This is a genomic window from Streptomyces sp. NPDC058683, from assembly GCF_042716195.1.
Classification (GTDB): domain Bacteria; phylum Actinomycetota; class Actinomycetes; order Streptomycetales; family Streptomycetaceae; genus Streptomyces.
Map to the genome: position 1 here is coordinate 57,672 of NZ_JBHXSK010000026.1, position 56,575 is coordinate 114,246.

General features: G+C 70.8%; 51 protein-coding genes (2 of these 51 only partly in view). 24 read left to right on the forward strand and 27 right to left on the reverse strand.

Features of this window, described 5'->3' with window-relative positions; all coding sequences use genetic code 11:
• Positions 1-112, reverse strand: partial view of a hypothetical protein gene (locus ACFWXC_RS27630; protein WP_384482972.1) — the beginning only. Its footprint begins 782 nt before the window's first position; the window shows 112 of its 894 coding nt (coding positions 1-112); it begins with the start codon at positions 110-112; its stop codon lies beyond the left edge, outside the window.
• Between the two features lie 241 nt (positions 113-353).
• The gene (locus tag ACFWXC_RS27635) at positions 354-1,457 is read right to left on the reverse strand and encodes an SPFH domain-containing protein (RefSeq protein WP_384482974.1); all 1,104 of its coding nucleotides are present in this window, start codon (positions 1,455-1,457) and stop codon (positions 354-356) included.
• Positions 1,458-1,585: 128 nt separating this feature from the next.
• Here ACFWXC_RS27635 and ACFWXC_RS27640 point away from each other — a divergent pair, with 128 nt between their 5' ends.
• From ACFWXC_RS27640 to ACFWXC_RS27650, 3 genes are all read left to right on the forward strand, one after another.
• On the forward strand, positions 1,586-2,809 hold the full coding sequence (locus ACFWXC_RS27640; RefSeq protein WP_384482975.1) for an arginine deiminase: 1,224 nt from the start codon (positions 1,586-1,588) through the stop codon (positions 2,807-2,809).
• A gap of 115 nt (positions 2,810-2,924) precedes the next feature.
• Positions 2,925-3,932: an ornithine carbamoyltransferase gene (gene argF, locus ACFWXC_RS27645; RefSeq protein WP_384482977.1), complete on the forward strand. Its 1,008-nt coding sequence runs from the start codon at positions 2,925-2,927 to the stop codon at positions 3,930-3,932.
• Between the two features lie 126 nt (positions 3,933-4,058).
• Entirely contained in the window at positions 4,059-5,495 is a 1,437-nt protein-coding gene (locus ACFWXC_RS27650; RefSeq protein ID WP_384482979.1) for an amino acid permease, read from the forward strand.
• Here ACFWXC_RS27650 and ACFWXC_RS27655 read toward each other — a convergent pair.
• The 6 genes from ACFWXC_RS27655 to ACFWXC_RS27680 form a co-directional block, all read right to left on the reverse strand.
• A complete protein-coding gene (locus tag ACFWXC_RS27655; protein ID WP_362566538.1) occupies positions 5,455-5,907 on the reverse strand; it encodes an ATP-binding protein in 453 nt (150 codons plus the stop codon). The two genes, ACFWXC_RS27650 and ACFWXC_RS27655, sit on opposite strands and share 41 nt — an antisense overlap.
• A 245-nt stretch (positions 5,908-6,152) precedes the next feature.
• Positions 6,153-7,391 (reverse strand): sulfate adenylyltransferase subunit 1, encoded by a 1,239-nt coding sequence (locus ACFWXC_RS27660; RefSeq protein WP_384482981.1) that lies wholly within the window; start codon positions 7,389-7,391, stop codon positions 6,153-6,155.
• A gap of 2 nt (positions 7,392-7,393) precedes the next feature.
• On the reverse strand, positions 7,394-8,296 hold the full coding sequence (gene cysD, locus ACFWXC_RS27665; RefSeq protein WP_384482983.1) for a sulfate adenylyltransferase subunit CysD: 903 nt from the start codon (positions 8,294-8,296) through the stop codon (positions 7,394-7,396).
• Positions 8,293-8,844, reverse strand: a complete 552-nt coding sequence (gene cysC / locus ACFWXC_RS27670; RefSeq protein ID WP_384482985.1) for an adenylyl-sulfate kinase — start codon at positions 8,842-8,844, stop codon at positions 8,293-8,295. The genes cysD and cysC overlap by 4 nt, the downstream gene beginning before the upstream one ends.
• A 179-nt stretch (positions 8,845-9,023) precedes the next feature.
• Positions 9,024-9,836 carry a PaaX family transcriptional regulator C-terminal domain-containing protein gene (locus tag ACFWXC_RS27675; RefSeq protein ID WP_384482987.1) on the reverse strand — a complete coding sequence of 271 codons (813 nt, stop codon included), beginning with the start codon at positions 9,834-9,836 and terminating at the stop codon, positions 9,024-9,026.
• 152 nt (positions 9,837-9,988) lie between these two features.
• Entirely contained in the window at positions 9,989-10,183 is a 195-nt protein-coding gene (locus tag ACFWXC_RS27680) for a DUF5999 family protein (protein WP_384482988.1), read from the reverse strand.
• Positions 10,184-10,454: 271 nt separating this feature from the next.
• Between ACFWXC_RS27680 and ACFWXC_RS27685 the strand changes: the two genes are divergently transcribed.
• Positions 10,455-10,889 (forward strand): DUF6299 family protein, encoded by a 435-nt coding sequence (locus tag ACFWXC_RS27685; RefSeq protein ID WP_384482990.1) that lies wholly within the window; start codon positions 10,455-10,457, stop codon positions 10,887-10,889.
• A gap of 67 nt (positions 10,890-10,956) precedes the next feature.
• Here the strand turns inward: ACFWXC_RS27685 and ACFWXC_RS27690 are convergent, their stop codons facing one another.
• Positions 10,957-11,829 (reverse strand): alpha/beta fold hydrolase, encoded by an 873-nt coding sequence (locus tag ACFWXC_RS27690; protein WP_384482992.1) that lies wholly within the window; start codon positions 11,827-11,829, stop codon positions 10,957-10,959.
• A 242-nt stretch (positions 11,830-12,071) separates the two neighbouring features.
• Between ACFWXC_RS27690 and ACFWXC_RS27695 the strand changes: the two genes are divergently transcribed.
• Positions 12,072-14,033, forward strand: a complete 1,962-nt coding sequence (locus ACFWXC_RS27695; protein WP_384483054.1) for a BTAD domain-containing putative transcriptional regulator — start codon at positions 12,072-12,074, stop codon at positions 14,031-14,033.
• Positions 14,034-14,049: 16 nt separating this feature from the next.
• On the opposite strand, the gene ACFWXC_RS27700 is transcribed toward ACFWXC_RS27695, so the two are convergent.
• The 5 genes from ACFWXC_RS27700 to ACFWXC_RS27720 form a co-directional block, all read right to left on the reverse strand.
• Positions 14,050-15,306, reverse strand: a complete 1,257-nt coding sequence (locus ACFWXC_RS27700) for an extracellular solute-binding protein (RefSeq protein ID WP_384482994.1) — start codon at positions 15,304-15,306, stop codon at positions 14,050-14,052.
• Positions 15,303-16,325: a hypothetical protein gene (locus tag ACFWXC_RS27705; protein ID WP_384482996.1), complete on the reverse strand. Its 1,023-nt coding sequence runs from the start codon at positions 16,323-16,325 to the stop codon at positions 15,303-15,305. Before ACFWXC_RS27705 ends, ACFWXC_RS27700 begins: the two co-directional genes overlap by 4 nt.
• Entirely contained in the window at positions 16,322-17,713 is a 1,392-nt protein-coding gene (locus ACFWXC_RS27710) for a vWA domain-containing protein (RefSeq protein WP_384482997.1), read from the reverse strand. The genes ACFWXC_RS27705 and ACFWXC_RS27710 overlap by 4 nt, the downstream gene beginning before the upstream one ends.
• A gap of 293 nt (positions 17,714-18,006) precedes the next feature.
• On the reverse strand, positions 18,007-20,337 hold the full coding sequence (locus ACFWXC_RS27715; RefSeq protein WP_384482998.1) for a tetratricopeptide repeat protein: 2,331 nt from the start codon (positions 20,335-20,337) through the stop codon (positions 18,007-18,009).
• A gap of 46 nt (positions 20,338-20,383) precedes the next feature.
• Positions 20,384-21,715: a serine protease gene (locus tag ACFWXC_RS27720; protein WP_384482999.1), complete on the reverse strand. Its 1,332-nt coding sequence runs from the start codon at positions 21,713-21,715 to the stop codon at positions 20,384-20,386.
• A gap of 301 nt (positions 21,716-22,016) precedes the next feature.
• Between ACFWXC_RS27720 and ACFWXC_RS27725 the strand changes: the two genes are divergently transcribed.
• From ACFWXC_RS27725 to ACFWXC_RS27740, 4 genes are all read left to right on the forward strand, one after another.
• Positions 22,017-23,165 (forward strand): cytochrome P450, encoded by a 1,149-nt coding sequence (locus ACFWXC_RS27725; protein WP_384483000.1) that lies wholly within the window; start codon positions 22,017-22,019, stop codon positions 23,163-23,165.
• A 61-nt stretch (positions 23,166-23,226) separates the two neighbouring features.
• Entirely contained in the window at positions 23,227-23,766 is a 540-nt protein-coding gene (locus tag ACFWXC_RS27730; protein ID WP_384483001.1) for a hypothetical protein, read from the forward strand.
• Positions 23,763-24,185, forward strand: a complete 423-nt coding sequence (locus tag ACFWXC_RS27735) for a hypothetical protein (RefSeq protein WP_384483002.1) — start codon at positions 23,763-23,765, stop codon at positions 24,183-24,185. The genes ACFWXC_RS27730 and ACFWXC_RS27735 overlap by 4 nt, the downstream gene beginning before the upstream one ends.
• Positions 24,186-24,221: 36 nt before the next feature.
• Positions 24,222-25,451: a cytochrome P450 gene (locus ACFWXC_RS27740; RefSeq protein WP_384483003.1), complete on the forward strand. Its 1,230-nt coding sequence runs from the start codon at positions 24,222-24,224 to the stop codon at positions 25,449-25,451.
• A gap of 81 nt (positions 25,452-25,532) precedes the next feature.
• Here the strand turns inward: ACFWXC_RS27740 and ACFWXC_RS27745 are convergent, their stop codons facing one another.
• The 3 genes from ACFWXC_RS27745 to ACFWXC_RS27755 are packed head-to-tail and all read right to left on the reverse strand — an operon-like array spanning position 25,533 to position 26,825.
• The gene (locus ACFWXC_RS27745; RefSeq protein WP_384483004.1) at positions 25,533-25,871 is read right to left on the reverse strand and encodes a hypothetical protein; all 339 of its coding nucleotides are present in this window, start codon (positions 25,869-25,871) and stop codon (positions 25,533-25,535) included.
• Complete coding sequence (locus ACFWXC_RS27750; RefSeq protein WP_384483005.1) at positions 25,838-26,089, reverse strand: hypothetical protein; 252 nt, start codon at positions 26,087-26,089, stop codon at positions 25,838-25,840. The genes ACFWXC_RS27745 and ACFWXC_RS27750 overlap by 34 nt, the downstream gene beginning before the upstream one ends.
• Positions 26,090-26,129: 40 nt before the next feature.
• A complete protein-coding gene (locus ACFWXC_RS27755; protein WP_384483006.1) occupies positions 26,130-26,825 on the reverse strand; it encodes a hypothetical protein in 696 nt (231 codons plus the stop codon).
• Positions 26,826-27,061: 236 nt separating this feature from the next.
• Between ACFWXC_RS27755 and ACFWXC_RS27760 the strand changes: the two genes are divergently transcribed.
• Positions 27,062-27,553, forward strand: coding sequence for a hypothetical protein (locus ACFWXC_RS27760; RefSeq protein WP_384483007.1), 492 nt, complete (start codon positions 27,062-27,064; stop codon positions 27,551-27,553).
• Positions 27,550-29,832, forward strand: coding sequence for a tetratricopeptide repeat protein (locus tag ACFWXC_RS27765; RefSeq protein ID WP_384483008.1), 2,283 nt, complete (start codon positions 27,550-27,552; stop codon positions 29,830-29,832). The genes ACFWXC_RS27760 and ACFWXC_RS27765 overlap by 4 nt, the downstream gene beginning before the upstream one ends.
• Before the next feature lie 385 nt (positions 29,833-30,217).
• On the opposite strand, the gene ACFWXC_RS27770 is transcribed toward ACFWXC_RS27765, so the two are convergent.
• The 4 genes from ACFWXC_RS27770 to ACFWXC_RS27785 all read right to left on the reverse strand — a co-directional run bounded on the left by ACFWXC_RS27770 (position 30,218) and on the right by ACFWXC_RS27785 (position 32,019).
• Positions 30,218-30,769 carry a class I SAM-dependent methyltransferase gene (locus ACFWXC_RS27770; protein ID WP_384483009.1) on the reverse strand — a complete coding sequence of 184 codons (552 nt, stop codon included), beginning with the start codon at positions 30,767-30,769 and terminating at the stop codon, positions 30,218-30,220.
• A gap of 190 nt (positions 30,770-30,959) precedes the next feature.
• Positions 30,960-31,172, reverse strand: coding sequence for a hypothetical protein (locus ACFWXC_RS27775; RefSeq protein ID WP_384483010.1), 213 nt, complete (start codon positions 31,170-31,172; stop codon positions 30,960-30,962).
• The gene (locus tag ACFWXC_RS27780) at positions 31,169-31,690 is read right to left on the reverse strand and encodes an NUDIX domain-containing protein (protein WP_384483011.1); all 522 of its coding nucleotides are present in this window, start codon (positions 31,688-31,690) and stop codon (positions 31,169-31,171) included. The genes ACFWXC_RS27775 and ACFWXC_RS27780 overlap by 4 nt, the downstream gene beginning before the upstream one ends.
• Positions 31,691-31,770: 80 nt before the next feature.
• A complete protein-coding gene (locus ACFWXC_RS27785) occupies positions 31,771-32,019 on the reverse strand; it encodes a transposase (RefSeq protein ID WP_384483012.1) in 249 nt (82 codons plus the stop codon).
• A gap of 526 nt (positions 32,020-32,545) precedes the next feature.
• Here ACFWXC_RS27785 and ACFWXC_RS27790 point away from each other — a divergent pair.
• A complete protein-coding gene (locus ACFWXC_RS27790; protein ID WP_384483013.1) occupies positions 32,546-32,749 on the forward strand; it encodes a hypothetical protein in 204 nt (67 codons plus the stop codon).
• Positions 32,750-32,892: 143 nt separating this feature from the next.
• On the opposite strand, the gene ACFWXC_RS27795 is transcribed toward ACFWXC_RS27790, so the two are convergent.
• Positions 32,893-34,422 (reverse strand): UDP-N-acetylglucosamine 1-carboxyvinyltransferase, encoded by a 1,530-nt coding sequence (locus ACFWXC_RS27795; protein ID WP_351728919.1) that lies wholly within the window; start codon positions 34,420-34,422, stop codon positions 32,893-32,895.
• Between the two features lie 536 nt (positions 34,423-34,958).
• On the opposite strand from ACFWXC_RS27795, the gene ACFWXC_RS27800 reads away from it, so the two are divergent.
• Both ACFWXC_RS27800 and ACFWXC_RS27805 read left to right on the forward strand, forming a co-directional pair.
• Positions 34,959-35,081 carry a hypothetical protein gene (locus ACFWXC_RS27800; protein ID WP_384483014.1) on the forward strand — a complete coding sequence of 41 codons (123 nt, stop codon included), beginning with the start codon at positions 34,959-34,961 and terminating at the stop codon, positions 35,079-35,081.
• A 178-nt stretch (positions 35,082-35,259) separates the two neighbouring features.
• Positions 35,260-35,973: a hypothetical protein gene (locus ACFWXC_RS27805; protein ID WP_384483015.1), complete on the forward strand. Its 714-nt coding sequence runs from the start codon at positions 35,260-35,262 to the stop codon at positions 35,971-35,973.
• A gap of 151 nt (positions 35,974-36,124) precedes the next feature.
• Here ACFWXC_RS27805 and ACFWXC_RS27810 read toward each other — a convergent pair whose 3' ends face one another.
• Positions 36,125-36,322 carry a DUF4236 domain-containing protein gene (locus tag ACFWXC_RS27810; protein ID WP_351728923.1) on the reverse strand — a complete coding sequence of 66 codons (198 nt, stop codon included), beginning with the start codon at positions 36,320-36,322 and terminating at the stop codon, positions 36,125-36,127.
• Positions 36,323-36,661: 339 nt separating this feature from the next.
• Between ACFWXC_RS27810 and acnA the strand changes: the two genes are divergently transcribed.
• On the forward strand, positions 36,662-39,376 hold the full coding sequence (acnA, locus tag ACFWXC_RS27815) for an aconitate hydratase AcnA (RefSeq protein WP_384483016.1): 2,715 nt from the start codon (positions 36,662-36,664) through the stop codon (positions 39,374-39,376).
• Between the two features lie 120 nt (positions 39,377-39,496).
• Here the strand turns inward: acnA and ACFWXC_RS27820 are convergent, their stop codons facing one another.
• Both ACFWXC_RS27820 and ACFWXC_RS27825 read right to left on the reverse strand, forming a co-directional pair.
• Positions 39,497-40,498: a response regulator transcription factor gene (locus ACFWXC_RS27820; RefSeq protein WP_384483017.1), complete on the reverse strand. Its 1,002-nt coding sequence runs from the start codon at positions 40,496-40,498 to the stop codon at positions 39,497-39,499.
• A gap of 56 nt (positions 40,499-40,554) precedes the next feature.
• Entirely contained in the window at positions 40,555-44,250 is a 3,696-nt protein-coding gene (locus ACFWXC_RS27825; RefSeq protein WP_384483018.1) for a S8 family serine peptidase, read from the reverse strand.
• Between the two features lie 290 nt (positions 44,251-44,540).
• Between ACFWXC_RS27825 and ACFWXC_RS27830 the strand changes: the two genes are divergently transcribed.
• Together ACFWXC_RS27830 and ACFWXC_RS27835 are read left to right on the forward strand one after the other, a co-directional pair.
• Positions 44,541-45,266 carry a response regulator transcription factor gene (locus ACFWXC_RS27830; protein WP_384483019.1) on the forward strand — a complete coding sequence of 242 codons (726 nt, stop codon included), beginning with the start codon at positions 44,541-44,543 and terminating at the stop codon, positions 45,264-45,266.
• Positions 45,263-46,774, forward strand: coding sequence for an ATP-binding protein (locus tag ACFWXC_RS27835; protein ID WP_384483020.1), 1,512 nt, complete (start codon positions 45,263-45,265; stop codon positions 46,772-46,774). Before ACFWXC_RS27830 ends, ACFWXC_RS27835 begins: the two co-directional genes overlap by 4 nt.
• A gap of 45 nt (positions 46,775-46,819) precedes the next feature.
• Here ACFWXC_RS27835 and ACFWXC_RS27840 read toward each other — a convergent pair whose 3' ends face one another.
• Entirely contained in the window at positions 46,820-49,084 is a 2,265-nt protein-coding gene (locus ACFWXC_RS27840; RefSeq protein WP_384483021.1) for an NEW3 domain-containing protein, read from the reverse strand.
• A gap of 437 nt (positions 49,085-49,521) precedes the next feature.
• Here ACFWXC_RS27840 and ACFWXC_RS27845 point away from each other — a divergent pair, with 437 nt between their 5' ends.
• From ACFWXC_RS27845 to ACFWXC_RS27860, 4 genes are all read left to right on the forward strand, one after another.
• The gene (locus ACFWXC_RS27845) at positions 49,522-50,058 is read left to right on the forward strand and encodes a GNAT family N-acetyltransferase (RefSeq protein ID WP_384483022.1); all 537 of its coding nucleotides are present in this window, start codon (positions 49,522-49,524) and stop codon (positions 50,056-50,058) included.
• Between the two features lie 255 nt (positions 50,059-50,313).
• Positions 50,314-51,225 carry a hypothetical protein gene (locus ACFWXC_RS27850; protein ID WP_384483023.1) on the forward strand — a complete coding sequence of 304 codons (912 nt, stop codon included), beginning with the start codon at positions 50,314-50,316 and terminating at the stop codon, positions 51,223-51,225.
• A gap of 461 nt (positions 51,226-51,686) precedes the next feature.
• A complete protein-coding gene (locus ACFWXC_RS27855) occupies positions 51,687-52,412 on the forward strand; it encodes a hypothetical protein (protein ID WP_384483024.1) in 726 nt (241 codons plus the stop codon).
• A 67-nt stretch (positions 52,413-52,479) separates the two neighbouring features.
• Positions 52,480-52,626: a hypothetical protein gene (locus ACFWXC_RS27860; RefSeq protein WP_384483057.1), complete on the forward strand. Its 147-nt coding sequence runs from the start codon at positions 52,480-52,482 to the stop codon at positions 52,624-52,626.
• Positions 52,627-52,799: 173 nt separating this feature from the next.
• Here the strand turns inward: ACFWXC_RS27860 and ACFWXC_RS27865 are convergent, their stop codons facing one another.
• Positions 52,800-53,603 (reverse strand): maleylpyruvate isomerase family mycothiol-dependent enzyme, encoded by an 804-nt coding sequence (locus ACFWXC_RS27865; RefSeq protein WP_384483025.1) that lies wholly within the window; start codon positions 53,601-53,603, stop codon positions 52,800-52,802.
• 212 nt (positions 53,604-53,815) lie between these two features.
• On the opposite strand from ACFWXC_RS27865, the gene ACFWXC_RS27870 reads away from it, so the two are divergent.
• The 3 genes from ACFWXC_RS27870 to ACFWXC_RS27880 all read left to right on the forward strand — a co-directional run.
• Positions 53,816-54,196, forward strand: a complete 381-nt coding sequence (locus ACFWXC_RS27870; protein ID WP_384483026.1) for a hypothetical protein — start codon at positions 53,816-53,818, stop codon at positions 54,194-54,196.
• Between the two features lie 224 nt (positions 54,197-54,420).
• Entirely contained in the window at positions 54,421-55,506 is a 1,086-nt protein-coding gene (locus ACFWXC_RS27875; protein ID WP_384483027.1) for a lytic polysaccharide monooxygenase, read from the forward strand.
• 360 nt (positions 55,507-55,866) lie between these two features.
• Positions 55,867-56,575: the start of a GH92 family glycosyl hydrolase gene (locus ACFWXC_RS27880; RefSeq protein ID WP_384483028.1), read on the forward strand. 2,567 nt of this gene lie beyond the right edge of the window; the window shows 709 of its 3,276 coding nt (coding positions 1-709); its start codon is at positions 55,867-55,869; its stop codon lies beyond the right edge, outside the window.

Here is a 56,575-nt window from a genome sequence, read left to right on the forward strand (position 1 = left end):
GCCCCCGGGAGGAGAGGAAGAAGGCGGCCTGCCCGTGGGTGCCGTGGTGGGCCACCAACTCGTCGTACTCGGAGGTGCGGTGGACGAGGACCACACGGGGCGCGAGGCTCATGACGCCGCCTCCGGGGTTCGGCCGGGCCGGGGGGCGGGCCTCGGCGGGACGGCGGGCCGGGGTGCGGCTGGTTCCGCGGTCCGGCGGGCGGTCGTGCTTCCGGTGCCTATTCCGACGGGGGTTCGGCCGGGCCGGGCGGCGGGCTTCGGCGAGGCGGCCGGCCGCAGTGCCGCCGACTCCGCGGCCCGCTGGGCGGCTCCGCCCTCCGTGCCGTCCCCTGCCGGGGACCTGCGGGCCGTGTTCACGCCCCCTCCGCCGAGCCCAGCTTCGCCAGCAACCCCGTCAGCACGTCCGGCGACACGGTCACGCTGTCGATGCGCGGCAGGTTCTCGGCGAGCCGTGTGCCGGTGAGGGCGTGCAGCGTGGCCACGTCCACCTCGCCGTGCACCCGCAGCCAGGCCGCCTGTGCCGCGGCCCGGGCCTCACCGGTCTCCCGGGCCCCCTCGGCCTCGGCCCGCGCGAGCGTGACCGCCCGGGCCGCCTCGGCCTCGCCCAGCTTCACGGACCGGGCCGCCTCCGCCTCCGCGAGCCGTACCGTGCGCGCCGCCTCGGCCTCCGCCAGCTTCACCGACCTCGCGGCCTCCGCCTCCGCGCGCACCGCGTCGGCCGCCGCGTGCTCCTCCGCCTCGCGCCGCGTGTTGGTGCCCCGCTGCTCGACCAACTGCTCCTCGCGGCGGGCCAGTTCGATCTGGCTGGCCAGCTCGTTCTCGGCGATCGCCCGCTCCCGCTCGACGGCCACCGCCCGCCGTTCGTAGGTGGCCCGGTCGGCCTCCTGCTGGATCTGCTCGCGGGCCGGGGTGCGCAGCGCCCGCTCCACCTCCGGTTCCGGCCGCAGCGCCATCACCCGCACGGCCACCACCTCGATCCCGGTGGCCGGCAGCCGGGGTTCCGCGCCGAGCCCCTCGGCGATCCGCTCCCGGACCGCCGTCACCCCGTCGACCAGCGCCTCGGCCAGCGGGGTGCGGGCCAGCACGGCCAGCGCGTGCTGCTGGGACGTCTCCGTGAGCAGGGTGCCCAGCTGCTCCAGCGGGGTGCCGCGCCAGACGCCGGTGTCGGGGTCGATCGAGAAGTCGAGGCGGGCGGCCGCCAGCGCCGGGTCGCCGATGCGGTAGGTGACGGTCGCCTGCACCGCCACGTCCTGGAAGTCGGCCGTACGGGCGTGGAAGGTCATCGTCAGTTCGCGGTCGTCGACCGGTATCTCGGAGATCGCCGCGGTGAGCGCGCGGAACCAGAAGCTGATGCCCGGCCCGTCGTGGAGCAGCTTGCCGCCCCGGTGATGTCTGATGTGCGCCGTCGGGGCTCCGCGCAGATGGCGCCGGCCCAGCCGCCGGGTGATGTCGGCCATGAAGTCCCCCTCGTGATTTAGAGTCAGCATGACAATAATCGCGTCCGTCGCGCTTGTCGTCAAGAGGACGAGAACAAGAAACGGTCGACCTGGGGGTGAACCCGGTCCGCGATGGTCAGGATGGAGTCATGGGATTCCAAGTCGACTCCGAAGCCGGGCGGCTGCGCCGCGTCATCCTGCACCGGCCGGATCTGGAGCTCAAAAGGCTCACCCCCAGCAACAAGGACGCCCTTCTCTTCGACGACCTCCTCTGGGTGCGCCGGGCCAGGGCCGAACACGACGGTTTCGCGGACGTGCTCCGGGACCGCGGGGTCGCCGTCCATCTCTTCGGCGACCTGCTCACCGAGACGCTGGCGATCCCGGCGGCTCGCACCCTCGTCCTGGACCGGGTCTTCGACGAGAAGGAGTACGGTCCGCTCGCCACCGACCATCTGCGCGCCGCCTTCGAGGACCTGCCCGCGCCCCAGCTGGCCGAGGCGCTGGTCGGCGGCATGACCAAGCGGGAGTTCCTGGACGGGCACGCGGAGCCCACCTCGGTCCGCTTCCACGTCATGGACCTCGACGACTTCCTCCTCGAACCGCTCCCCAACCACCTCTTCACCCGCGACACCTCCGCCTGGGTCTACGACGGCGTCTCCATCAACGCCATGCGCTGGCCGGCCCGGCAGCGCGAGACCGTGCACTTCGAGGCGATCTACCGGCACCACCCGCTCTTCCGTGGCGAAACGTTCCACGTCTGGTCGGAGGGGCAGGCCGCCTACCCCTCGACCATCGAGGGCGGCGACGTCCTGGTGATCGGCAGCGGCGCGGTCCTGATCGGGATGAGCGAGCGCACCACCCCGCAGGCCGTGGAGATGCTCGCGCACAAGCTGTTCGAGGCGGGCTCGGCGCAGACGATCGTGGCCCTGGACATGCCGAAGCGGCGCGCCTTCATGCACCTCGACACCGTGATGACGATGGTCGACGGCGACACCTTCACCCAGTACGCCGGGCTCGGCATGCTCCGCTCGTACACCATCGAACCGGGCAGCGGCGAGAAGGAGCTCAAGGTCACCGACCATCCGCCGGAGCACATGCACCGCGCGATCGCCGCCGCCCTCGGTCTCAGCGAGGTCCGGGTCCTCACCGCCACCCAGGACGTGCACGCGGCCGAGCGCGAGCAGTGGGACGACGGCTGCAACGTCCTCGCCGTCGAACCCGGTGTCGTCGTCGCCTACGAGCGCAACTCCACCACCAACACCCATCTGCGCAAACAGGGCATCGAGGTGATCGAGATCCCGGGCAGCGAGCTGGGCCGGGGGCGGGGCGGTCCGCGCTGTATGAGCTGCCCGGTGGAGCGGGACGCCGTATGAGAACGGAGCCGTGGAGGACCGAGGCCGTAAAGGCCGGAGGTGCCTGTATAGAAATGTGAAACATCGTATAGACTTCCAAAAGTCCCGCGTCGATCTCTACTGCTGGAGCGCCCCCATGGCGACAGTCCCGACCGCCCTCGCCGGCCGCCACTTCCTCAAGGAGCTGGACTTCGCCCAGGAGGAGTTCCGCGGGCTGGTCGAGCTGGCCGCCGAGCTGAAGGCGGCCAAGAAGGCCGGGGCCGAGACGCAGTACCTGCGCGGCAGGAACATCGCGCTGGTCTTCGAGAAGACCTCCACCCGCACCCGCTGCGCCTTCGAGGTCGCCGCCGCCGACCAGGGCGCGCACACCACGTACCTGGACCCGGCGGGCTCGCAGATCGGGCACAAGGAGTCGGTGAAGGACACCGCCCGGGTGCTCGGCCGGATGTTCGACGCGATCGAGTACCGCGGGCACAGCCAGGGCGTGGTCGAGGAGCTGGCCGCGTTCGCCGGAGTGCCCGTCTACAACGGTCTCACCGACGAGTGGCACCCCACCCAGATGCTCGCCGACGTGCTCACCATGACCGAGCACAGCGACAAGCCGCTCACCGGCATGGCCTTCGCCTACCTCGGCGACGCCCGCTACAACATGGGCAACTCCTACCTCGTCACCGGCGCCCTGCTCGGCATGGACGTGCGGATCGTGGCGCCCCGGCTGCTGTGGCCGGACGACACGATCGTCGAGCTGGCCCAGCGGCTCGCCGACGCGTCCGGCGCCCGGATCTCGCTCACCGAGGACGTGAAGGAGGGCGTGCGGGGCGCCGACTTCGTCGCCACCGACGTATGGGTGTCGATGGGCGAGCCCAAGGAGGTCTGGGACGAGCGGATCGCGCTGCTCGGCCCCTACGCCGTGACCATGGACGTGCTGCGCGCCAGCGGCAACGCCGACGTCAAGTTCCTGCACTGCCTCCCGGCCTTCCACGACCTGGGCACCGACGTCGGCCGGGAGATCTACGAGCGCCACGGACTGACCGAGCTGGAGGTCACCGACGAGGTGTTCGAGTCCGAGCACTCGGTCGTCTTCGACGAGGCCGAGAACCGGATGCACACCATCAAGGCGGTACTGGTGGCCACGCTCGGCTGACCGCCGCCGTAACGCACAGGCCTCACCAGGCCTTATTCTTTCCGGCGGCCCGGCCCACCCCTGCCGCGGCCGCCACGGCGACCGACCCGGATCGCACCCGCACCACCAGAAACGAGCACCACCCGCATGCCCCGCATCAAGTCCCCGCACCTGCTGGTCGCCGAATCCGGCGCCGACCGCGCGGGTCACGGCCTCCGCCGCACCATGGGCCTCTTCCAGCTGATCTGCTTCGGCATCGGCGCGATCGTCGGCACCGGCATCTTCGTCGGCCTCTCCGACTCGGTCGCCCAGGCCGGCCCGGCCGTCGTGATCTCGTTCGTCCTCGCCGCGGTCACCTGCGTCTTCACCGCCCTCTCCTTCGCCGAGCTGGGCGGCGCGATCCCGGTCTCCGGATCGTCGTACTCCTTCGCCTACGCCGGGCTCGGCGAGTCCACGGCCTTCCTGGTCGGCTGGTGCCTGCTCCTCGAATACGGCATCTCGATCTCGGCCGTCGCCGTCGGCTGGAGCCAGTACGTCAACGAACTGCTGCACAGCCTCACCGGCCTCCAGCTCCCGCACGCCCTGTCCGCGGGCCCCGGTGACGGCGGGGTCGTGAACCTCCCCGCCGTGATCGTCATCGCGATGGCCGCCGTACTGCTGGTGCGCGGGGTCCGGGAGAGCGCCCGGGCGACCGCCGCGATGGCGGCCGTGAAGCTCGTCATCCTGATCGCCTTCTGCGTGATCGGCTTCAGCGCCTTCAAGGACGGCAACCTGGTGCCGTTCTCCCCGGCCGGGCTCGGCGGCATCGGCGCGGGCACCACCGCCGCGTTCTTCTCCTACATCGGCTTCGACGCGATCACCACGGCCGGCGAGGAGGCCAAGAACCCGCGCCGGGACATCCCGGTCGCGATCCTCGTCTGCATGGGCGTGGTCACGCTGCTGTATTGCGCGGTCGCCCTTGCCGCGACCGGCGCCATCGGCGGCGACCAGGTGGCAGGGCGCCCCGCCGCCCTCTCCTACGTGGTCAACCAGGTCACCGGGTCCACGATCGGCGGCGGGGTGATCGCCTTCGGCGCGGTCGTCGCCATCGCCTCCGTCGTCCTCGCGGTGATGTACGGCCAGACCCGCATCCTGATGTCCATGTCCCGGGACGGGCTGATCCCGCGCGTCTTCGAGAAGGTCTCCCCGAAGACCGCCACCCCGGTCGCGGGCACCCTGATCGTCGCGGGGGTCTTCGCGCTGCCGGCGGCCTTCGCCTCGCTGGACGCGGTGATGAACCTGTGCACCATCGGCACCCTCGCGATCATGGCCGTGGTGAACATCGCGGTGATCGCCCTGCGCCGCCGCGAACCGGCCCTCGCCCGCACCTTCCGGGTGCCGCTCTACCCGGTCGCGCCGCTGCTGGGCGTCGGTTTCTGCCTGTATCTGATGTACGAGACCGGGTGGACGACCTGGATCCAGTTCGCCGTCTTCCTGGCCGTGGGCCTGCTGGTCTACGTCGGCTACGGGCGCCGGCGCTCCACGCTGGCGCGCGCCGAGGCGATCACGCCGGACGCCACTGACGCGGTACTGCAGGAAGCCTGAACCACACCGCCTTGCCGGACTCGGTGGGGCGGTGCCCGCAGGACGCGCTGAGGGCGCGGATCAGCAGCAGACCGCGCCCGCCCTCGTCCATGGGGTCGGGCTCCTCGATCACCGGACGGGTGAGGTGGCCGGGCGGCGCCGGGTCCGGGTCGTGCACCTCGACCTTGCAGCCGCCCGGCATCAGCTCGACGACCAGCTCTATCGGCCCCTTGCCGGCGGTGTGCTCGACGGCGTTGGCGACCAGTTCCGCGGTGAGCAGCTCGGCGGTGTCGGGGTCGGCCGCGTGGCCCGCCTCCTCCATCGCCGAACGCACCAGGGCACGGGCGACCGGCACGGCCGCGACGGTGTGCGGCAGCGCGATGCGCCAGGAGGCGGCGGCGGAAGGTGGTTCGTACACGGCGATTCCGTTCATGGAGCAGGCGATCACTGCTTGTCCTGCTTTCAACTGTAGGAATGGTACGGGTCCCGTTCCGGCGCCTGTCGGCGGGCCCCGGACCGGACCATCGGCCCGACAACAGGCTGCTTACCCCGGCCGGCGGGCCGTCTTTCACGGCCGCCCGCTCTGTTACCGCCTTATTGACGCGCCGTGACCTTGTGACCGTCCCGAACGCGCAGAGCCCCCGGCACCCGCCGGGGGCTCTGCGACCGAAGAGGGGATCAGGCGAAGTCGACCATCCCCGCGGTCAGCGTCGCGCCGTCCGCCGGATCGATCAGGATGAACGCGCCGGTGCGCCGGGAGACCGCGTAGGCGTCCAGCGGCAGCGGCTCGGCGCTGCGCAGGGTGATCCGGCCCAGGTCGTTGGCGGTGAGCTCGGGCGCGCCCGCCAGCTCCCGGACGATCGCCTTGACGGTCCGGGTGGTGTGCTTGAGCAGCACCCGGTCGCCGACCCTGAGCGGCCGGTCGGCCAGATGGCACACGGCCGCCGTGACGTCCCGGGTGAGCACGGGCGCCTCCGGCCCGGCGGTGATCAGGTCGCCGCGGGACACGTCCCGCTGGTCGGCCAGGCGCACCCCGACGGACTGCGGGGCGTGCGCGGTCTCGACCGCGGTACCGAGCGCGTCGATCGCGGCGATCTCGGAGGTCTCCCCGGACGGGTGGACGGTGACCCGGTCGCCGACCCGCAGCGAACCGGAGACCAGCTGGCCCGCGTAGTGACGGACGTCACCGTGCCGGATCACATACTGGACCGGGAAACGGGCCGGGGCGTCGGCCGCGTCCGCGGCGACCGGGACGCTCTCCAGGAACTCCAGCAGGGCCGGGCCGCCGTACCAGTCCATGGCCGCGGACCGGTCGACGACGTTGTCGCCGACCAGCGCGGAGACCGGGATCGCGGTGACCTCCGGAAGGCCCAGCTCGGCGGTCCCTGCGGTGAAGTCGGCGACGATCCGCTCGAACCCGGCCCGCTCGTAGCCGACCAGGTCCATCTTGTTGACCGCGAGGACGACGTGCGGGACCCGGAGCAGGGCGGCCACGGCCGCGTGCCGTCGGGTCTGCTCGAGGACTCCGTTGCGGGCGTCGACCAGGATGATCGCCAGCTCGGCGGTGGAGGCGCCGGTGACCATGTTCCGGGTGTACTGCACATGCCCCGGGGTGTCGGCCAGGATGAACCGGCGCTTCGGGGTGGCGAAGTAGCGGTAGGCCACGTCGATGGTGATGCCCTGCTCGCGCTCGGCCCGCAGCCCGTCGGTGAGCAGGGCCAGGTCGGGGGCGTCCTTGCCGCGGCTGAGGGAGGCCTGCTCCACGGCCTCCAGCTGGTCGGTGAGGACCGACTTGGAGTCGTGCAGCAGCCGTCCGACGAGGGTGGACTTGCCGTCGTCGACCGAGCCGGCGGTCGCGAAACGCAGGGTGTCGATGGTCGGGCCGGCCGTGCCGGCGATCGTGTTCGTGCTGGTCATGCCTAGAAGTACCCCTCGCGCTTGCGGTCTTCCATCGCGGCCTCGGAGAGCTTGTCGTCGGCGCGGGTGGCGCCGCGCTCGGTGAGCCGGGAGGCGGCGATCTCCGCGATCACCTTCTCGATGCCGTCGGCGTCGGAGTCCACCGCGCCCGTGCAGGACATGTCACCGACGGTCCGGTAGCGCACCTGCCGCTTCTCGACGGTCTCGCCGTCCTTCGGGCCGCCCCACTCACCCGCCGTCAGCCACATCCCGCCCCGCCGGAACACCTCGCGGTGGTGGGCGAAGTAGATGTCCGGCAGCTCGATCTCCTCGCGGGCGATGTACTGCCAGACGTCCAGCTCGGTCCAGTTGGAGAGCGGGAAGACCCGGACGTGTTCGCCGGGGGCGTGCCGTCCGTTGTAGAGGTTCCACAGTTCGGGGCGCTGGCGGCGCGGGTCCCACTGGGAGAACTCGTCCCGCAGCGAGAAGACCCGCTCCTTGGCGCGGGCCTTCTCCTCGTCCCGCCGGCCGCCGCCGAACACGGCGTCGAAACGCTCGCTCTGGATCTTCTCCGTCAGCGGCACCGTCTGGAGCGGATTGCGGGTCCCGTCGGGCCGCTCGCGCAGCACACCCCGGTCGATGTAGTCCTGCACGGAGGCCACGTGCAGCCGCAGCCCGTGCTGCTCGACCGTACGGTCCCGGTACTCGAGAACCTCGGGGAAGTTGTGCCCGGTGTCGACGTGCAGCAGCGAGAACGGGATCGCCGCCGGGGCGAACGCCTTCAGCGCCAGATGCAGCATGACGATGGAGTCCTTGCCGCCGGAGAACAGGATCACCGGCCGCTCGAACTCTCCCGCCACCTCACGGAAGATGTGGACCGCCTCGGACTCCAGCGCGTCCAGGTGGGACAGGGTGAAGGTGCTCATGCCAGCCCTCGCTCCCTCAGCAGCGCGTGCACCGCGTCCGCCGATTCCTGCGGGGTCTGGTCCTGGGTGTGCAGCACCAGCGCCGGGTCGGCGGGCGGCTCGTACGGGTCGTCGACACCGGTCAGCCCGGTCAGCTCGCCCGCGGCCTGCCTGGCGTACAGGCCCTTCACGTCCCGTTCGCTGCACACCTCGACCGGGGTCGCGACGTGCACCTCCAGGTACGGCGTGCCGCTCTTCTCGTGCCGGTTGCGGACCGCCTCGCGGCTGTCGGCGTAGGGGGCGATGACCGGGACGACGGAGAGCACGCCGTTGCGCGCTAGCACCTCGGAGACCAGCCCGATGCGCTGCACGTTGGTGTTGCGGTCCGCCCGGGAGAAGCCGAGGCCGGCCGAGAGGAAGCGGCGTATCTCGTCGCCGTCGAGGACCTCCACGCGGTGTCCCTGGGCCTTGAGCCGGTCGCCCAGGAGCCGGGCGATCGTCGTCTTGCCCGCGCTCGGCAGCCCCGTCAGCCAGACCGTGGCCCCCTGAGCCCTTGGCGTGGTGGTCATGCGCAACAGACCTCTTCCCTACCTACTCAAACTCGCGTACGACCCGTCGAAGAGTAGGTAAGAAGTCTGAGAGGAGTGGTTAAGGAAGCTGAGGTTTAGCTGAGTGACTCGTGGTACGCAAGAGGTCACGGGGCCGTGCAATGAACATTTCACAATCGGCGGTCTGCTCACCGATCCGTTCACAGGCCGGCGAAGGTACCGCCCGGGTCGCGCAGCCGCTCGTGCAACGCCCGGAAGACGGCGGCCGAACGGGTGCCCGGCCAGTCGGCGGGCAGCAGGCCCGTCGGCAGTCCGGGGTCGGTGTACGGCAGATGGCGCCAGGAGTCCAGGGCGAGCAGATAGTCGTGGTAGGCGTCCTCGGGCGGGGTGTCCGCCCGGTGCTCCCAGGCGCGCAGCACCGGCTCGTGGTCGTCGAGGAACTGCTCGTGCGCCTTGGCGATCGCTGTCAGATCCCACCAACGGGCGACCGCCTCGGTGGTGGGTGCGAACCCGAGATGGTCGCCGCGGAAGAAGTCCACGTACGGATCGAGGTCGAGCCGGTGCAGGGTGTGCCGGGTCTCCTCGAACAGCCGGGCCGGGGCGATCCACACCCCGGGGGCGGCCGTGCCGAAGCCGAGTCCGGCGAGCCGGGAACGCAGCACATGCCGCTTCTGCCGTTCCGACTCGGGCACCGAGAACACCGCGAGCACCCAGCCCGCGTCCTCCGGCGGCGCCGCCGCGTACACCCGGCGGTCGCCGTCCTCCAGCAACTGGCGTGCCTCGGCGGAGAGTTCGTATCCGGCGGCGCCCTGTGCGGTGCGGGCCGGGGCCAGCAGGCCGCGGCGTTTCAGCCGGGACACCGACGACCGTACGGAGGGCGCGTCCACGCCGACGGCGGCCAGCAGCCGGATCAGCTCGGCGACGGGCACCGGGCCGGGCAGGAAGCGGCCGTACGCGCCGTAGAGCGTGACGATGAGGGACCTCGGGGCGTGTTGCTCGGACACGTTGATCATTTTAGGTCCCCGGCATCGCTGCTGGTCACCTCAGGTACGCGCCTGAATGTGAGTCAGGGTTCCGGGGGGGGCGCGTCGAAGGTGCCGGGGGAGGGGGCCGACGGGCCTGCGCGGCGCCGCCGATGAGCGATGCGGGCCCCGCCCGCGCCGGGTCAGGCGGCGACGGCGAGCCGCCCGGCCGGGCCGCGGTGCGGCTCGGTCACACTGCCGTCGGGGCGCAGCTCGCCCGTGTCGTCGAAGACGATCGCCCCGTCGCACAGCAGGGTCCAGCCCTGCTCGGGGTGGGCGGCGATGATGTGCGGGAGGCCGCGGTCGGCCGTCGCGCTCGGGAGCTGGTGGGAACACATGGCGCACCTCCACGGGTCTGCCTCCGGCTCGGTCGCCGACCGGCATGACCAGACCATGCTCCTGTCGTGAACGCCGCGGAACCTCCTGCCGCGACCTGTGACAACACACGGACAACTCCCGGACGCTCCCACGACGACCGCCGCACGTCCGCGACGAGATCGGCGCCTTCGGCGTGGTGGGACGCGCCACCGAAGGGGTGACGGTCACGCCTCCCGGGCCGGGCGCCCGGTATCCAGGGCATGCCCCACCCCACGACCTGGGAAGGATGTCATGCCCCTACGCCCCGCTCTCGCCGCGACCCTCGGCTCCGCAGCCCTGCTCTGCGCCGCCGTCGCCCCCGCGACCGCCGCCCCCGCCGCCCCCTCAGAGTCTGTGACCGTCGATCCCACCGGCCGTCTCGCCGACGACGGCACGGTCACCCTCTCCGGCACCTACACCTGCACCGGTGCCATCGGCCCGGTGTTCGTCAGCTCGTCGGTCAGCCAGGAATCGCCGAACTACCGCCACGGCGTCGGCGGCACCCGGGCCGTGTGCGACGGCGCCGAGCACCACTGGGAGAACACCGGCAAGGTGACCTCGGAGAAGCTGAAGACCGGTGCGGCCCGTGTCGAGGCCACGATCATGGAGCTGCGCCCCCAGGGCGGCCTGCCGCTGCCCTCGTTCCACGCCGTCCAGCAGCAGGACGTCACCCTCAAAAAGGGCTGAGGAGCGTCCCCTGGCGGCCCGGCACCCCGGCGGTGCCGGGCCGCCGCCGGGTGGTGCGGGACGCGGATCACCGGGTCAGCAGTTTCCGCAGCGCGGACGTGACCTCGTCCGGCGCCTCCTCCGCCATGAAGTGCCCGCAGTCCACCGTGCGGTGCTCCAGGTCCGGTGCCCAGGCCCGCCACAGCGCGGCCGCGTCGTAGCCGAGCGCGGCACCCCAGTCCTGCTGGAGCACGGTCACCGGCATGCCCAGCGCGTTCCCGGAGGTCCGGTCGGCCAGGTCGTGCTCGGTGTCGATACCGGCCGAGGCCCGGTAGTCGGCCACGATCGAGGGCACTGCCGCCCGGCAGGCCGCGAGATAGGCGGCGCGGACGTCGGCGGGGATCGCCGAGGGGTCGCGGGTCCACAGGTCGAGGAAGTGACCGAAGAAGAGGTCCGGGGCGGCACCGATCAACTGCTCGGGCAGGCCCGGGGGCTGGGCCATCAGGTAGAGGTGGAAGGCGACGGCGGCGGTGGTGCCGTGCAGGACCTCCCACATGTCCAGGGTGGGCAGTACGTCGAGGAGCGCCAGGTGCGTGACGGAGTCCGGGTGGTCCAGGCCGGCCCGGAAGGCGACCAGCGCGCCCCGGTCGTGCCCGGCCAGCGCGAAACTCTCGTGACCGAGGGCCCGGGCCAGCGCCACGACGTCGGCGGCCATGGTCCGCTTCGCGTACGACAGCCCGTCCGCGTCGGCCGGCTTGTCGCTGGCGCCGTAGCCGCGCAGGTCGGGACAGATCACGGTGTGATCGGAGGCGAGGCCGGCGGCCACCTGCCGCCACATCAGATGGGTCTGCGGGAAGCCGTGCAGCAGGACGACCGGGCTGCCGGCGCCGCCGACGGCCACGTGCAGGGAGACGCCGTCGGCGACCGGGACACGGTGTGCTGTGAAACCGGGGATGTTCATGAGCCGACCCTCCCGCGCGTGAATCAGCAGCCGATCAGCACGGGTGGTGGGCCGGGGTCTGTGGTGGGTTGAGCTCTGCGGTGGGTCGGGACCGAGCTTCGGGCCTGCCGTGGGCCGGGGCCTGCCGTGTGGCGGGGCCTGCCGTGTGGCGGGGCCTGCCGTGTGGCGGGGCCTGCCGTTGGTCGGGACCGGGTGTGCGGTGGGTCTGTGGTGGGCCGGGATCTACCGTGGGACGGGTGAGGATGGACCAGGTCGACTTCGGGGTGCTCGGAACCGTGACGGCCGAGTGTGCCGGTGGCCCGCTCGCTCTGAAGGGCCCCCGGCACCGAGCCGTACTGGCCCGGCTGATCGTGGCCCGCAGAAGGGTCGTGCCGGTGGCCCGCCTGGTCGCCGACCTCTGGGACGAGCCGCCGCCCACCGCCGTCGGCTCCGTCCGCACCTTCGTCAACGACCTGCGCCGTGCCCTCGAACCCGACCGCCCGCCCCGCACCCCGGCCCGGCTGCTCGTCACCGACGGCCCCGGCTACGCGCTGCGCGCGGAAGCAGTGGACGCCTGGCGGTTCGAGACGGCCGTGGAAACCGCCGTACAGGAGGAGCCCGCCCAGGCCGCCCGGCGACTCCGGGAGGCGCTGGAGCTGTGGCGGGGGCCGGCCTACGCCGAGTTCGCCGACGAGGAGTGGTGCGGGGGCGAGCGGGCCCGGCTGGCCGAGCTGCGGCTGCGGGCGGTCGAGCAGCGGGCCGAGGCGCTGCTCGCCGGGGGCCGGGCGGCCGAGGCGGTGCCCGATCTGGACGCCCACCTCACCGGGCATCCGTGGCGCGAGGAGGGCTGGCGGCTGCTGGCGCTCGCCCTCTACCGGACCGGCCGCCAGGGCGACGCCCTCGCGGTGCTGCGCCGGGCCCGCGCGACCCTCGCCGACCAGCTGGGGCTCGACCCCGGCCCGGCGCTGCGGCGGCTGGAGGCCGGCATCCTCGCGCAGGACCCCGCCCTGGACGCGGAGCGGGAGGCCGCGGCGGCACGGGTGTGGTCCCGGGCGGCCGAGGCGTACGACCGTACCGTCGCCGCGGGTGCCCGGGCCCGGCTCGAATCGACCGTCGGCCTGCTGCGCACCCTCGCGGTGACCGGATCCGGCGGACTGGCCGCCGCCCGCGAACACCGCCTCGCGGCGATCACCGCGGCCGAGGAGTCCGGCGACCCGGAGCTGACCGCACGGGTCATCGGCGCCTACGACGTCCCGGCGATCTGGACCCGCTCCGACGACCCGGCGGACGCCCGGCGCGTGGTCGAGGCCGCCGAACGCGCGCTGGCCCGGCTGCCCGCGACCCCTGACCAGGACACCGCCCGCTGCCGGCTGCTGGCCACCGTCGCCCTGGAGTCACGCGGCATCCGGTCGGCCCGTGCCGCCGAGGCCGCCGCCGAGGCGGAGCGCCTGGCCCGCCGCCTGGACGATCCGGCGCTGCTCGCCTTCGCCCTCAACGGTGTCTTCATGCAGTCCTGCACCCGGGCCGGTCTCGCCCCGCGCCGCGACGCCCTCGGCACCGAACTGATCGCCCTGGCCACCCGGCACGGCCTGGTCACCTACGAGGTGCTCGGCCATCTGATCCGGGTACAGGCCCGCGCGGGCCTCGCCGACCTCGCCACCGCCGACGCGCACGCCGAGGCGGCCGACCGGCTGGCCGGCCGCCACGAACTGCCGCTGGTCCGCGTGTTCACGGACGGCTACCGGGCGCTGCGGCTGGCCGCGACCGGACACCCGGAGCGCGCCGAGGCCGCCTACCGGGAGGTCGACCGGCTGCTGGACGGGCCGGGCATGCCCGGAGTGCGCGCCGGGCTGCTCCCGCTCGCGCTCCTGTGTCTCCGGTCGGCCGGGCGGCCGTACGGCATCCGCGCGGCCCTGGACCCGGCCGCCGACTGGGGGCCGTATCTCCCCTGGATCCGCCCGGGGCTCGCCCTCGCCGCGGACGACGAGAGGACGGCCCGCGAAGCGCTGCGCGGGCTGCCCGAGCCTCCCGCCGACCTGGTGCAGGAGGCGCTGTGGTGTGTCGTGGCGGCCGTCGCCCTGGAGCTCGGCGACCGCCCGGCCCTGCGCCGCTGCCAGGACCGGCTGCGCCCGGCCGCCGGCCAACTCGCCGGTGCGGGCAGCGGGTTGCTGACCGCCGGGCCGGTCGACGCCTGGCTCACGGCGATCGGGGGAGCGCTGCGCTAGGCGGCCCGCCGGTTGTTCACCGCGGACTGCACACCGTCCGCGGCGCGGCTCTGCTGGGGGTGCCCTGTGCGTCCTGCACCCGCTGGACGTCCCGCAGGAGGCCCGGGACGGCGGGATCCTGGCCGGCCGCGACCCTGGCGATGGTCTGCAGGACGGCCTCGTAGAAGGCGTCCCGTACGGCGGGTGCCATGACGTCCGAGGCGTCCAGGCAGCGCGGGCCCTCCCGGAGCCGCGCGGCGATCTTGTGTTTGACCGGTTGGTCCTGAGGGGTCACCTGCCGGTTCGCCGAGAAGAAGTCCGCCGAGTCGGCCCACTCCTGCTGGCCGTCCTTGGAAGCCAGCCGCCGGACCAGCTCACGGGCCCCGGGCCGGTCGCTGAACAGCGCGGCGAAGTCCCCGGTGACCTCGTGGGCCCGGACCCTGCCGCCGCCGGGCAGCAGCGGAGCGGAGTCCGTCAGGTCCGCGTGCGGCGCCTCGGTCCGGTAGAAGGAACGCGCGAACGACCCCTGGTGCTCCAGACCGCATCCGCCCCAGCCGTCGAACAGCAGCCCGTCGCTGTCCGGGGCGCCGCGGTGGTCGGTGAGCAGGGCGTGCCGCGCCCTCGTCCGGTCCTGCCCGAGCAGACCGGCCCAGGCCTGCCAGGCGGAACGCACCGCGGTGCTCCGCCACCACTGCGTGTCGCCGGTGCCCAGCGCCCACTTCTCGTAGACGGCCGGGCCCGCCCGTTGCAGCACGAGGTCCTCGATCCAGTCGGTGCCGGGCCAGCCGGAGGCGCCGTCGTCCCCCATGCCGATACACCAACTCCGCAGCGGCGCGGGCGAGTCGGCGGGCTTCTCGCCCTGGCGGTACCAGACGATGCTCTTCAGGTCCGCCTTGACCGGGACCCAGTACACGGACGAGGAGGCGGTGCCGGTCGCGTTCCACGGCGCGCCGTACTGCTGCGGGTCGTAGAGCCCGTTCAGCGGTTTGAGGCGGTTCTGGTCGGCGTACTCGGCGAGTTCGCCGATGCCCGGCATGATCACGATGTCCGGGGGCTCTCCCGACTGCACCTTGGAGAGCAGTACCTCGCGCTGGGCGGCGGTGCCCTGGTAGCGGAAGGGAATGCCGAACTGCCGCAACACGGCCTCGAACTGCTCCGCCTGCTCCCCGGTCCAGGTCCCCAGGATGGTCACCGGCTCCCGGTCGTCGTGCTGCGCCCAGACCGCGACCAGCCCGCCGGCCGCGATCAGCAGCAGGACCACGAGCACGACCAGCACCTTGAACCGCCGCGTCACCGCCGCCTCCAGTAGTCGCTGTCGAGGCGGAGCCCGAGGCCCAGCGCGGGCAGGACGACGACCAGCAGGCCGCCGACGACCGTGCCCAGGTACATCCGGTCGGTCCAGCCGCCGTCGGTGAGTTCCTGCCGGACCTCCTCCGATTTCTGCGCGACGCTCTGCTGCGCCCCGGCCAGCCCCTGGCCGGTGTGCCGGGACACCTCGGTGATCTGTCCGAGATCCCCGAGCGCCCCCTCCAGGCGGTCCTCGGTGGCCGACGTCGTCAGCAGCGGGAACACCGCGAGCAGCACGGTGAGGACAAAGGCCGCGAGCAGATACGGGTTCCAGTCGCGGCCGCACCGGTCGCGCAGCACGAACAGCGCCGACAGCAGGGTCAACGCCAGCGCGGTCAGGGCGAGTTCAGCGAGCCACCAGCCGGCCCGCTGCCACTGCCCCATGGTGGCGGTGGCCTCGGCGTGCCGCAGCTGGACCCGTTGCAGTGCGTCGAGCCGGGGCGCGAGCCCGACCGTGCTGCGGGTGAGCAGCGAGTGCGCCTCGTCGAGTTTCTGCTCCCGCATCAGCGGCTGGTCGCGGTACATGGACGTGCCGAGGTTGAGCGAGTTGCCGTAGGTGGCGAGCAGGCCGTTGACCGTGCCGAGGTCCTGGTCCGTGCGGTCGGCGATCCGGGACAGGCCCTGGTCGGCGGCGGAGAGCTGGGACCGGTAGGTCTCGCCCGAGCCCGCCACGTCGACGAGGTGCGTCGTCACCAGGGCGTGGGCCTCCTGGTCGGCCCGCAGCGCCGCCAGCCGGGTGGCGGCGAGCCCCTGCACGGCCGGTGCCTCACGTGCGGCGAGGGCCGCGGCGCCGCGCTGGGTCTCGCGGTAGGAGAAGAACAGGGCCGTCGCGGCCACGGCGGCACACAGGAACAGCACCAGCAGATGCGTCTCCAGCAGCCGGCGGGTCCGCCAGTGGCGCAGCCGCCCGCGCCAGAACGCGGCGGGGGAGTACCGCCGCAGGAAGGCCGTAAGTACGGTCGTCACCGCAGCTTCTCCCCGCAGACGATGCAGTAGCGGGCCTCGCTCCCGGCGCGGCTGCGGCAGGTGCCGCAGCGCGGGCCCGGCGGCGCGTCGACGGCGCCGGCCATGGGCGCGCCCGGATGGGAGCCGGCCCGCAGGATCATCGGGCCGAGCGTGCCGGCGTCGACGGCGCGCAGCCGGATCCGTCCCGCGGCCGCGTCCTCGACATCGGCGACCGTACGGATCTCGTCCAGCACCCAGTCCGTGCCGAACCGCGCGGCCAGCTGGGCCGCCTGCGCCAGGCACTCCCGGGCGGTGTCGGGCCGGTACTCCTGGAGCGCGGTGAGCCCCTCGCGCAGCGCGCCGCGCATCCGGGCGGTGGCGTTCAGGCTGCGCACGCTGCCGCCGCCCGCCGCCGGGGTGGGCGGCGCGGACTGCCCGCGGAGGTGCCAGCGGGCGACGACCGGCGCGTGGACGTCGTTCACGGACACCATGGCGAACTGCAGCTCGGTCTCCAGCGGGTCGTCGTCGGCGTTGGCGACCAGGGTGAGCAGATAGTCACGGCTGCCCTGCTCCCACTGATGGGTGGGGAAGCTCCAGCAGCGCGGCCGGCCGGACTGCGGCAGCCCGACGAGGCGGTGCGGCCGGGGCGCCTTCTCGCTGAGCGAGACCTGGCGCACCGAGGGCCGCAGGGTCACCTCGATCGGCAGCTGGGACGTGCGCACCCGGCGCAGCCGCGCGATGGCGTCGGTGACCGCCCGGCCGAGACCCTCGTCCACGAACTGGGCGGTGCCGTGCAGCCGTTCGGCGAGGGCCAGCAGCGGATCGGGGGTCCAGTCGGCGCCCACCGCGAACACGTCGCAGGTGAACTGCCCGGCGCAGGCGTCCAGTTCCTCCTCCAGGCGGGTCTCGCCCGCGGCGCTGCTGCCGTCGGTGATCAGCACCAGATGCCGTACGGACAGCGGGCGGCCGGCGAGCAGGGCCCGCGCCCCGGCCGCCCAGGGGGCGTACCCGGCCGGGCGCGGCCCGTCCCGGTGCAGCGGCAGCGAGCCCGTGGCGAACGCGGCCCGGCGCCGCTGGTTCTGGTCGGCGACGGCCCACTCGTCGTCGCCGAGCGGATAGCACCGGACCGGCTCGGGGCCGCTGCCGAGCACGGCGAAGGAGATCCGGTCGGGCAGGGCGCGCAGCGCGGCCGGCAGGGCGTGCCGTACGGCCGTGCGGTGGGGCTCGGCGACGTCCACCGCGATGATCACGGCGAGTTCGACCGCGGGCAGGTCGGTGGGGGCGCCGTCGGCGGCCACGTCGACCCGCAGATGGGCCTCGATCTTCGCGCTGCGGTGCGGGCGCAGCTCGCCGTCGAGGTCGACGTGGAGCCGGATGCCCGGCTGCGACGGCCGGGTGTGGCTGCTCATGTCCTACGTCACCGCTCCTTCCCTTCGTCGCCGCGGGCACCGCGTGGCCGGTGCTGCGCGGGTGCGTCGTGCCGTGGGGTTGCGTCGTGCCGTTCGGTTCGGTGGTGCTGTTCGGTTCGGTGGTGCCGTGCGGTTCGGTCGTGCTGGGCGTTTCCGCCGTGCGTGCCGTGCGTGCCGTGCGTGCCGTGCGTGCCGTTCCGTGCCATTCGGTCGTGCCGTTCGGTCGTGCTGTGCGCTTCCGTGGTGCCCTTCGGGTCGGTCGTGTCGTGAGTCGTCGTCGTCGTGTCGTTCGGTCAGATTCGGGTCTGCGGTCGTACCGCGTGCAGGAGGTCCACGAGGTGTTCGTGGGTGGTGGCCGACTCCCGGTGCCGGGCGGCGAGTTGCCGGTAGAGCGACTCCATCCGCCTGCGCTGCTCGCGCTCCGGCGGGGTCAGGCGTCTGAGCCGGCGGGCGTCGAGCCGGCCGGCCCCCGCGCCCGGAGCGGCGGCCCGGTCGCTCTGGTGGTGCAGCGCGTCCAGTTTCCATTCGTGCAGCTCGGTCCTGAGCCGCAGCGCCTCGTCCTCGGACAGGCTCGGCTCGCCGGCGCCCGGTCCGCGGCCCACCAGCCCGGGCAGTTCGGCCAGTGCCGCGTCGACCTCGGCGGGCGCCGGCAGCGGATCGAAGGTCTTCGGCGAGGGACCGACGTCACCGGGCAGCCGCGCCGCGCGGATCCGCAGCGAGGCGATCCGGGCGACGGTGTGGTCCAGGGTGCCGGGCCCCACCCGGCCGAGCACGTCGAGGGCGGCCCGCCGGTCGCCCGCGCGCAGCGCCAGCCGGGCCAGCCCCAGCGCGGCGCCGCCGTGCGCGGGGTTGCGGGCGAACACCGCCTCGTACAGCTCCCTGGCGGTGGGCCCGGTGCCGTGGTCGCCGAGCCGCTCCCCGCAGTAGGCGAGGGCCAGCTTGGGGGCGTACTCGCCGGGCAGTTCGAGGTGGACCCGCAGGAAGTGGGCCTGGGCGTCGGCGACCTGCTGGGAGGTGTCGTGCAGACCGGCGTGGCGCAGCGCGAGCAGCGCGCGGTGCCACTCCAGCCGCCACCGGCGCACCGCGGACGGCCCGGGAATGGAGTCGGCGGTGTCGAGCTCCACCTGGGCCAGCTCCAGGTCGTCCGTGGTGTTCCGGCCCAGCAGGACACGCACGTTGTGCAGGCAGATCTCCACCGAGGCCGGCTTCTCGTCCTCCTGGTCGAGGAGCAGCCCGGGGTCGTAACCGCTGCTCACCTCGAACCGTGCGGTCTGCGGGTCGCCCGGATAGCGCCGCGGCACCGGCAGACAGCCGGCGATCTCGGTGGGGGTGGGGGCGCCGAGGTCGAGGGCGGGGGCCACGGGCGGCTCGTACCGGTCGCGGCGGGGCCGCTCCAGCCAGTGCTCGATGCCCGGCACCGTGCCGAGCCGGGCGCCGAGCAGCTGCGGGGACGGGCGGAAGTAGTCGGAGGGCTCGGGCGGGTCGCTCTTGCCGCGCAGGGCCCGGATCTCCCTGAGCGCGCCCCGCAGTTGGCCGGCCATCTCGCGGGCGTCGGCGAAGCGCAGGCCGGGGTCGGTCCGCACGGCGCGGTCGACGACCTGCCAGAAGGAGCCGGTGCCGAGGCCGGGCACCTCGTCGACGGCCCAGTGGGCGAGTTCCCGCAGGGTCACGCCGACGGTGTGCAGGTCGTGGGCGACGGTGGGCAGACCGGAGAACGCGGTCTCGGGCGCCATGTAGTCGCCGGTGACATGGGCGGGCGGCCGGCTCTGGCCCTCCTCGCGCATCCCGCCGAGGTCGATGACCTTGACGCCGTCTCCGTGGTGCACGACGTTCGAGGGCTTCATGTCCCCATAGACGAAGACCCGTTCGCCGCCGGCGTGCAGATGCACCAGGGCTTCGAGGATCTGGCAGCCGTACGCCGCCACGTGTTCGATGTCGAGGACCGACTCGCCGCGCCGGGTCTCCTCGACGACCTTCTCCAGGGTGCCGTCTCCGACGTCGTCCATGACGATGTAGCCGCCGGTGATCTCCCCGGTGCCGTCGCCGCGGGCGACGAAGTCGCGGATCTGGACGATCCGCGGGTGGCGCATGGCGACCAGGTTGCGGCGCTCCACGTCGGCGAGCCGGGCCCCGTCGTGCTCGTACCGGTTGAGCAGGCCCTTGACGGCGACGACGTCCCCGAGATGGGTGTCCTCGGCGAGGTAGACCCAGCCCTGGCCGCCGTGCGCGATGGGCCCCATGATCCGGTACTGGTCACGCAGCAACTCGCCCTCGGTGAGCTCCGGTTCGTACGAGTACCGCTCGCCGCACGCCGGGCAGTACCCCGTGATGGGCACCGGGCCCTGGGTGTAGGGCGGGGCGAAGGTGATGCCGCAGTCGCCGGCCGAGCAGCCCATGCGGACGCGCAGCGGCGTCTTCGCACGGACCAGGCGCGCCTGGGCGGGGCGGGAAGCGCGGTCGGGGAGCACGAGGAGGTCGCGGGGGCCGAGGTCCCGTGGGTCCCCGGGCAGGGCGGGCAGTGCGGGGCCCTGTTCGGCGCGGCCGCACTGGTCGCACCAGCCGGTGGGCAGTACGGATCCCTGGCAGCGGGATCCGTCGAAGTTCCGGTGCGGGCAGCCGGTCATCCTCCCGTCGCCCTCCCTCGCGGCTCGGTCCGGGCGGCGCCCCGCATCACCGGCCTCCCTGGCGGTCCAGGTCGGCGCGCAGGGTTCTGAGCAGTGTGCGCAGCCGGGTGAGCTGCTCCTGCGGGTCCCGTAACGCGGCGATCCGGTGGAGTTCGGCCCGGCGCAGGTCGGCGGTCTCGGTGACGGAGTCGAGGGAGGCGCTGTCGACGACGTCACGGCGGATCGAGTTGCCGAACTCGGCCAGTTCCAGCCGGCCGAGCAGTGCCTCCGCGTGGTCGAGGAGCGCGGGCCGCAGCAGGTCGTCGCGGGCCGTGTTCCAGCCGGTGCCGCCCTCGTGGCGGAAGACGAGCAGCAGCCGGAAGCCCAACGTACGTAACCGGCCGAGCAGTTCGAGCAGAGGGCCCGGCCGGGGCTCCTCGTCGAGGCCGTCGACCACCACCGTGACAGGCCGGACGGGTGCGGGGACGGGTGCGGGGGCCACGCCCGTCGGCCGGCGCGCGGTGCCGAGCAGCCAGTCCCAGTACGCGAGGTACTCGCCGACCGGGAAGGAGATCCGGCCCAGGGCGTGGTCGGCGAGCTGCGGTCTGCTGTCGCGGCCGCGATGGACGAGGCCGGCACGGTGCAGCAGGTGGCGCAGCGAGCGGTCCTTGCCGCTGCCCGGGGACACCACGGTGATCTTCACCGGGTCCTCGTCCGGATCGTCGTACCACCGGCCCAGCCGCTCCTCGAAGCCGTGATCCCAGGCGTCCGGACTGCTCAACTCCTTCACGAGGGGCGAGAGTTCGGCTATGCGGTCGACCGGGATCAGATACGAGAAGGCGAGCCGGTTCTCCTCGGGCAGCAGCTCTCCCATGTCCCCGCGCCAGCTGACGACCAGGCCGACCACCCGGGCCGGACGGCCCTCCCTCGGCTGGGTGCACACGGCGGCGCCGCTGAATCCGGCGCGCACCACCTCCGCCTTGGTGACGGCGTCGAGCTGCACCCGCTCGCCGCTGGCGCCGCCGATGCGGCCCCACAGGCTCATGCCGTCGTCGAAGCCCTCCGCGTACCCGGTCGCGTACACCTCCGTACCGGCCCTGAGCGCGGCTTCCAGCGGGGCGGGACGGGCCTGCGGACGCGGGCTGTCCAGCCGTAGCACGGCGACGTCCTCGCCGTGTTCGCCCTCCGGGAGCCAGCCGCCTGCCATGACCCGGGCGGCCACCGGCTCCAGCGCGCTGTTCTCGGCGAACTCCAGCCACATCACGGCATCCGGGTGGCGCACCACGTGTGCACAGGTCAGCGCCGTGTGCTGGTCGACGAGTACACCGGCCCCGCAGACGGGACCGTGCGCGTCCTCGCGTCGCAGCCTGAGTCTCCAGTCCGCACGCAGTTCCCCCATGCTGTCTCACACTACGCGCGGGGCATCGCACGTCCCTAGACTTGTGACCAGGTTGGATCGGTCGATCAACGCAAGACGGCGGTGAGTCGCCGTGGGGGATCCGGAACCGATCGGCTTTGCGGAGGCCGTCGGCACGGTGCGCGCGGAGCCCGCCCGGGCCCGCCGAGAGCGCCCGGCGGTGCCCCTTCTCGCGGGGGTGAGGGACGCCTGTTCGGGGACGTCGCTGACGGCCGGACGCCGTGCGCACAATGGCTCGCGTATGCGGGCACCGCACGAGTGAGGCCACAAGATGGCATTGCAAGTGGCAGAGAGAGACGAAACTCCCTGCTCGTTCATCGAAGTCGACTCCCCCTCCTTCCGTTTCGACGACCACCGTCTGCGTCTGGCGCGCACCGAGGGGCGGTTCCTGGACAGCATGTACGGTCCCGTCGTCTGCGATCACGCGACGGTCGGCCGGCTGTTGCGGCAGCCGACCCTGGTGCACGACCCCTGGCGGCAGCTCCGGTACGCCGGGGTGACGGACGACGCGATCGGGGCCTGGTTCGCCTCGCTGCTCATCTTCTCCCGGGCCGAGGACCACGACGTGCTGCGGCAGCGCATGCGTCCCCTCCTCCGCGGCCCGGCCTTCGACCCGTCCTTCGCCGCCGCGGAGGCACTCGCCGCCACCGCCGAACTCGACGGCGAGTGCGAGTTCGTGGCGGACGTCGCCGACTCGGTCGTGCACGCTCAGGCGGCACGGCTGCTCGACATCGACAAGGCGACGTATCGCGAGATCGCACAGCCGGTGCGGGACCTGGCGCTCATTCACCGGCTGACACCGGCGCAGACGCTCGCACAGGCGAAGTCGGCGGTCGAGCAGGTGCAGGACTTCCTCGGCCGGCTGGCCCGCCGGGAGGGCGTCACGGCAGCCGAGCGCACGGACTGGACGCGCTCCAGGATGTCGCTCCTCATCGGGTTCGAGCCGTACCGCCTCGCGCTCGGCCAGCTGGTGGCCACGCTCGCCGGCCATCCGCGGACCTGGTCGGCGGCGGCCGGCGACGAGAGCACCGCCAGGTCGGCGGTACGGGAGCTGCTGCGCTGGATGCCGACGGCGCCGGTCCAGATCCGCTTCACCGAAGTGCCGTTGACACTGGCCGACCGCACCCTGGAACCCGGCCGGCCGGTACTCCTGTGCGCGGTGCAGGCCAACCGCGAGGCCGAACCCGACGGCGACGCCTACCACCCGTCGCGCGAACCGACCCGCCCGCACCTCAGCTTCGGCGCGGGCCTCCACTACTGCATAGGCGCCACGGCCTCCGAGCGCCAACTGGCGGCCGTGCTGGGGGCCTTGGCGGCGCGATTCCGTACCCCGGAGTCGACGGGCCCCGTGCGCTGGGGCCCGCCGTCCGGAGTGCAGGGACCGATCGAGGTCCCGGTCCGGCTGAACCGGCGTCCGACGCCGGGCCGTTGAGCGGCGGACACCGTCCCTCGCGCACCACGACCGACAAGGCGCACCCAGGGAGAGAAGGGCCATGCCGATCGCGTTGGTGTCCCACTGCCTGCTGAACCAGAACGCGAAAGTCAGTGACGGGGCGCTCTGTCCCGGAGTGGTTTCGCCGGTGATCGACCTGCTCCGGCAGCGAGACCATCGCATCGTGCAGATGCCCTGCCCGGAATTCACCTTCGCCGGGCCGGACCGCTGGTGGCAGTCGAAGGAGCAGTACGACACCCCGACCTACCGGGAACACTGCCGCGAGCTCGCACGGGCGGTCGTGGACGAGCTGGCCGCGGACCTGTCGGCCGCCGACACCGAGGTGGTCGTGATCGGAATCGACGGCAGTCCCTCCAGCGGGATCGGCCTGGTCACGAGCGCCCCGGGCTGGCGCGGCGAGCCGGGGCGGTCCGACGGGTGGACGGTGGTCCCCGGACGCGGGGTGTGGATCGAGGAGCTGGAGGCCGAGATCCGCTCCCGCGGACTGCGGCCACCGCGCATGATCGGCGTCGGAATGGACCTGCCCGGCGCGACACCGGATTCGCTGCGGCGCGACCTGGAGAGCGGGTTGGCAGAATGAGCGCGTCGCCTGGGATCGCGCACGGCGCCGGTCCGGACGGCCGCGGCGGCCGGGTCGCCGTGGTCGCGGCAGAGCTGGTCGGCACACCGAAGGTGCTGGACGTCCTCGCCGACGCCGGCTACGGAGTGCTCTCCCTCCCCACCACGCCCCACCGCACACTGCTGCGCTGCGCGGTCATCGACGCCCACCAGTACGCCGCCCGTGGCTACGTCGTACGCAGGGTGGGCGTACGCGGGGAGACCGACGACGGCCTGCACCGCGGCGAGTGGGACTCGCTCACGAGCGCGCTCCGGCTCCCCGACCTCACCGTTCCCGAGTTCCTCGTGAACTTCCTTGTGAACGCCGATCCCGGGTCTGAGTCGCTGGAACGCCTGAGGACGTTCCTGGGCTCCTGGCCCGGGTGCCCGGACCCGTTGTGACCACGCGACACCGCTGACTGGAGTTGGAGTGCGACGATGACCGACAACTCACTCACCGTCCCGATCGAGGACCCGGCCTTCTACGTCGACGATCCCTGGCCGGCCTTCGCCCGGATGCAGGAGGACGCGTCCTTCCACTACTACGAACCTCTCGACACCTTCGTGGTGACCCGGCACGCCGACATCCGGGCCATCGCCGGCCTGCCGGAGACCTTCGTCAGCTCCAAGGGCCTCTTCCTCAACGACGTCAAGTACCAGGCGCAGGCCGGGGACGAGCTGATCACCGACAGCTTCTTCCCCAAGGGCGGCGAGCAGGTCGGTACGACGGACCTGCCGCGCCACACGGAGCTGCGCCGCGTGATGGCACCGGCGTTCTCGGCGGAGGCGATACGGCGGCTGCGGGAAGCGCTGACGCCGGACATCCGTGAACTGGTCGCCGGGATAGCCCCGGACACCGTGGTCGACTGGGTGTCCCACGCCGGCCCGGTGCCGATCAACGCCGCGATCCGGATGATCGGACTGCCCCACACGGAGTTCGACCGCGTCCGGTTCTGGAGCGACGAGCTGGAGAAACTCGCCGGCGACGTGACGTTCGAGGAACTGCGGGCCGCGGCCGCCGAGTTCCAGAGCCTGCAACGGTTCATCGTGGAGAGCCTGGAGGCCAAGCGCCGCGACCCCGGCGACGGCGACCTCCTCACCGTCCTGCTGACCGCCGAACTCGACAGGACGAACGTCTCCGAGGCCAACGTCGTCATGTTCGCCATGACCATGCTCGCCGCCGGCAACGACACGACCCGGTCCCTGCTCGCCGGCCTGGTCCACCAGCTGGCCCTCCACCCCGACCAGTGGGAGCTGCTCCGCCGGGACCGCTCGCTGATCCCCTCGGCGGTCGAGGAGACCCTGCGCTATGTCACACCGGCGCGTGCGATGCTGCGGACCGCCACGGAGGACGTCGAGATCGACGGCCGCCCGATCCGCGCCGGGCAGCATGTGTACCTGATGTACATGGCGGCCAACCGGGACGAGTCCGTCTTCCCCGACGCCCACCGGTACGACGTCACCCGGGGCGAGAGCGTCAGGCACCTGGCGTTCGGGGCCGGCATCCATCACTGCATGGGAGCCCGCCTCGTCCGCGCCCAGGCACCGATCGTGCTCGACGCACTCCTCGACCGCTTCTCGGGCGTGACACTCGCCGGCGACCCCACACCGGTCATGAACCACATCCGCAACGGCTGGACCAGCATGCCGGTGGTCTTCAGCACCTGAGACCGGAGAAGCCCCACAGATCCGGAGAAGCCCGGAGACGCCACCGCACCCCCTGTCACAGAGGGGTGCGGCGGCGGGCGTTCAGTCCAGTGAGTCGGCCAGCTGCGTGCCGGCGGCGAGCGTCGCGGTGGGCATGGAGTCCACGGCGTCGAGAACCCGTGCAAGCATCTTGATCTCTTCCGACATGCGAACCGGGTCGACCCGGTTCAGATGCTGGGAGAAGCGTCCGTTCTTCCGGATACCCCACGAGAGCATCTGATGGGGGTAGGTCATGAATCCGACCGTGGGCAGGATCGCGTCGTAGGCGGCACCTACGGAATAGGTGGTACTGGTGACGGCCGTACGCTTGAGCCCCTGGTCCCGTACCGCGGTCGTGACAGCCTCGATCAGACGTGGGTTTCGGGACACATCAAGGCGCATTCGGGCAGCCCGGTTGGGCCGAAGGCCGCTGCGGCAGGATCCTCTCGCCATTCTCTCTGGCCGAGGTGCTCGGCGTGGAGCAGGCCGACGACCTTCGAGAAGATCTCGGGACGAGCCTGTTCGAAGTGCGTTCCGTTGGTGGAAACGTACGGCGTCATGTGGAGGGTCAGGTGAAACGCCGGAGAACGGTTGCGCTGCGCCCGCGGTCGCGACGCCATGCGTCGAGCGAGTGACACCAGACCGATCTCTGCGTTCTCCTCACAGCCGTTGCAGCCGTCGGAGTGAGTCAGCAGCCACAGGTACTCGTCGTCGGTGGAACCGGGCAGTACGGCCGTCAAGTTGTCGACGGAGGCCGGCCTGCGATCGGCCAACAGGCGCATCCTGGCGCGAAGGGACCCCTTCGACAGCCGTGACTTCAGAACCATCCCACCTTCCCCGCAGATCGTGTGCCGAGAACTCGGCCGACGTGCCCGAACCGACGTCGACCAGTTCTGCCTCGGCCCCCGCCGGGCTCGTCTCACCGGAGTACGGGTAGTAGGAGGAGACCTCGACCGGCCGCAGCGCCCCCTCGGGTCCCACCGCGAGGTCCCACGCCGTGGCTGCCCATCCAGGGGCGTCGGAGGACAGGCTCTGACTGTCGCGGAAGGTCTTGAGCCTTGCCCTCTGGAACTGCTCTTCCAGGAAGTCCAGCCACCGCTCGTGGGAACGAGTGCCGCCGATGCGGAGCCCGAAGTCCGCCATCTGCTGTTCGTATTCCCATAGTTCGCCGACCGTCAGCAGCGAGGCGCGGCCCGCGGTCCGGTTGGCGGCCCTGGTGGTTCTGGTCGTTCTGGTGGCGGCCGCGGCCTCGGAAACGCCGAGGGGCAGCGGGGCCACAGCGGTGGCCGTCAGCAGCGAACGGCGGCTGAGCCGCGTACCTGTCGTGCCGGTGTGCGAGGACGGGATCGACTTCATTGCGGCTCCTGGAGCTGGGGGCGATCCCCTCTCCTGGGGTCGAGGTGGCGATACCGCGGCCCTGGACTGATCGCGCTTTGAAGCTGCCAGTTCGGCGGTGACCGGCCGCATGGGGCTGCGTCGGATGTCCCGGATTCCTAACCAGATCAACATGTCGCAAAGAGGGTTAGATCGGCGGCTGTGTCGCTATCGTGAAAAGTCATGTGATGCGCGTTACAGGGGCGAGGGGGGCGTGCGTGGATTCCCGTGTGCTTGGCGAGGTCGTCGGGGACGACGACGGGGCCATGGAAGATCTCTTCAAGTGGCTGAACCTGCAAGATCCCCTGCGAGGGCGGGTGGAGGCGGTGAGCTCGCCGGCCGGGCCGGGGCAGATGGCGGGCGGAGGGCTGACCGAGGTTCTGGCGGTCGCGTTGGGTGCCGGCGGGGTCGGCACCGTCCTGGCGCAGGCCCTGGTGGTGTGGTGTAGGCAGCCCAGGGGAAGCAAGGTGCGTATCCGGCTGACCGGCTCGGACGGCCGCCGGGTGGAGATCGACGGTGACCGTGTCCGGGACGCCGACACCATCATCAAAGCTGTCGTGGACCTGCACCTCGATGCTTCGCCCCCTCAAGTGGAACAGGCGCCCGGAACTCCGGCGATCGCCGATGGGCAGCCCGCGTACCAGGCGGACGCCGCCGGATCAGGTACGAGCAGGGGCACCGCAGAAGGACGCGAGGGGGACGTGGCATGAGTGAGATGGTCCGGTTGCCCGATGCCGTCGGGTCGCGTGCGGTGCTGATCGGGGTCAGCAACTACGTGTCCGAGGAACTGGAGGACCTTCCGTCGGTCGGACGGGGCGTCCACGCCCTGCACGCCGCGTTGACTCATCAGGACCACGGCTCATTCGCTTCCGACCGATGCCTGGTGATCGAGAATCCACGGGATCAGGGGGCCCTCGCCCAACCGCTGCTGAACGCGGCCGCGGCCGCCAAGGACGTCTTCCTCGTCTATCACGCGGGGCACGGCCTGATCGCCGGACAGGACCGGGAGTTGTACCTGGCACTGGCCGGTACCGATCCCAAACTCGCCGAGTGGACGGGACTGCCCTACCGCCTGGTCCGGGAGGCGTTCTCCCGAACACGGGCGCGTTCGCGCGTACTGATCCTTGACAGCTGTCACTCGGGGCTGGCGATCTCCGGAGTCATGTCAGCCACCGATGACTCCATCATCGGCCAGGTGGACATCGACGGCACCTACGTCATGACATCGGTTCCCGCCATGGCCCTGGCGCAGGCACCCGTCGGAGACACCTACACCTCCTTCACCGGCGCCCTGTTGCAAGTCCTCGAACGCGGCATCCCGGGCGGTCCCGATCTGCTGGCCGTGGGAGCCGTCTACACCGAGTTGCGCCGACTGTTCAGTTCAGCGGGACTGCCCCTGCCGCAGCAGGCGTCCGAACGTACGGCGGCGATGATCGCAATCAGCCGCAACCGCACAGGGGCGGCCGGCACTCCCGCAGACGACGGGAGCTCTCTCACCTCCGTGGAGGAACTGACCGAACAGATCCGGGAAGCCGGTGCGGCCGATGCCCACGCTGCCGTCGAGCTGGCCCGCGAAGCCGTATCGAGCCGCACTCTGCGTCTGGGCGCCGACCACCCGGAAACCCTGGACCTGCGGCAGACACTGGCGAACTGGCTGGGTCAGGACGACCAATCGGACCCCTCCGTCGCCATCAGCCAGTCCCGCGAGGTGGTCGCCGACTGCACCCGCGTGCTCGGCCCCGAGGACTCCGGCACCCTGCGCAGCCGCATCACTCTGGCCCACAACCTCTTCGGCGGTAAGCAGGACGACGAGGCATTCGCCATCCTGACCGACGTCCACTCCATTCGTGCACGCATCCTGTCCCCCAACCACGAGGACACCCTCCGAGCCAGGGAGAGTCTCGCCTACCTCAAGCGCATGGCCGGACAGATCGACGAATCGAGCGCTCTCTATGAGGAACTCATCGACGGGTACACCCACACGCTCGGCAGAGACTCCTTTCGCGTCCTGGCCTGTCTGAACTCCCTGGCGGGCAACACCCTCGCGAAGGGCCAGGCCGCCACCGCCGCTCACCTGTACCGCCAGGCGGTGGAGGTCGCAGAGCGTCTTTTCGGGCCCGACGACCCGGCGACGCTGCGTGAACGCAAGAACCACATGGACGCGATTGGTCAGTCAGGGGACTTCACCGCGGCCGCCGAGTTCTCCCGCACACTCCTTGCCGACATGGAGCGCGTCTGCGGTCCGGACGCGCCCGAATCCGTGGAAGTTCGTCACTACCACGCCTCCCACCTGTCCAACTCGGGCGACAGGACAACGGCCATCAGGCTGTTCCGATCGGTCTGCCAGGCACTGGAAGCCCGTACAGGACGCCGGGACACCAGCACCTTCATCCCTCGAAGAAACCTGGCCCTGACGCTTCACGACGATGGACAGAACCAGGAAGCCGCCAACCTTCTGCAAGGTCTGCTGGAGGACATGACCGACGTCCTGGGGGCCGAGCACAACGACACTCTGAACTGTCACCGGTGGCTGGCCGAGTGGACGGGCGCGTTGGGTCATCCATCCCGCGCGCATCGGCTCTACCGCGACCTCGTGGAGATCGAGGCGCGAGTCCTGCCTCGCGAGAACCTGGACGCCCTGCAAAGCCGCCTGAACTTCGCCACATACACCAACCAGATCGGTGACCACGCGGCGGCGGCCCAGATCTACTCCGAGGTCGGTGACGACCTCGCCTGGGTACTAGGTCAGGACCACCGCGCCACTCTCAGCGCGCGAGTGGGACATGCCGTCTCCATCGGGCAGTTGGGCGACACCGTCCGGGCCACCAACCTCCTGCACCAGGTCGCGGCCGATCAGGCGCGCAGTCTCGGGGAGGACCACCCCGACACCTCCGACACCCGTGTCAAGATCGCCTACTGGCTCCACTCCATGCCCAAGGGACCCTACGCCCCTCCGCCGCTCCCTGGGTGGCTTCCACCGGCCCACTGACACTCGGAACGTACAGCGGCATGTCCCGTGGATGGGCATGCCGGGTCACCAAGGGCGGGCGGCGCCGAGGCGGTCTCGACGGCGCCCGCCCCGTTGCTGGACCGGCGCCACACTCCATGGCCGCACGAACAGAGCGCCGGTCCTCGCCGCCTCAGACAGCCAGGTGATCGAAGCCGGACAACCCTGCTGTCGTCGCGCGAACAGTACCCGGCGTCCGCGGATGCCGGGCGGCGGCAGGCCGGTGATCGGGTAGACGCCCACGACAGCAGCTTAAGCGAGGTGGCCGAGCACGCTAGGTGACGGGCACGGAGCGTGGTTCGGCGATGCCGATGATGAACTCCTCCCGCAGCCGGATGTCGGCCAACCTCCCCAACGCGGCGAGTTCTCAGACGAGTTCTGCCGGGTCGTGGAGGACCTTCACGATGCGGTACTGGCTGCCGTCGTCGAGCCGGCGCACGTCTGCGGCCACTTCCTCACGGGCGACCGCAGCGGGGCCTTCATCGATGAAGATGGCCTTGCCGCCTGGCGCGAGGGCGGCAGCGACGGTGTTCCAGAAGTCGCCGAGCCGAGACGGCGGGACATGGGAGAGAAAGAAGGCGAAGAACACAGTGCCGTAGCGGCGCGGCGGCCGCCACTGGAACACGTCGGCCCCATAGGACCGGACGTTGGAGGAGGGGACCCGCGCTCGCGCAATGCCCAAGACCTCCGGTGACGCATCGACAGCAGTCACCGAGAGCGCCCGCGCGGCCAACGCCCCAGTCCACTGCGCTGTTCCGCAGGCAAACTCCAGCACATCCCCGGCAACCGGGAAGTCGTCGGCCAGGGCCAGCAGCTCGCGCAGGTCCTCACGCTCGGCATAGACCCGGTCGTACTCGGGCGCGCGAGCTCGGTAGTAAGCAATCTGCTCCGCCAGAAGGGCATCCTCATCGATTGCCATGACCAGAACCCCAACGGGCCCAGACACAAGTGGTCCCAGAACAAGCCAGTTTCCGGGGCCGCTTGAAGACGTCCAAGCAAGACAGGGTCTTCATCACACGACGCCAACCGAAGCCGACATGCCGGGGCCGTTCAACGACGTCAAAGCCAGGATGGCCTGGCCACGCCGCCCCTTCTACGTCCCCAAGACCTCAAACCGCGGCCAACTCCTGACCGTCAAGGACGGCATCGACCAGATGCTCGAACAACTCAACCTCACCGACGACGAACGCGAAGCCCTCGAAGGAGACCGCGAAGCCGTCACCGCCCTTGCCGAACGCCTCGTGGTCACCCCCCACCCCCGCCGGCCCAACCCCCAAGGAGCTCGGAACGACCAGCGCCTTCGTCCCTCTGACCCAGCTCATGAGCACCGCTTCTGCCCAAGCGCCGGGTCAGCACGACAGGCGAGATACCGACCGAAAATCTCCTGACTATCAGGAGTGAAGGTCCACTGCTGCAGAATCCGCCGCAGCTCGGACTCGGTCAGCCACCCGTGCCAGGCCACTTCTCCCGGATCGGGGGCGCCGATCTCCGGAAGCACGGCATCGCACACCCCAAGCCAGTGAGGGCTGAGCCCACCCCGGTTGAGGAACTTGAACCGAAGGCGCACTGTCGCCCGCGCCCCCAGCTCCTCACTGAGCTCGCGGGCAGCCGCCTGCTCATAGGACTCGCCGACTCCCGCAGCGCCCCCGACACCGAGTTCGTAGTGCCCCGGGAAACGGGACAGCTTCTCGGCACGCCGATGAACGACAAAGCGACCTTGCCTGTCGCGGCACACCACCACGCCAACCCGGTGCAGCCAGCCCTCCCGAACAGCGTCCCGCCGACTGACCACCCCCAACACACGATCCTGCGCATCAACGCGTTCCACGAGTTCATCCACGACGCACACGATCGCAGAACCTACTGACACCCGCCCGGAATGCCCGGACAGGCACGCAGCCAACGACCGTCGGACTGGCCTCACCCCACCGAACGAAAGGACACAGCCCTGTCTCGATTCTCAATAACTTGCCACTTGATTCCGTTTTCGACGAGGTAGCGGATCACGTCCAACATCGTGCGGTGGCAGTAGCCCTCCGGCAGCCCGCCCCGCCCGCGCAACCAGGCCGGCACCGGCAGCAACGGCCGGACGGCCGCCCACTCCGCGTCCGTCATGTCCGACGGATACCGGCGCACCCGATCGGGATGGTCGGCCGCGTTGTCGTACATGTGCGCGATGGACCCGGCAGCGTAGAAGCGTGGGCGCCGGAACGGGGCTTGGCGGTACGAGAAGCCCTGGCGGACCGCTACCGGCTCCTCCTCGTGGTCGGAGCAGGTCTCGGGCTCCGCCAAGGCGAGGCGCTCGGGCTCTCAGCGGAAGACATCGACCTCGCCAAGGAAGTCGTCCACGTCCGGCGGCAGGTCAAGATGGTGCGGGCGAAGCTGTGTTTCGCGCTCCCGAAGGGCCGCAGGGTCCGGGATGTGCCGCTGCCCTCCAGTGTGGCCCGGCCATCCGGCAGCACAGGGAGCAGTTCACGCCGGTGCCGGTCACGCTGCCCTGGGACGAGTCCACGTCCTGCCGAGACGCCGGTGGAAGCCAAGCACCGGCGGCCCAGGGCCTTCGACCTCCTGGTGACGGGGCGCGAGCGGAAGGCCATCAACCGGAACTACTTCAACTCCTGCGTGTGGAAAGCCCGCTCTGGCCACGGCGGGCGTGATCGCACCACTGGAGGAGGGAAACGGCGACGGTGCTCGCGTGCGTGAGCCGTCCCGGGAGCACGGCTTCCACGCCCTGCCACACTTCTGTCCCTCCGAGGAACTGGAGGCTGGCGAATCGGTCGTCTCCCTGGCACGCCGGCTGGGGCATTCCGATCCCGGGTTCACGCTGCGGAAGTACTCCCACTTCCTACCCCGCGCCGGCGCACGGGGCAGCGCGGCCATCGACGCGATCGTCGCGTAGCCGCGGTCGGTCGGCAGAGCCCATGAAGCGTGGCCCGTAGCCCGCCGCGGGCCCAAAGTCCCAGAGAAGTCCCACAGATGCCGCCGTATCCCTCCCTGACCCGCCAAGCAGCAGGTCAGACGGGGTGCGGCGGCATTTGCGTATTAGATGTCCCGGAAGATCTCGATCTGGGCCCCGATCGTGTTGAGGCGTTCGGCGAGGTCCTCGTAGCCGCGGTTGATGACGTAGACGTTGCGCAGCACGGACGTGCCCTCGGCCGCCATCATGGCCAGCAGGACGACCACGGCGGGGCGCAGCGCCGGCGGGCACATCATCTCGGCCGCACGCCAGCGGGTCGGGCCCTCCACCAGCACCCGGTGCGGGTCCAGGAGCTGGAGGCGGCCGCCGAGGCGGTTCAGGTCGGTCAGATAGATCGCACGGTTGTCGTAGACCCAGTCGTGGATCAGGGTCTTGCCCTGCGCGACCGCCGCGATGGCCGCGAAGAACGGCACGTTGTCGATGTTCAGGCCCGGGAACGGCATCGGGTGGATCTTGTCGATCGGCGCCTCCAGCTTGGAGGGGCGGACCGTGAGGTCGACCAGGCGGGTACGGCCGTTGTCGGCGACGTACTCCGGCGTGCGGTCGTGGTCGAGGCCCATCTCCTCCAGGACGGCGAGCTCGATTTCGAGGAACTCGATCGGCACCCGGCGCACGGTCAGCTCCGACTCCGTCACCACCGCCGCGGCCAGCAGGCTCATCGCCTCGACCGGGTCCTCGGAGGGGGAGTAGTCCACGTCCACGTCGATGTTCGGGACGCCGTGCACGGTCAGGGTCGTGGTGCCGATGCCCTCGACCCTGACGCCCAGCGCCTCCAGGAAGAAGCAGAGGTCCTGGACCATGTAGTTGGAGGACGCGTTGCGGATGACGGTGACACCGTCGTGCCGGGCGGCGGCCAGCAGCGCGTTCTCGGTGACCGTGTCCCCGCGCTCGGTCAGCACGATCGGGCGGTCCGGCCGGATCGAGCGGTCGACCTGCGCGTGGTACTGCCCCTCGGTCGCCGCGATGTCCAGCCCGAACCGGCGCAGCGCGATCATGTGCGGCTCGATGGTCCGCGTGCCCAGGTCGCAGCCGCCGGCGTACGGCAGCTTGAAGTGGTCCATGCGGTGCAGCAGCGGGCCGAAGAACATGATGATCGAGCGGGTGCGTACGGCGGCCTCGGCGTCGATCGACGCCATGTCGAGGTCGGCCGGCGGTACCAGCTCCAGGTCGACGCCCTCGTTGATCCAGCGGGTGCGCACGCCGATGGAGTTGAGCACCTCCAGGAGGCGGTACACCTCCTCGATCCGGGCCACCCGGCGCAGCACCGTGCGCCCCTTGTTGAGCAGCGAGGCGCACAGCAGGGCCACGCACGCGTTCTTGCTGGTCTTCACGTCGATCGCGCCGGACAGCCGACGGCCGCCCACCACTCGCAGATGCATCGGGCCCGCATAGCCCAGTGAGACGATCTCGCTGTCCAGGGCTTCGCCGATTCGAGCGATCATCTCAAGACTGATGTTTTGGTTGCCGCGCTCGATGCGGTTGACAGCGCTCTGACTGGTGCCGAGCGCCTCCGCGAGCTGTGCCTGTGTCCAGCCGCGGTGTTGCCGGGCGTCACGGATGAGCCTGCCGATGCGTACGAGGTAGTCGTCTGCCATGAGGTTGAGGCTATCTCAGATATGAGATGGTGCCCGTTGGGGGGTCCGTTCGGGTGATGCGCTGTCAGGGGGCCTGACTGTTCGGCCCGTCGACCATCGTTCCGGTGCGCACAAAGGCGGGGCGGGGGGAACGTCAAGGCGGCTCCCGACGTTTGGTGATGAATTCCGCCGGCCGTTGTCCGGAGGTATTTCCTCCGTGTGCTGGGCCGGTGCCCGGCATGTGTCATCAGGCTCAAGTCGGAGATACGGAAAATGCCCCAGGAAGCCATCGAGGCAGCCCCGTTCCTCGGAACTCCGGAAGCCTCGGAGATCACCCCGATCGGGTCCCTCGATGCCGATCTGTGAACAACCGACCCGACCTCCGAGGGCGAGAATCCCGAGCCGTTCCCCGCGATCATCTGCAACAGAATCTGATGCACGCTTGGTTGTGCCGTACGCCGCCGGTTTCCTCCTCGAAGGTGCGCCGGTGGCGGTCACGGTAATTCCCGCACTCTCGCCGCACGCGGCGGGGATCGCACAGGTCTCGAAGGATTTGGATGGCGGAAGGAGCGGCGAGCTACGGCGACGTGTACGGAGGCGCCCTGAAGATGCCGGACGGGTGGCCGGAGCCCGGCGTGGGCGGGGGCGGGGGAGTGCGGCGGCGGGTGCCCGACGCGTGACGGACCGGCGCCCCCGGTCTCGCTGGCCGACGGTGCACGGGGTGTCGGCGTCGACGTTCGACGGGGTGCTGGGCGGACGGGAGCCGGCGCCGCCGCGGGCGGTGGCGGTGCCGCTGGACCACGACCGCGTGCCGTCCCGCAGGACTGTGCGGGACATCTTTTCCAGGACCGGCGTGCCGTGGATTCCGCCGGCTTCTTTCTCCGCCCATCCGCAGGTCGTCAGATACGGTCCGGAAAGGTTTTCCGAGATCGACATCCCGGGCTGTATCGCGGTGAACCGCCGGATCATCCCCCACTTCTCCCGGCCCTTCTCCCGGCCCGCGAAGAAATATGCGCGACCGGCCCCGGAACGGATCACTCCATCCGCCTTCCGGAGCAACTCCAGCTCTCCGGCCGTACCCGCCCGGAACTTCTCCCGTACGAACGCTCCATCATCGGCAACCAATTCGAGGTCTCCTTGCCGCCGACCGATCCGGCCGGCCGCATCGACACCGACCTCATGGTTTCCGGAACGCTGCGAACAGATTCCGTACTCGTCGCCGCACACCGGGAACTGCGAGGTGCCCGCGCCGGTCGATTCAAGGCCGCCGCCGAAAACGCGGAGGCGAGGCGGAATTCCTGTCCGCTCCTGGTGGCGGTCCAGGGCAACCGGTCCGTCGACGGGCTCGGCCCCTTCGCCGACGGCATCCACGCGACGAGCGGGCCGGAGCACCGGGGTGCGGGTACCGAGGTCGCCATCGGCGCCGGCGTGCTGTCCGCCGCCCGGGTGGACCGGAGCCTGAACTGCCTGCTCGGCGAGGGTGCGGCGGGCGTCCGTCCGAGGGTGGGCAACGGACTGGCGGGCAGGCACTTCGACTTCAACTCGCGGAATGACCGGCTTGATGCGCTTTGATGCGTTTTCCGACACGCCGACGATCCGCCGTGTGGGTTCCCCACCCCTCCGTCCGGGGCCGGACGGAGGCGCCCAGGTGGTCGACGGCACGGCCTTCACCGCCGCCCGCGCCGCGGGGCGGACCGCCCGGTCTCCGGTCCGCCCGCGGACGTCACCGACGGCGCTCCCTGGAGGTGCGCCGCCACCCGAACGGTCCGGGCAGGTCCATGGATGTCGTCCGGCGCCCTGTGCTGCTGTGTGTGTGCCGGGGTCCGTGCTTGCCCCCGGTGGTGATGGACCAGGAGTGCCGATTGATGTTGAGGCGCACTCCGGGCAGGATCCGGAAGCTCTTCCGGAAGGTGAGCGGCATGACTGCGACTCCTTTCGCTCCCCTCGTCGGCTACCCCCGCTCCGCGAACTGATGGGTGCGAAACCCGGATTGACCCACGGGGACCCGTTCGGGAGGCGGTGATTCACCCCCGGGAGCCGGCCCCGGACACGCCACAGGGACAACGGAGGGCGGGTCCGGGCATGACCATCCCGCGCCCGTGTACTAGAGTTATCTCGACATCGAGATATCTGCCTAGGCGCACCGTAGCCGCCACCTCCAGTAAGGCATGCCTAACTTAGCCTGACCTTACTGGATGGGCCAAGTCGGCGTGGCGGCACGATTGACGGTGGTACGCGCACATCAATGAAGGAGACTGTCGTGTCGGCGAACAGCTTCGACGCCCGCAGCACGCTGCAGGTGGGCGACGAGTCGTACGAGATCTTCCGGCTGGACAAGGTGGAAGGCTCGGCTCGCCTTCCGTACAGCCTGAAGGTGCTGCTGGAGAACCTGCTCCGCACGGAGGACGGCGCGAACATCACCGCCGATCACATCCGCGCCCTCGGCGGCTGGGACTCGCAGGCCCAGCCCAGCCAGGAGATCCAGTTCACGCCGGCCCGCGTGATCATGCAGGACTTCACCGGCGTCCCCTGTGTCGTGGACCTCGCCACCATGCGTGAGGCCGTCAAGGAGCTCGGCGGCGACCCGGCGAAGATCAACCCGCTGGCCCCGGCCGAGCTGGTCATCGACCACTCCGTCATCGCCGACAAGTTCGGCACCCACGAGGCCTTCGCGCAGAACGTCGAGCTGGAGTACGGCCGCAACCGCGAGCGCTACCAGTTCCTGCGCTGGGGCCAGACCGCGTTCGACGAGTTCAAGGTCGTCCCGCCGGGCACCGGCATCGTCCACCAGGTGAACATCGAGCACCTGGCGCGCACGGTCATGGTCCGCGGCGGCCAGGCCTACCCCGACACCCTGGTCGGCACCGACTCGCACACCACCATGGTCAACGGCCTCGGCGTGCTCGGCTGGGGCGTCGGCGGCATCGAGGCCGAGGCCGCCATGCTCGGCCAGCCGGTCTCCATGCTCATCCCGCGCGTCGTCGGCTTCAAGCTGACCGGTGAGCTGAAGCCGGGTACGACCGCCACGGACCTCGTCCTCACCATCACCGAGATGCTGCGCAAGCACGGTGTGGTCGGCAAGTTCGTCGAGTTCTACGGCGAGGGTGTGGCGGCGACGAGCCTCGCCAACCGCGCCACCATCGGCAACATGTCGCCGGAGTTCGGCTCCACCGCCGCGATCTTCCCGATCGACGGCGAGACCCTGAACTACCTGCGCCTGACCGGCCGCTCCGACCAGCAGGTCGCGCTCGTCGAGGCGTACGCCAAGGAGCAGGGCCTCTGGCTGGACCCGAAGGCCGAGCCCGACTTCTCCGAGAAGCTCGAGCTGGACCTCGCCACGGTCGTCCCCTCGATCGCCGGCCCGAAGCGCCCGCAGGACCGTATCGTCCTGGCGAACGCCGCCGAGCAGTTCAAGAGCGACGTCCGCAACTACGTCGCCGACGACGACGAGGCGGGCAAGGAGTCCTTCCCGGCCTCCGACTCCCCGGCCACCGCCAACGGCGTCCCGACCAACCCGGTCACCGTCACCGCCCCCGACGGCTCGACCTACGAGATCGACCACGGCGCGGTCACCGTCGCGGCCATCACCTCCTGCACCAACACCTCCAACCCGTACGTCATGGTCGCCGCCGCGCTGGTGGCCAAGAAGGCGGTCGAGAAGGGCCTGACCCGCAAGCCCTGGGTCAAGACCACCCTCGCCCCGGGTTCCAAGGTCGTCACCGACTACTTCGACAAGGCGGGGCTCACCCCCTACCTCGACAAGGTCGGCTTCAACCTGGTCGGCTACGGCTGCACCACCTGCATCGGCAACTCCGGCCCGCTGCCGGAGGAGGTCTCCAAGGCCGTCAACGACCACGACCTCGCGGTCACCTCGGTTCTCTCCGGCAACCGGAACTTCGAGGGCCGTATCAACCCCGACGTCAAGATGAACTACCTGGCCTCCCCGCCGCTGGTCGTCGCCTACGCCCTCGCCGGCTCGATGAAGGTCGACATCACCAAGGACGCCCTGGGCACCGACACCGACGGCAAGCCGGTGTACCTCCAGGACATCTGGCCCACCGAGGCCGAGGTCAACGAGGTCGTGGCGAGCGCCATCGGCGAGGACATGTTCAACAAGTCCTACGCCGACGTCTTCGCCGGCGACGCCCAGTGGCAGTCGCTGCCGATCCCGACCGGCAACACCTTCGAGTGGGACCCGCAGTCGACCTACGTCCGCAAGCCCCCGTACTTCGAGGGCATGGCGCACGAGCCGTCCCCGGTCACCGACATCGCCGGTGCCCGCGTCCTGGCCAAGCTGGGCGACTCGGTGACCACCGACCACATCTCGCCCGCCGGTGCCATCAAGGCCGACACCCCGGCCGGCAAGTACCTCACCGAGCACGGTGTGGAGCGTCGTGACTTCAACTCCTACGGCTCCCGCCGAGGCAACCACGAGGTCATGATCCGCGGTACGTTCGCCAACATCCGCCTGCGCAACCAGATCGCGCCGGGGACGGAAGGCGGCTACACCCGTGACTTCACCCAGGCGGACGCGCCGGTGGCGTTCATCTACGACGCCTCCCGCAACTACATCGAGCAGGGCATCCCGCTGGTCGTCCTGGCCGGCAAGGAGTACGGCTCCGGCTCGTCCCGCGACTGGGCCGCCAAGGGCACCGCGCTGCTCGGCGTCAAGGCCGTCATCGCCGAGTCGTACGAGCGCATCCACCGCTCGAACCTGATCGGCATGGGCGTCCTCCCGCTGCAGTTCCCGGAGGGTGCCACCGCCGAGTCCCTCGGCCTGACCGGCGAGGAGACCTTCTCCTTCACCGGTGTCGAGGAGCTCAACAACGGCACCACGCCGCGCACGGTGAAGGTCACCACCGACACGGGCGTCGAGTTCGACGCGGTCGTCCGCATCGACACCCCCGGTGAGGCCGACTACTACCGCAACGGCGGCATCATGCAGTACGTGCTGCGCAGCCTGCTCCGCAAGTAAGGCTCCGGTACTCCGGTTCCGGTAATCCGGTAATCCGGTACGGCGCTCGGGCCGCACTCCCCGCGACGGGGGGTGCGGCCCTTCGCGTGCGCGTATCCCCGGACCCGGCCCCGCTGTCGCCTACACCCAGCCCAGCTGAGCCGCCCGCACCCCCAGCTGGAACCGGCTCGCCGCCCCCAGCCGGTCCTGCAGCTCGCTCACCCGCCGCCGCAGGGTCCGCAGGCTCACCCCCAGATGCCGGGCCACCGCCTCGTCCTTCATTCCGGCCGCCAGCAGCCGGGTCAGCATCCGCTCGCCCTCGGAGAGTTCACCGTCACCGACCGGCAGGCCGAGTGGGGTCGCCTGCTGCCAGGCCAGCTCGAAGAGCTTCTGCAGCGCCTCGGTCACCGCCGAGTGCCGGACCACCGCCGCGCAGTAGCCGCCCGCCTCCGACGTGGTCAGCGGGAGCATCGCCCGACGGCCGTCGACCAGCAGCATCTTGACCGGCACCGAGGGCAGCACCCGGGCCTGCTCGCCCAGTTCGACCATCTTCCAGGCGTGGAAGAGGACGTCCGGGTCCTCCAGGGCGGTCGCCGCGTAGATCGCGCGGTAGACGACGCCGCGGCTCAGCAGATCGGCCTGGAGGTCCAACTGCGGGGTACGCGGGGCCAGATACGGGGGAGTGTCGAAGAGGCAGACCTCGTGCTCGGCGTGCGCGTACAGCTCTTCCAGCCGCGCCGCGTTGGCGCCCTCTCCCTCGACCACCTCGACCAGCCGGGACGGCTCCTCCCGCAGCAGCCCCGCCTCGTATGCGGTCGCCATCTCCCCGGCGGTGGCGGCGAGCAGTTCGGACTCCGTCTCGCGCCGCCGGATCAGCGCGCGGATCGCCACCCGCGGGTCCACCGCGCGCAGCCCGCCCATGGAGTCGGGCGGTTGCAGCAGACCGAGGGCGAGCAGCCGCTCGCAGGACGCGCGGACCCGGTCCGGAGAGGTGCCGGTCAGCAGCGCCCAGCCGGCCGTGTCGGCGTCGGGCTGATGGAGGATCGACTGGTAGACCAGCTCGTCTAAGGCGGAGACCCCCACCGCGGACCAAGGGCTCGCGGCGGGGGCCTGTCTTGCCGTGTCGTGTGCCGTGTTCACCATGGTCCGGCACGGTAGAGGATCATTGTTAAGACCGGGGCATATGCGCCGGGTGCCGGCTACTTCAGGCCGAACGCCCGCAGCACGGTCTGGTCGATCCCGTTGCCGTCCCGGTCGGTGGCCCGCACTCGCAGCGACACCGACTCGGCGCCCTTCGCCGGCTTGAACCGGGCCTTGCCGTTCTTGACCTTCACTTCCTTCCAGGACGCGCCGTCGTCATAGGAGACCCAGGCACGCAGACCGCTCGCCCGGACGCTCCCCAGCTGGTTCGCGACCGGCAGCCCGATCTCCAGCTTCCGCCCGCCGTCGGCCCGGTTGAGGAGGTCGAGGCCCTTCGGGGCGATGCCGACCGTGAGCAGCGGCAGCGCCGTCTCCGTGTCGGTGTGCGCCGAGGCGAAGGTCCACTCGGTGTGTGTGCTCGTGGAGTACCGGGCCCAGGCCGCCCGGCGCTGCACGTCCAGATCGAAGCGGTACGAGGCCTCGGCCGCCGGGACGTCGAAGACGCCGTATCCGCCGAACGTCGAGTCACCGACCAGCTGGCCGTCCGCGTAGAGCTTGCCCTTCGCGGTGTTGTCGGTGCCGTCGACGTATCCGTAGTGACCCGGCGTGGAGTCGGTCAACTCCGGCACCGAGAGGGTCAGTTCGTCGCCGTCGCGCACGGAGAGGCCGTACTCCTCGCTGCTGCCCGGCCGGACGACCTGGCGCAGCCAGTTCTCGGTGGGCTCGGTACCCGGTGCGCTGAAGGTCCGCAGCGGGCTCCACTCGCCCCGGTAGGCGTCCCAGTTCGGGTAGACGACGTGCCAGGTACGGGTGTCGGGGTCGACGTAGTAGTACTCGTCGCGTTCCGTGCCCAGCTGTGTGTAGACGCTGGTCTCGACGCCGAAGAGCTGCCAGGGGCGGAAGGTGTACAGGGTGTCCGCGCCGGTCTCGCCGGCCGTGGCCCCGTAGTAACGGGCATGCCGCTTCACCGTGTTGGACTTGTCCAGGGTGTAGGTCTGGTCCGCGGTGATGGCGCCGCTCTGCGCGGCGAGCAGGTTGTAGACGTAGGGACTGACCGGCGTGCCGTCCAGCTTCAGCGTGACCTTCTTGCCGGTCTTCAGCAGGCCGGCGAGTTCGGCGCCCTCCTCGCCGGTGGCGATCATCAGCGGGACGGTGGTCGCGCGGTCCACGGCCTCGATCCAGAAACCGGGCGTCTTGCGGTAGGCGATGAGGTAACCCGCCCCGGCCTTGGTCGCGTTGTCCAGCGCGCCCTGGGCCCGTTCCGTGGCGCCGAGCGCGACCACCGCCACCTTGCCCTTGACGTCGAGTCCCGCGAAGTCGGCCTCGGTACCGCCGCCCGCGTCCACCGCCCGCACCTTGTGCTCACCGCTGATCTTCAGCGGGAAGTCGTTGTACGTCTGGGAGTAGTAGAGCGACGACAGCGGGGTCTTCTCCGGGCTGGTGACGCTCGCCGTCAGCTCCTTCGCGTACAGGCGGAACTTGGCGTAGAAGTTCAGGGTGCCCACGGTGACCTGCTGGGTCGGCGCCACATAGACGTGGTCGGTCCACCAGCCCTGGCTGTAGGTGAGCCCCCAGGCGCTGCCCGGCCCCTCGCGGTGCCAGCTGGTGCTGAAGCCCCTGAACTCGGAGTCTTCCTTCGTCTTCGGCTTGATCTCCACCGCCTTGCGGGCGTCGAGGACGACCTCGGTGTCCCCGTCGACCTTGATCTCCGGGTTGCCGACGACCGAGGTGCCGACGGCCACGCCGCCCGCGTCCCGGTCCGGGATCCAGGTCGCGACGGAGTAGGTGCCGGCCGGCACCTGCCAGGTCCAGCCGGTGCCCAGGAAGCCGTACTCGTCGGGGTAGGCGCCGTTCAGCTCCTGGAGCGTGTAGATCGACGCCCCGGCGGACGGGTTGCCCTTGCGGTCCAGCAGGGAGACCTTGAGGGCGTACGTCTTGGGCGCCTTGTCGAAGCCGACGCCCGTGGTGACCTGGATGCCGTCGGCGGTCGCCGTGACGTGGCCCGTGTACCGGCCCTCGGTCTCCTGCGCGGGGTCGACGGAGACCGGGACGGTGGCGGTGCCGTGCGCGGGCACGGTCACCGAACCGGCGCCCAGGGCGAGGTCGGCGAGCGACGACGAGAGCTTCAACTCCACCGCCTCGTCGGTGGTGTTGGTGTACGCGATGTCCTTGCTGACGACCCCGGTGTCGCCGTCCTCGAACCTGCCGAAGCTCAGCGTCGAGGTCGCGAAGACGTCCTGCTCGACGGCCCGTACCGCGTCGACCCGGCCGTCGCCCTGCTCGAACACGGAGTTGTCGGCGTTCGTCTTCGCGGTGCTGGCGAGGGCCTCCTTGATCTGCTCGCCCGTCCAGTCCGGATGCGCCTGCGCGACCAGCGCCGCCGCGCCCGCGACATGCGGGGTGGCCATCGAAGTGCCGCTCGCCGTCGTGTAGTTGTCGTCGAGCGGCGTGCCCATGGTGGTACCGGCGGCGCGGGCCGCCGTGATGTTCACGCCCGGCGCGGTGATCTCCGGCTTCACCGCGAGGTCGCCGGGGCGCGGACCCCGGCTGGAGAACGAGGCCAGCTGGTCCGACTTGTCGACCGCGCCCACCGTCAGCGCGGAGTCGGCGATGCCCGGGGTGCCCACGGTCTGCTCGCCCGGCCCCGCGTTGCCCGCCGCGACCACGAACAGCGTGCCGGTGGACGCGGACAGCTCGTCGACGGTCTCACTGAGCACGTCCGAGGGACCGTACGCCGTACCGCCCAGGGACATCGAGACGATCTTCGCGCCGGAGTGCGCCGCCCACTCCATGCCCGCGATGATCCAGGAGGACTGGCCGTGGCCGGTGTTGTCCAGCACCTTGCCGACCAGCAGCCGCGCGCCTGGCGCCACGCCCTTGAAGCGGCCGTTCGAGGCCGCGCCCGAGCCGACGATCGTGGACGCCACATGGGTGCCGTGGCCGAAGCCGTCCTGCACCGTCTCGTCCGGTACGAAGCTCTCCTCGCCGGCGATCCTCCCGGCCAGGTCCGGGTGCCCGGTGTCCACGCCCGTGTCCAGGACCGCGACCTCGACGCCGGTGCCGTCGTAGCCCGCCTGCCACACCTCGGGCGCGCCGATCTGCGGGACGCTCACGTCGAGGGACGCCGTCACCTCGGCATCCAGCCAGATCTTGTCGATGCCGTCGCCGAGCTGTTTCGCGGCCTTCGTGGTGGGCGCGGTGCCGAGCGGCGGGGCGATGTCCGACCAGAACGCGGTCGACTTCCTCGCGCTGAGCGCCGCGCCGTCGATCCCGGGCAGCGCCAGCGTCCGGCGCGCGCCCTCGGGCGTCTCGGCGCCCTTGCCGTAGGTCGCGATGACCGGGGTGCTGCCGGTCTTCGCGTCCGTGTACCCCTGCTCGACCAGCTGGGAGACGTTGAACAGGGCGGGGTCGAGGCGGCCCGCCTTGATCAGCGGGATGGCGTCCGCCGGCAGGACGCTGATCTCGCCGTCCTTCTCGCTGGACAGGAAGGTCGCGGCCTCGCGGCCCTTGCCGCGCCGGACGTCCACGGCGTTCCTGCCGTCCGGTCCGACGGTGAGAGTCACGGTGTCGCCGGTGATGAGGGTGACGGTCGCTGGTGGGGTGACGGTCTGTGGTGCGGTGGTGGTGCTCGGACCCGTGAGGGGTGTGACGGGTGTGGTGACCGGGGACCCTGGAGCGGCCGTCGCGGGCGTGATCGCCCCCGCGAGCAGTCCGGCTGCTCCTGTCAGGGCCCACAGGGCGTGGAGTCTTCGCATGGGTGGACGTCCTCCCCTGAACGCGGAAACGCTTCCGCCCGGTAAGCGGAAGCCAGAGATCAGAGTGGGCGCCGGGGCGACGGCGGCTCAAGGGAACACGGTGGCCGGAGCGTGCCAATGCCCCCTTCGGCCAAGGGAGTTGGCGCAAACACTCCGCCCGGCGGACCCGGTCGCCGCCGGTCGCCCCCGGTCCTGGCGTCCGCATTCCGGCCCCCGCGCCCGTCCTGTCCCACGGCTACGGCTCAGCAGGAACACAGCATTCCCCCAGGAGACCGGCACAGACTTGATACATGTCTGCCACCGCAGGGTCCCGAACCGGCCGCGTCCGCGTCCTGATCGTCGACGACGAGCCCGGTCTCACCGAGCTGCTCTCCGCCGCCGTCGCGGAGGCGGGCTGGCGACCCTACCCCGCGCTCGACGGGCAGAGCGCCCTGCGGCTGGCCCGGGGCTGCGCCCCGCACGCGGTGGTGCTCGATGGGATGCTGCCCGACCTCGACGGCCTCCAGGTGCTGCGCAGACTGCGCTACGAGATGCCGAGGCTGCCCGTCCTGATGCTCACCGCCCGCGACGCCGTCGAACACCGTATCGACGGCCTGGAGGCGGGGGCCGACGACTATGTCACCAAGCCCTTCTCCCTGGAGGAGGTCGTGCTGCGGCTGCGCGGACTGCTGCGCCGGGCCGGCACCGAACAGCCCACCGTCGACGACTCCGTACGCGTCCTCGGCGACCTGGTACTGACCGGCGAGTCCCGCGAGGTGCAGCGGGCCGGCACCCCGATCAGGCTCACCGCCAAGGAGTTCGACCTGCTCAGCCTGCTCCTGGACCATCCACGCCAGGTGCTGAGCAAGGCCCAGATCCTCGACCACGTCTGGAGCACCTCCTTCGACGGCGGCGGCAACCTCGTCGAGGTCTACATCTCCAGCCTGCGCCGCAAGATCGACCGGGGCCGGACGCCGATGATCCACACCGTCCGAGGCATGGGTTACGTCGTACGGCCCGTGGAGGACGGCAGATGACCGCCCGGCCGCGCAGCCGGTCGCTGCGCACGCGCCTGCTCGTCTTCATCACCGCCGTCCTGGTCTGCGTCTGCGCCGCGATGGCCCTGACCACCGTCTTCGCCCAACGCGCCTACCTGATGGGCAACCTGGACGACCGGGTCGGCGACGCGGCCGAGCGCGGCGTGGGCGGCGCCGCCCTGCACCCGGAGCTCACCCGCGACCTGACCTTCCTCAACGAGACCGGTCAGCCGGCCGGCCTGCTCGCCGCCCGCCTCGACGCCGGGGGGAACATCATCACCGCGGCCGTCGTCAGCCGGGACGCGCCCCCGCGCTCCCTCAGCACCGCCCAGACCACCGCCCTCAAGGGCATCGCGCCGGACGGCTCGACGCACACCCGCGCGGTCCCCGGCCTGGGCACCTACCGCGTCACCGCCCTGAACGCCAGCGGCATCCGCGTCCTGGCCGGGCTCCCCATGGACGACGTACTGGACACCATCAGCGGCCTGGTGGCGGTCGAGATCGGGGTCGCGGCGGTCGGCCTCACGGTCGCGGGCTGCGTGTGCGCGGTGGTGATACGACGGCAGCTGCGCCCGCTCGGCCGGGTCGCCGCCACCGCCGTCGAGGTCTCCCACGCGCCCCTCGGCCGGGGCCAGGTCACCGGACTGACCCGGGTGCCCGAGCGGGACACCGACCCCGGCAGCGAGGCCGGCCAGGTCGGCGCCGCCCTCAACCGCATGATCGACCACGTCGAGGCCTCCCTCGCGGAACGCCAGCGCAGCGAGGAACAGGTGCGCCGCAGCGAGGAGCGCATGCGCCGCTTCCTGGCCGACGCCAGCCATGAACTGCGCACCCCGCTCGCGTCCATCGCCGGGTACGCGGAGCTGATGAACCGCGGTACGGACCGCATCGAGCCGGACCTGGCCTGGCGCAGGGTCAACGCCGAGTCCGTGCGGATGCGCAGCCTGGTGGAGGACCTCCTGCTGCTGGCCCGTCTGGACGAGGGCCGCCCCCTGCAGTCCGCCGAGGTGGACATGGCCGCGCTGGTCGCGGAGGCGGTGTGGGACGCCAGGGCGGCCGGGGCCGGTCATCTCTGGCAGCTCGAACTCAACTTGGACGGGCTTGCGTTCGTGAGGGGCGACGAGGCCCGCCTGCACCAGGTGGTGGCCAACCTGCTGGCCAACGCACGGGTGCACACCCCCGCCGGGACGACGGTGACCGCGACGGTCGAGTCCACCCCCGTCAGCTGCGTGGTCCGCGTCCGTGACGACGGCCCCGGCATCCCGCCCGATCTGCTCCCGACCGTCTTCGAACGCTTCACCCGGGCCGACACCTCCCGCACCCGCGCCGGCGTCCTGGAAGGCGGCTCGGGCCTGGGCCTGGCCATCGCCGCGGCCATCACCACGGCCCACGGCGGCCACCTCGGAGTGGAGAGCGTGCCGGGCCGCACGGAGTTCACGCTGGAACTCCCGCCGGCCGAACTCCCGCCCACCGGAACGGTGATACGCGCCCGCACGGCGCCGGTCTAGGAAAGCACCGAGCGCCGTGCGGACGCCATCGTCGAAGGGGGACGGTCAGGGGCTGGTGGTGAAGGTGTCGAAGTCGGCCTCGCCCGTGGTGCCCGAGGCGTGCGAGGTCTGGGTCAGGCCGACGTCCTGGGTGGCCGCGGCGGTCGGGACGGTGACGGTGCCCACCAGGTTCCAGGTGGCGTTGTCGGTCGAGTAGTAGCCGCTGTACGAGGTGCCGTTACGGACGAGCTTCAGCCACGACGGGTAGGCGGCGGTGCCGGTGGAGTCCTGCGAGTCCAGCTTTCCGTCGCCGTCGCTGTCCCAGTCGAGCAGGTAGCCGTTGCCCGGGGTGGCGACCAGGGCCAGGTAGCCGGGGGAGGTGTCGGGCTGAGTGATGTCGTTGCGGACCATGATCCCGGCCTTCGCCCAGACATCCGTGTTCGACTGGGAGTCGAGCTTCACCGTGGTCACGGAACCGTCGTGTTCGGCTCCGGGCAGATAGACCGTGCCGTATTCGTTGGTGCCGTTGTAGAGGTCCGCGCCCTGAGCCCGGATGCCGAGCTGGGTGCCGGACTGGCTGAAGCTCGCCGTGGTGGAGGCGAACGTCTTGTACGGCTCCGTCACTTGGTGGTTGACGGTGATCGTGTCACCGGCGGTGAGCCGGGTCTTCCCGTCCGACCGGAAGCGGTAGCTCGCGCTCCCCTGGAAGTCGCTGGAGGCGAAGAGCTTCGCCGAGGGCGGGATGGAGACGGAGTAGGTGACCTTCAGCGCGTGGCCGCCGTGGATCGTCCGGGCCCGGGTCGCGGAATGCGTGGTGATCTTCGTGCCGGACGGTCCGGTGAGGGTCAGGCCGGCGTCGGTGATCGGCCGCGACCCGTTGTCGGACAGGACCGCGGTCACGGTACGCGTGGTGCTGTCGCTCGATGCGGGCGCCCAGTTGAGCGCCAGCGAGACGTCCGGAGCCGCGGCCACCGTGCGGTGGGTGCCGTGGACCCGGTACAGGACCACGCCGTGCGGCGGCACGTTGGCGGCGATCCGGCCCGCGGACTCGGTCAGCCGCTTGCTCCACAGATCCTGCAGGGAGTAGTCGCGCGCCTTGGCCAGACCCAGCGCGGCCGCGGTGGTGGCCACCTCCCGGGGAGCCGACCCGGTGTTGAACAGACCGACCACGGCGTCCCCGTCGGGCTCGGTCTTGGCGAACACCTGCGAGTTCGCGTCCGCGGAGATCCGCTTGGCGTCGATGCCGTCCTGGTCGACCGCGAGGACGTCGGTGTTCTTCAGCAGGGCGAGGTCGGCGGCGTCGAGATGGGTCAGGTCGGTGCCGAGGATGAGCGGGGAGGCGGCCAGCGACCACAGACTCATCTGTGTCCTGCGCTCGTCGGGGGTGAGGCCGTTGTTGTCGCCGTTCCCGATTTCGAGGGAGTCGTAGTCGTTGTAGCCGCCGGGACCGCCGTACGGTGCCCAGGCGGCGACCTGGTCGAAGCGGGAGGCGACGGAGGCCCAGGTGGTCAGGGGGTAACTGCTGCCGTCCGGACCGCAGTAGCACTCGACGTCGCCGCCGGTGCGCCAGCCGTTGGAGAGCTTCTTCCAGGTGGCGGCGTTGTTGATGTCGAGGTTGTTGGACAGCTCCAGATGGATGGGCCGCCCGGTGTGATGCAGGGCGTCCGACCAGGCCTGGACGTCCTGCTGGTCGGGTGTGCCGACGCCGTCGATCTTGAGGTAGTCGATGCCCCAGCCGGCGAACTGCCCGGCCCACGAGTCGATGAAGGTCTGCGCGCCGGGCTTGGTGTAGTCGATGCCGACCATGCCGCCGCAGTTGTAGTTGTTCTCGGTCGCCGTGGTGGCGATGTCCCGGGCGTGGTACGGCGTTCCCTGGATCTCGGTGTTCTTGGCGACCGCCTGCTGGGAGATGCCGGGAGTGACGTACAGGCCGAACTTCAGCCCGAGGGAGTGGACGTAGTCGGCCACGACCTGGATGCCGTTCTCACCGCCGCGGGGCGGGAACTTGGCGGGGTCGGTGACCCAGCGGCCGTACTGGTCGACGTCCGGCCCCTGGCTGCCCGGGCACTGGTACCAGAAGTCGTCGATGTTGGCGTAGATGAAACCATTCTTCGCCAGGCCGCTGGTCTTGAGTGCCTTCGCCTGCGCCTCGATGGTCGCCGCGGTCGGATTGCGGCGGACGAAGCTCCAGCTGCTCCACCCCAGCAGGGGCTTGAGTCCGACACCGTTGTCATCGGCTTGCGCAGGCTGGCCGCCGGTCGCGGTGATTCCCATGGTGAGCAGCAGCGCTCCGGTGAACGCGGCCAGCACGCCGCGGATCTGTCTTCTCATCAGTTCTTCCTCCATCGCAGCGCCCTGACAGCGCGACGGTCGGTATCAGAAGGTCGAGATTCGGCCGGTACGGCAGCCCTGGCTCGCGTGATGAGACGGTCGCTCTCGCACCGCCTTGGCACGCGGACGTCCGCACGGCCACCCGCCTGTCTCAGAAAACGTCAAGAACAAACCCTATGGACGCGACAAGTGAACATGACCAAACGCCAGTCACCACATAGCGCGCTTGGCCAAAACTGAGTCAAGTCTGTGGGCCCACTGTGGCGCAGCCGGGCCGGGCGTGCCGCAGGGCCGGCCGCAGGCAGTTGAGGTGGGCGGCGACGTACCGGGCGAAGACGATGATGACGGGCAGGCGGCTGACCTCGCACCCGGCCCTCTCCCGTTGATCGGCCGATCGATCACTTGGCCGGTCCTCGGGGAGAGATCATCATGTGGGGATGTCTGAGAACCATCTCTCTGCAGAACCGGCTGCGGTGCGGCTCCCTCGGTACACGAAGACGGACCAGGACGAGATCCTCGGCGACAGCGAGGATCCCTTCGGTGTTGCCTCGGCCGGTTTGACCTGGCTGCCCAAGAATGAACACTTCGGCATCAGGCGCGGCGACCGGCTCGTGGCACACGCCGGCCTCCTGCGGCTGCCTGTTGCGATCGGCGGTGCCGAGAGGGAGGTCGTGGGCGTCGGTGGCGTGGCCGTGGCACCCGACCTGCGGGGTCAGGGGCTGGCCCGGCGTGTGGTCACGGCGGCACTTGACCACGCTCGCACGATGGGTCCTCAGCACGCGCTCCTGTTCTGCCGGCCTCCCCTTGTGCCGCTGTACCAGCGCCTCGGATGGCATCCCCTCGACAACGAGGTCCTTGTCGAACAACCCGAAAACCGCCTGGTGACCATGCCGTTGCGGACCATGGTGACGCCCCTGCGCGACAACGCGCCCTGGCCCTCAGAGCCAGTGCGGCTGTTCTCCCTCCCGATGTGACGGGCCCCTTCCGCGAGGACCGTCCGGCGTGGCGACGAAGGACTCACCCCCACGACACCGGTGTCAGCTCTCGGTTCTGTGTCGGACGCCCCGGGTCCACGGCGGCGTGACCGTCCGCATGCCGGATAATCCTTCGCCAAGCCGAAACCGGTCCGGCGATACTTCCTACTCATGAGGCGTGATGATCCCCATGGGAATATCCCGGCCAACCCAGCATTGCGACGCGTCCTGGGACGGCCTCATGGTCCGGAGCTGATGGATCTGATGGTCGACGGTATGTCCGGTGGTGATCTGACCACGTTGCTGCTCGAGGTGTTCCGGCGCCGAGCGGAACGGCTCTCGCCGGGTGAGGTGATGCGGCGTTACCGCAACGATCGGTTCGTAGCACCGGCACCGACCAGCTTCACCGCACTGCGCCGCACCGAAGACGCCTTGGTGTCCGCGTTGCCCGAGGATTTCGAGATCCTCGTGCTGGCCCCGGTCCTGCCGCTGGCAGCGCATTCAGCCGTCGCGACCGTCGATCCGCGCAAGGTGATCGCAACGGTTCGCGGCAGCGAGGTCGCCGCCGACCCGACGAACGCACTGGCCCTGGAGGCGTCTGTGCGACGTTCCCAGGCCCTGGCCGTGGATCCTCGCTCCAACGTGCCGGTCCGGCTCGCGGCAAGTCAACGAGTCACCCGTGCGCAGCACTTCGATGCCCCCGGGATGCTCGCCCACTTCCAGATCTTCGGCCTGGTGACTGCCGGCCGGGATACTGGCAACCGATCCTTCGAACACCAGCAGCTGGCCGAACATCTGCGGTTCGCCGCCCGGGCACTGGCCACCGCCGGCGCACATCGCACACAGATCCGGCTCACCTGCCTGGAGGACGCGAATCGCCCGATCGTCGAACGGATACGCGGTGACCTCGCTGCCTTTCCGGGCGCATCCGTGATCGACGACCCCGACCGGACGACCGGACGCGGCTACTACACAGGAATCTGCTTCAAGATCTATGCCGGTGTGGAAGACCAGTACCTGGAAGTCGCCGACGGAGGCTTCGTCGACTGGAGCCAACTCCTCACCGGCAACCGCAAGGAACGCCTTCTGGTCAGCGGCTTCGGCCTCGATCGACTCGCTGAGACCCTGACACCATCGCCCGGACACGACCAGCTCCCACCGCACTGAACCCGCAGCCCGTTCCACAGGTACTGGCAATTGCTCTCGAGAGGGTCCGTTGCTCCGGAGCGAGTCGTGGGGCGCTTCATCGGTCACTGGAACCAGCGTTGGGGACCAGCGGTACAGCCGTTGGCGCCAAGCACTTGATCTTGGTCGTCCAGCACATGCGATCGGGCTATTGCGGGGGTTTTCCGGAAGCTCTTCGATCGCTGGCGGGGGCTGGCTACCGTCCGCCGCATGCCGGTGGAATCCCTGACTGATGAGCAGGCTGTTATCTGGATCTTTCATTCTCCCTGGTCGGTTGGAGCTGTGGTTTCGTGTTGCTGACAGTGTCAGCCACGTGCCGTCCCAGCGTGCTGTGACCGAGTGTCCGGTCGTCCGAGGCCCGTGGACGGCAACGTTGTCGTGGGCATGGGACGAGTGGTTTATCGAGTGGCCGCGGTGGGTGACGCCGAGCCAGACTCAGGGGCATGGACGGCACGGTTGCCCAGCGGGTTGGCGAACTGGACGCGGAATCGAGCGAAGTGGCAGAGGACGCCCAGCATGCGCTGATCGCTATGGGGCCAGAAGTGCTGAACGAGCTGATCGCGGCAGTACCTGGTCTGGGACCGTTCGGACAACTGTGTGCCATTGAGGTCTTCACCGCGCTGCAGGATCCATTGCCGGGTGACGTGCTGGTCGGCCTGCTGGACAGCGGGAACTCCACCGTTCGCCAATGGGCGGCCGAAGCCTTGGCGGACCTGGGCATCCAGCGTGCGGTGCCGGGAATTCAGCGAGCCCATGAATCCTTTCGGCAGCGAGGTGAGGCCCCGGACGACAGTGAAGGAGTGGCACTTCGCTGGGCGCTGAGTGAACTCGGTGCCCGTGACGTCGTGGTCCCGCCCAGGGCCGCTGCGTTGCGGCGTTCGCTGAAGTACTTGGATCCGGCATGGCCGACAGTTCACCTCGCCGAAGTCATTGAGCAGCTTGCTGCTCACGGTCAGGCGGTGCTCTATTTCCAGGTTTGGCAGGTCAATCCCGGCGGCGAGGCCTTTGGAGGCCATGGTCCGGGCATCGGCTGGGAGGTTGACCGCCGACTGCCCTGGGCTCGGATCGTGGCTGACTGCCGGGACTGGGCTTTGCTGGCAGCCGAAGCAACCGACAAGGCTCCAGATCTAGTGGCGACGATTTGCTGGATCGACGCATCGGACTTGTAACGGTCACCGGCCCGATTGACAGCTGACGCCAACTCATCAGCCCGGAAGGGCAATTGCATCACCAGGGTTGGTCGCGAAGCTGATGCCCAAGAACCTCAACGTCCTGGGCCGCTACAGCTTCACCCCCGCCCAGCCGGCGGGCGGCACCCTGCGCCCGCTGCGCGACCCGGACGCGGCCGGACTCGATGACGACGAGGACGGCGCTGAGAACTGACGGCGTCAGGTGCCGACCAGGCGCACCGATCAGCTGGTGAGCCGCCGCCTTGGTCAGCCGCTTCGCAGCCGTGACGGTCTGCTCCCCCCGCGGCCCCGAGGCCACCACGGCGTGGTTGTAGCCGTTGGCGGGAGGCATGCCCCGGGGCGTACGAGGTGGCGCATCGTCACGTCCTACTCATCCGGGTCCCAGGCGCTGAGCTGCTCGAAGAGACGTCGGTCGCCGTCGAGCTCCAGGGAGTTGACCGGGATACGGTCGTACAGGATGAAGACCAGCTCGCTGGCCGTGCCCCGAGCGGAGAAGAAGGCGGCGGCCGCGTCCGGGTCCTGGCCGGCAGCGGTGGCCGGCATGGTGCCGGGCCCGGGGAGGCGGGCGGTCCGTGCGCCGTCGGCGGAGAGCGAGAGGCGCCAGGAGCGGCCCTCGGAGGCGTGGAAGTCGATGGCAGCGGGCTTGTGCGGCCAGGCACTTGTCGTTGCGACGCAGGTGGACAGGAACTCGTCGACACCGTCGAGCGCCACCTCGTCCGGCAGCGGCTGCGGGGCACCTACGGTGATCTGGGCGTCGTACGTGTGCACCGCGAACTGCTGGAGCTGGTGCCGAGCTACGGCACCGGAGGTCTGCGGCGACTGCGACGTCCCCCACCACGTCCAGCAACCGCGATCCGGGCCGGCCTTCCGCAATGCGTCCAGCAGTTGCTCCGTGGACTCCGCCAACCAGGCCAGCAGGGCCTCGCGCTCCCGAGGCGCAGCCGGGGCGCCCTCCGCTGCGGACTTGGCCGGAGCGGGCCCTGCGGCGACGGTGGCGGCCCAGTCGCGGCGCCCCTCGCCGATGTGCTGCGCCAGATCGAACAGCGTCCACTCGGGGCAGGTCGGCACCTGTACGTCGAGGCTGGGCGCGGAGGCGACCGCGGCGCGGAAGGCAGTCGACCGTTCGTCGATCAGTCGCAGCAGAACGGGGAACTCGAGTGTCAGTGTCACCCTGGATCTCTATCACTGCGTTCCGACAATCGGACAGCGATTTTCACAGCCGCCGTCGCGGGCGGACCCTCACCACCGCGGAGAAATGACAGGCTTCGGAGTGACCGCGTCGCCGCAGATCACCGTTCGCGAAAACCCTCTCAGAACCCGCACGTTGTGCGAAGCACTTCTGAGAGGCTGCCGCCGTCGATCTCACGCCCCATCAGGCCGCATTGGCGGTAGAACGTCACGACTGCCCGAACTGTGACGCGCCCGCCGGCAGCGCCTGTCGCACGCGGGGCGGGAAGACCACCCCGAAGTACCACACCCCGCGCTTCGTCCTCGTTCCCGCGCTCCGCGAGGAACTGGAGATCCCCGTCCCCGCCGACCGGCGCCCCGGCCGCGCATGGAAGCAGGGCCCCGCGCTCGCCGTCGCGCCCGCGCCCCGCACCGAGCGGCCCGTCCGGATCGGGTACGCGAGGACGTCGACCGCCCGGCAGGAGCTGGCGAGCCGACTCGAAGCCCTGCGCCGGGCGGAGTGCCACAAGGTCTTCTCCGAGCAGACCAGCACCCCGAACCCGGAAGGCCTCGTGGCGCTGCCGACGCCCGCATGAGCCCTGCCCGCGAGCGCACCCTCACCCGAACCGGTGCTCCGCGACCGCGCCGGGCGTTTACACCCGCCCCCGTCCGCGCTAGCTTCACAGAGAAGTGGGGTGGGAGCGCTCCCATCTCGTGCCGGCGGACCGGAACCCGTCGGTGCCGGGCTCGCTCCCACCCCGCTGTGCTCATCACCGCGACCCGCGCACGACCGTTCACCCCACACAGAGGCAGATCTGTCATGAATATGACAAAATCCGGGGTGTGCCTGCCCCGATTACCCCTCCCCACCCGAGGCCGGGCGCTCTTCCTCACCCTCCTCGCCCTGCTCACCACGGTCCCCGCCCTCGCCCTGATCCTGGCCGCCGGTGTCCCGGCGCAGGCGCACGGCACCCCCATGAAGCCGGCCAGCCGTACCTTCCTGTGCTGGCAGGACGCGCTCACCGACACCGGTGAGATCAAGCCCGTCAACCCGGCGTGCAAGGCGGCCCAGCAGGTCAGCGGGACCACGCCGTTCTACAACTGGTTCTCCGTGCTGCGCTCGGACGGCGCCGGCCGCACCCGCGGCTTCGTCCCCGACGGCGAGCTGTGCAGCGGCGGCAACCCCAACTTCACCGGCTTCAACGTGCCCCGCGCCGACTGGCCGGTCACCCACCTCACCTCCGGCGCGACCGTCGACTTCTCGTACAACGCCTGGGCGGCGCACCCGGGTTGGTTCTACGTCTACGTCACCAAGGACAGCTACGCCCCCACCCGGCCGCTCACCTGGGACGACATGGAGGCCACGCCGTTCCTGACCGTCGACCACCCGCCGCTCAACGGCGCCCCGGGCACGGTCGAGGCCAACTACTCCTGGACCGGGCAGCTTCCGGCGAACAAGACCGGGCGGCACATCATCTACATGGTCTGGCAGCGCTCGGACAGCACGGAGACCTTCTACTCCTGCTCGGACGTCGTCTTCGACGGCGGCAACGGCGAGGTCACCGGCATCCACGACCCGGGCAACCCCACCGAACCCCCGCCCGGCACCTGCACGGCGACCCGGACCACGACCAACAGCTGGCCCGGCGGCTACCAGTCCGCGGTCACCGTCACCAACAGCGGTGACGTCCCGATGCTCGGTTGGATGGTCGACTGGACGCTCCCTGGAGGCCAGTCGGTGGCCAGTCTCTGGAACGGCAACGCCACCTACAGCGGACAGGACGTGATGGTCCACAACGTCGACTGGAACGGCTCGCTCAGTCCCGGGCAGAGCACGACCTTCGGCTACGTCGTCCAGGGCGACGGCGGGGACCCTGCAACCGCCCTGCCCTGTCGGGTCGGTTGACGCGGCTGATCCGCTCTGGGCGGACCCGGTGTCGGTGCACACCGGGTCCGCGAGCCGGGCAGGGAGGGGGGTGGGGTGCCTGCCCGGGGGGAAGTGGCTCGAACTGCCTCTTGCGCGCTGTGCTGTTCGGCTTGTGTCGACGCTCTGGAACACGACAACGTTGTCTGATGGTCTGTACATGACTCTACCGCCTCAACCGACAACGATGTCAACCCGCTTCGGGTAGTCCGGCCGGGTGAATCAGGGCCGTGCCTGCCGGGGTGTACGCGGTCTTCCGTGCTACGGGTGGCGCACGTTACTGTCCCTGCGGCTTGTGCGACCTGTGGTGCGCGACCCGTCCGAAGGAGGAGGGGCCGCGTCATGCGTTTCCGTCCCATGTCCCTGCTGCTGGCCGCGGTGCTCGCGGCCGGCGGTGCCACCCCCGCCCTCGCGGCGACCGCGAGCGGGCCACCCGAACTGGTCAAGGACCCCACGGCATACGTGGACCCGCTGATCGGCACCAAGAACGGCGGCAATGTCTTCCCCGGCGCCGTCGTGCCCTTCGGCATGCTCTCCTGGAGCCCGGAGAACACCAGAGGCAGCGCGACGAGCACGGCCGCACCAGGCGGCTACCAGTACGACGCCACCCGCATCCGCGGCTTCAGCCTCACCCACATGTCCGGCACGGGCTGCGCGGGCGGCAGCGGCGACATCCCGTTCTTCCCGTACGCCGGTGAGGTCACCTCCTCCCCGGCGAGCGACACCAAGGACGCCGTCTACGCCTCGGACTTCGGCCACGCCGACGAGACCGCCGAGCCCGGCCACTACAAGGTCGGCCTCGCCTCCGGTGTCACCGCCGACCTCACGGCGACGGCCCGCACCGGCTCCGGCCGCTTCACCTACCCGGCCGACAAGCCGGCCTCGCTGCTGATCCGTACCGCCAACTCCGAGGTGGGGTCCACGGATTCGTCGGTCACCATCGACTCGGCGACCCGCACGGTCTCCGGCTCGGTCACCTCCGGCAACTTCTGCGGCTACCTCGACCCCGAGGGCCAACGCGCCTACTACACCCTGTACTTCACCGCCACCT

Coding starts and splice junctions, on each gene's coding strand:
- ACFWXC_RS27810 (WP_351728923.1), bottom strand. CDS start 36,322: ATGCCGCTCACCTTCCGGAAGAGCTTCCGGATCCTGCCCGGAGTGCGC.
- ACFWXC_RS27840 (WP_384483021.1), bottom strand. CDS start 49,084: ATGAGAAGACAGATCCGCGGCGTGCTGGCCGCGTTCACCGGAGCGCTG.
- ACFWXC_RS27775 (WP_384483010.1), bottom strand. CDS start 31,172: ATGAGCTGGGTCAGAGGGACGAAGGCGCTGGTCGTTCCGAGCTCCTTG.
- ACFWXC_RS27640 (WP_384482975.1), top strand. CDS start 1,586: ATGGGATTCCAAGTCGACTCCGAAGCCGGGCGGCTGCGCCGCGTCATC.
- cysC (WP_384482985.1), bottom strand. CDS start 8,844: ATGACCACCACGCCAAGGGCTCAGGGGGCCACGGTCTGGCTGACGGGG.
- ACFWXC_RS27680 (WP_384482988.1), bottom strand. CDS start 10,183: ATGTGTTCCCACCAGCTCCCGAGCGCGACGGCCGACCGCGGCCTCCCG.
- ACFWXC_RS27740 (WP_384483003.1), top strand. CDS start 24,222: ATGACCGACAACTCACTCACCGTCCCGATCGAGGACCCGGCCTTCTAC.
- ACFWXC_RS27650 (WP_384482979.1), top strand. CDS start 4,059: ATGCCCCGCATCAAGTCCCCGCACCTGCTGGTCGCCGAATCCGGCGCC.
- ACFWXC_RS27720 (WP_384482999.1), bottom strand. CDS start 21,715: ATGGGGGAACTGCGTGCGGACTGGAGACTCAGGCTGCGACGCGAGGAC.
- ACFWXC_RS27715 (WP_384482998.1), bottom strand. CDS start 20,337: ATGACCGGCTGCCCGCACCGGAACTTCGACGGATCCCGCTGCCAGGGA.
- ACFWXC_RS27850 (WP_384483023.1), top strand. CDS start 50,314: ATGGATCTGATGGTCGACGGTATGTCCGGTGGTGATCTGACCACGTTG.
- ACFWXC_RS27875 (WP_384483027.1), top strand. CDS start 54,421: ATGAATATGACAAAATCCGGGGTGTGCCTGCCCCGATTACCCCTCCCC.
- ACFWXC_RS27820 (WP_384483017.1), bottom strand. CDS start 40,498: ATGGTGAACACGGCACACGACACGGCAAGACAGGCCCCCGCCGCGAGC.
- ACFWXC_RS27745 (WP_384483004.1), bottom strand. CDS start 25,871: ATGCGCCTTGATGTGTCCCGAAACCCACGTCTGATCGAGGCTGTCACG.
- ACFWXC_RS27795 (WP_351728919.1), bottom strand. CDS start 34,422: ATGGCAGACGACTACCTCGTACGCATCGGCAGGCTCATCCGTGACGCC.
- ACFWXC_RS27755 (WP_384483006.1), bottom strand. CDS start 26,825: ATGAAGTCGATCCCGTCCTCGCACACCGGCACGACAGGTACGCGGCTC.
- ACFWXC_RS27785 (WP_384483012.1), bottom strand. CDS start 32,019: ATGTACGACAACGCGGCCGACCATCCCGATCGGGTGCGCCGGTATCCG.
- ACFWXC_RS27765 (WP_384483008.1), top strand. CDS start 27,550: ATGAGTGAGATGGTCCGGTTGCCCGATGCCGTCGGGTCGCGTGCGGTG.
- ACFWXC_RS27635 (WP_384482974.1), bottom strand. CDS start 1,457: ATGGCCGACATCACCCGGCGGCTGGGCCGGCGCCATCTGCGCGGAGCC.
- ACFWXC_RS27735 (WP_384483002.1), top strand. CDS start 23,763: ATGAGCGCGTCGCCTGGGATCGCGCACGGCGCCGGTCCGGACGGCCGC.
- ACFWXC_RS27855 (WP_384483024.1), top strand. CDS start 51,687: ATGGACGGCACGGTTGCCCAGCGGGTTGGCGAACTGGACGCGGAATCG.
- ACFWXC_RS27695 (WP_384483054.1), top strand. CDS start 12,072: ATGGACCAGGTCGACTTCGGGGTGCTCGGAACCGTGACGGCCGAGTGT.
- ACFWXC_RS27685 (WP_384482990.1), top strand. CDS start 10,455: ATGCCCCTACGCCCCGCTCTCGCCGCGACCCTCGGCTCCGCAGCCCTG.
- cysD (WP_384482983.1), bottom strand. CDS start 8,296: ATGAGCACCTTCACCCTGTCCCACCTGGACGCGCTGGAGTCCGAGGCG.
- ACFWXC_RS27660 (WP_384482981.1), bottom strand. CDS start 7,391: ATGACCAGCACGAACACGATCGCCGGCACGGCCGGCCCGACCATCGAC.
- ACFWXC_RS27655 (WP_362566538.1), bottom strand. CDS start 5,907: ATGAACGGAATCGCCGTGTACGAACCACCTTCCGCCGCCGCCTCCTGG.
- ACFWXC_RS27825 (WP_384483018.1), bottom strand. CDS start 44,250: ATGCGAAGACTCCACGCCCTGTGGGCCCTGACAGGAGCAGCCGGACTG.
- ACFWXC_RS27835 (WP_384483020.1), top strand. CDS start 45,263: ATGACCGCCCGGCCGCGCAGCCGGTCGCTGCGCACGCGCCTGCTCGTC.
- ACFWXC_RS27830 (WP_384483019.1), top strand. CDS start 44,541: ATGTCTGCCACCGCAGGGTCCCGAACCGGCCGCGTCCGCGTCCTGATC.
- ACFWXC_RS27710 (WP_384482997.1), bottom strand. CDS start 17,713: ATGAGCAGCCACACCCGGCCGTCGCAGCCGGGCATCCGGCTCCACGTC.
- ACFWXC_RS27690 (WP_384482992.1), bottom strand. CDS start 11,829: ATGAACATCCCCGGTTTCACAGCACACCGTGTCCCGGTCGCCGACGGC.
- ACFWXC_RS27675 (WP_384482987.1), bottom strand. CDS start 9,836: ATGATCAACGTGTCCGAGCAACACGCCCCGAGGTCCCTCATCGTCACG.
- ACFWXC_RS27730 (WP_384483001.1), top strand. CDS start 23,227: ATGCCGATCGCGTTGGTGTCCCACTGCCTGCTGAACCAGAACGCGAAA.
- ACFWXC_RS27770 (WP_384483009.1), bottom strand. CDS start 30,769: ATGGCAATCGATGAGGATGCCCTTCTGGCGGAGCAGATTGCTTACTAC.
- ACFWXC_RS27800 (WP_384483014.1), top strand. CDS start 34,959: ATGGCGGAAGGAGCGGCGAGCTACGGCGACGTGTACGGAGGCGCCCTG.
- ACFWXC_RS27845 (WP_384483022.1), top strand. CDS start 49,522: ATGTCTGAGAACCATCTCTCTGCAGAACCGGCTGCGGTGCGGCTCCCT.
- argF (WP_384482977.1), top strand. CDS start 2,925: ATGGCGACAGTCCCGACCGCCCTCGCCGGCCGCCACTTCCTCAAGGAG.
- ACFWXC_RS27750 (WP_384483005.1), bottom strand. CDS start 26,089: ATGGCGTCGCGACCGCGGGCGCAGCGCAACCGTTCTCCGGCGTTTCAC.